58 protein-coding genes and 3 pseudogenes (1 of these 61 only partly in view) are annotated in these 57,054 nt (G+C 55.9%); 39 read left to right on the plus strand and 22 right to left on the minus strand.

The features are described 5' to 3' along the window. Positions 1-299 (minus strand): sulfotransferase domain-containing protein (locus tag QMP16_RS00005; protein WP_282150747.1); only part of this gene is annotated, 299 nt, incomplete at its 3' end. Positions 300-584: 285 nt separating this feature from the next. Beyond that, the gene (locus QMP16_RS00010) at positions 585-1,619 is read right to left on the minus strand and encodes a helix-turn-helix transcriptional regulator (protein ID WP_282150748.1); all 1,035 of its coding nucleotides are present in this window, start codon (positions 1,617-1,619) and stop codon (positions 585-587) included. A 150-nt stretch (positions 1,620-1,769) separates the two neighbouring features. On the opposite strand from QMP16_RS00010, the gene QMP16_RS00015 reads away from it, so the two are divergent. The 4 genes from QMP16_RS00015 to QMP16_RS00030 all read left to right on the plus strand — a co-directional run bounded on the left by QMP16_RS00015 (position 1,770) and on the right by QMP16_RS00030 (position 6,362). Beyond that, positions 1,770-3,191 carry a metal-dependent hydrolase family protein gene (locus QMP16_RS00015; RefSeq protein ID WP_282150749.1) on the plus strand — a complete coding sequence of 474 codons (1,422 nt, stop codon included), beginning with the start codon at positions 1,770-1,772 and terminating at the stop codon, positions 3,189-3,191. Between the two features lie 68 nt (positions 3,192-3,259). Further along, the gene (locus QMP16_RS00020) at positions 3,260-4,270 is read left to right on the plus strand and encodes a metallophosphoesterase family protein (protein ID WP_282150750.1); all 1,011 of its coding nucleotides are present in this window, start codon (positions 3,260-3,262) and stop codon (positions 4,268-4,270) included. Continuing rightward, the gene (locus QMP16_RS00025; RefSeq protein ID WP_282150751.1) at positions 4,267-5,163 is read left to right on the plus strand and encodes a hypothetical protein; all 897 of its coding nucleotides are present in this window, start codon (positions 4,267-4,269) and stop codon (positions 5,161-5,163) included. The genes QMP16_RS00020 and QMP16_RS00025 overlap by 4 nt, the downstream gene beginning before the upstream one ends. Before the next feature lie 47 nt (positions 5,164-5,210). Continuing rightward, positions 5,211-6,362: a carbohydrate porin gene (locus QMP16_RS00030; RefSeq protein ID WP_282150752.1), complete on the plus strand. Its 1,152-nt coding sequence runs from the start codon at positions 5,211-5,213 to the stop codon at positions 6,360-6,362. A 268-nt stretch (positions 6,363-6,630) separates the two neighbouring features. On the opposite strand, the gene QMP16_RS00035 is transcribed toward QMP16_RS00030, so the two are convergent. Then, positions 6,631-7,584 (minus strand): LysR family transcriptional regulator, encoded by a 954-nt coding sequence (locus tag QMP16_RS00035; RefSeq protein WP_282150753.1) that lies wholly within the window; start codon positions 7,582-7,584, stop codon positions 6,631-6,633. Positions 7,585-7,765: 181 nt separating this feature from the next. Here QMP16_RS00035 and QMP16_RS00040 point away from each other — a divergent pair, with 181 nt between their 5' ends. From QMP16_RS00040 to QMP16_RS00085, 11 genes and pseudogenes are all read left to right on the plus strand, one after another. Beyond that, a complete protein-coding gene (locus tag QMP16_RS00040) occupies positions 7,766-7,909 on the plus strand; it encodes a DUF1127 domain-containing protein (RefSeq protein WP_282151562.1) in 144 nt (47 codons plus the stop codon). Beyond that, positions 7,899-8,126 (plus strand): DUF1127 domain-containing protein, encoded by a 228-nt coding sequence (locus tag QMP16_RS00045; RefSeq protein ID WP_282150754.1) that lies wholly within the window; start codon positions 7,899-7,901, stop codon positions 8,124-8,126. Before QMP16_RS00040 ends, QMP16_RS00045 begins: the two co-directional genes overlap by 11 nt. Positions 8,127-9,132: 1,006 nt before the next feature. Beyond that, positions 9,133-9,267: a hypothetical protein gene (locus tag QMP16_RS00050; RefSeq protein WP_282150755.1), complete on the plus strand. Its 135-nt coding sequence runs from the start codon at positions 9,133-9,135 to the stop codon at positions 9,265-9,267. Between the two features lie 68 nt (positions 9,268-9,335). Then, a complete protein-coding gene (locus QMP16_RS00055; protein ID WP_282121413.1) occupies positions 9,336-9,857 on the plus strand; it encodes a ricin-type beta-trefoil lectin domain protein in 522 nt (173 codons plus the stop codon). Beyond that, positions 9,854-10,531 carry a PEBP family protein gene (locus QMP16_RS00060; protein ID WP_282150756.1) on the plus strand — a complete coding sequence of 226 codons (678 nt, stop codon included), beginning with the start codon at positions 9,854-9,856 and terminating at the stop codon, positions 10,529-10,531. Before QMP16_RS00055 ends, QMP16_RS00060 begins: the two co-directional genes overlap by 4 nt. A 168-nt stretch (positions 10,532-10,699) precedes the next feature. After that, positions 10,700-11,407, plus strand: a complete 708-nt coding sequence (locus QMP16_RS00065; RefSeq protein ID WP_282150757.1) for an IS6 family transposase — start codon at positions 10,700-10,702, stop codon at positions 11,405-11,407. Between the two features lie 82 nt (positions 11,408-11,489). Continuing rightward, a complete protein-coding gene (locus tag QMP16_RS23615) occupies positions 11,490-11,714 on the plus strand; it encodes a potassium channel family protein (protein ID WP_432653391.1) in 225 nt (74 codons plus the stop codon). Positions 11,715-12,144: 430 nt separating this feature from the next. Beyond that, on the plus strand, positions 12,145-13,212 hold the full coding sequence (locus tag QMP16_RS00070) for a DUF1214 domain-containing protein (RefSeq protein WP_282150758.1): 1,068 nt from the start codon (positions 12,145-12,147) through the stop codon (positions 13,210-13,212). A gap of 18 nt (positions 13,213-13,230) precedes the next feature. Further along, complete coding sequence (locus QMP16_RS00075) at positions 13,231-14,226, plus strand: DUF1254 domain-containing protein (RefSeq protein ID WP_282150759.1); 996 nt, start codon at positions 13,231-13,233, stop codon at positions 14,224-14,226. A 118-nt stretch (positions 14,227-14,344) separates the two neighbouring features. Further along, positions 14,345-14,737, plus strand: a pseudogene (locus tag QMP16_RS00080) (IS6 family transposase); the annotation flags it as partial. Positions 14,738-14,780: 43 nt separating this feature from the next. Further along, a pseudogene (locus tag QMP16_RS00085) lies at positions 14,781-15,488 on the plus strand (IS6 family transposase). Positions 15,489-15,868: 380 nt separating this feature from the next. Here QMP16_RS00085 and ureG read toward each other — a convergent pair. The 9 genes from ureG to QMP16_RS00130 form a co-directional block, all read right to left on the minus strand. Then, a complete protein-coding gene (gene ureG / locus QMP16_RS00090; RefSeq protein ID WP_282150760.1) occupies positions 15,869-16,498 on the minus strand; it encodes an urease accessory protein UreG in 630 nt (209 codons plus the stop codon). Further along, on the minus strand, positions 16,495-17,148 hold the full coding sequence (locus QMP16_RS00095; RefSeq protein ID WP_282150761.1) for an urease accessory protein UreF: 654 nt from the start codon (positions 17,146-17,148) through the stop codon (positions 16,495-16,497). Before QMP16_RS00095 ends, ureG begins: the two co-directional genes overlap by 4 nt. After that, positions 17,132-17,584, minus strand: a complete 453-nt coding sequence (locus tag QMP16_RS00100) for an urease accessory protein UreE (protein WP_282150762.1) — start codon at positions 17,582-17,584, stop codon at positions 17,132-17,134. The genes QMP16_RS00095 and QMP16_RS00100 overlap by 17 nt, the downstream gene beginning before the upstream one ends. Positions 17,585-17,612: 28 nt before the next feature. After that, positions 17,613-17,837, minus strand: coding sequence for a DUF1127 domain-containing protein (locus tag QMP16_RS00105; RefSeq protein ID WP_282150763.1), 225 nt, complete (start codon positions 17,835-17,837; stop codon positions 17,613-17,615). A gap of 121 nt (positions 17,838-17,958) precedes the next feature. Then, positions 17,959-19,719: an urease subunit alpha gene (gene ureC, locus QMP16_RS00110; RefSeq protein WP_282150764.1), complete on the minus strand. Its 1,761-nt coding sequence runs from the start codon at positions 19,717-19,719 to the stop codon at positions 17,959-17,961. Next, the gene (locus tag QMP16_RS00115) at positions 19,694-20,026 is read right to left on the minus strand and encodes an urease subunit beta (protein ID WP_058276343.1); all 333 of its coding nucleotides are present in this window, start codon (positions 20,024-20,026) and stop codon (positions 19,694-19,696) included. Before QMP16_RS00115 ends, ureC begins: the two co-directional genes overlap by 26 nt. Next, complete coding sequence (locus QMP16_RS00120; RefSeq protein WP_158506935.1) at positions 20,023-20,184, minus strand: hypothetical protein; 162 nt, start codon at positions 20,182-20,184, stop codon at positions 20,023-20,025. Before QMP16_RS00120 ends, QMP16_RS00115 begins: the two co-directional genes overlap by 4 nt. A gap of 18 nt (positions 20,185-20,202) precedes the next feature. Next, the gene (locus tag QMP16_RS00125) at positions 20,203-20,505 is read right to left on the minus strand and encodes an urease subunit gamma (RefSeq protein WP_058276342.1); all 303 of its coding nucleotides are present in this window, start codon (positions 20,503-20,505) and stop codon (positions 20,203-20,205) included. 1 nt (position 20,506) lies between these two features. After that, positions 20,507-21,244, minus strand: coding sequence for an urease accessory protein UreD (locus tag QMP16_RS00130; protein WP_282150765.1), 738 nt, complete (start codon positions 21,242-21,244; stop codon positions 20,507-20,509). 473 nt (positions 21,245-21,717) lie between these two features. Between QMP16_RS00130 and urtA the strand changes: the two genes are divergently transcribed. From urtA to QMP16_RS00160, 6 genes are all read left to right on the plus strand, one after another. Next, positions 21,718-22,998 (plus strand): urea ABC transporter substrate-binding protein, encoded by a 1,281-nt coding sequence (gene urtA / locus QMP16_RS00135; RefSeq protein WP_108862010.1) that lies wholly within the window; start codon positions 21,718-21,720, stop codon positions 22,996-22,998. A gap of 59 nt (positions 22,999-23,057) precedes the next feature. Next, a complete protein-coding gene (gene urtB / locus QMP16_RS00140; protein ID WP_282150766.1) occupies positions 23,058-25,010 on the plus strand; it encodes an urea ABC transporter permease subunit UrtB in 1,953 nt (650 codons plus the stop codon). 3 nt (positions 25,011-25,013) lie between these two features. Continuing rightward, entirely contained in the window at positions 25,014-26,243 is a 1,230-nt protein-coding gene (gene urtC, locus QMP16_RS00145) for an urea ABC transporter permease subunit UrtC (RefSeq protein ID WP_282150767.1), read from the plus strand. After that, positions 26,240-26,980, plus strand: a complete 741-nt coding sequence (gene urtD, locus QMP16_RS00150) for an urea ABC transporter ATP-binding protein UrtD (RefSeq protein WP_282118839.1) — start codon at positions 26,240-26,242, stop codon at positions 26,978-26,980. The genes urtC and urtD overlap by 4 nt, the downstream gene beginning before the upstream one ends. A 3-nt stretch (positions 26,981-26,983) precedes the next feature. Further along, entirely contained in the window at positions 26,984-27,679 is a 696-nt protein-coding gene (gene urtE, locus QMP16_RS00155; RefSeq protein ID WP_282150768.1) for an urea ABC transporter ATP-binding subunit UrtE, read from the plus strand. 427 nt (positions 27,680-28,106) lie between these two features. Continuing rightward, the gene (locus QMP16_RS00160) at positions 28,107-28,625 is read left to right on the plus strand and encodes a redoxin domain-containing protein (RefSeq protein ID WP_282150769.1); all 519 of its coding nucleotides are present in this window, start codon (positions 28,107-28,109) and stop codon (positions 28,623-28,625) included. A gap of 24 nt (positions 28,626-28,649) precedes the next feature. Here QMP16_RS00160 and QMP16_RS00165 read toward each other — a convergent pair whose 3' ends face one another. Next, positions 28,650-29,318 carry a GntR family transcriptional regulator gene (locus QMP16_RS00165; protein ID WP_282150770.1) on the minus strand — a complete coding sequence of 223 codons (669 nt, stop codon included), beginning with the start codon at positions 29,316-29,318 and terminating at the stop codon, positions 28,650-28,652. Between the two features lie 323 nt (positions 29,319-29,641). Here QMP16_RS00165 and QMP16_RS00170 point away from each other — a divergent pair, with 323 nt between their 5' ends. The 9 genes and pseudogenes from QMP16_RS00170 (at position 29,642) to QMP16_RS00210 (ending at position 37,202) form a co-directional block, all read left to right on the plus strand. After that, on the plus strand, positions 29,642-30,616 hold the full coding sequence (locus tag QMP16_RS00170; RefSeq protein WP_282150771.1) for a TRAP transporter substrate-binding protein: 975 nt from the start codon (positions 29,642-29,644) through the stop codon (positions 30,614-30,616). A 76-nt stretch (positions 30,617-30,692) separates the two neighbouring features. Next, positions 30,693-31,226 carry a TRAP transporter small permease gene (locus tag QMP16_RS00175; RefSeq protein WP_058272446.1) on the plus strand — a complete coding sequence of 178 codons (534 nt, stop codon included), beginning with the start codon at positions 30,693-30,695 and terminating at the stop codon, positions 31,224-31,226. A gap of 2 nt (positions 31,227-31,228) precedes the next feature. Next, positions 31,229-32,515 (plus strand): TRAP transporter large permease, encoded by a 1,287-nt coding sequence (locus QMP16_RS00180; protein ID WP_058272447.1) that lies wholly within the window; start codon positions 31,229-31,231, stop codon positions 32,513-32,515. A 19-nt stretch (positions 32,516-32,534) separates the two neighbouring features. Further along, positions 32,535-32,954 carry a GlcG/HbpS family heme-binding protein gene (locus tag QMP16_RS00185; RefSeq protein WP_282150772.1) on the plus strand — a complete coding sequence of 140 codons (420 nt, stop codon included), beginning with the start codon at positions 32,535-32,537 and terminating at the stop codon, positions 32,952-32,954. A gap of 25 nt (positions 32,955-32,979) precedes the next feature. After that, the gene (locus QMP16_RS00190) at positions 32,980-33,852 is read left to right on the plus strand and encodes an NAD(P)-dependent oxidoreductase (RefSeq protein WP_282150773.1); all 873 of its coding nucleotides are present in this window, start codon (positions 32,980-32,982) and stop codon (positions 33,850-33,852) included. 66 nt (positions 33,853-33,918) lie between these two features. After that, positions 33,919-34,662, plus strand: coding sequence for an SDR family NAD(P)-dependent oxidoreductase (locus tag QMP16_RS00195; protein ID WP_282150774.1), 744 nt, complete (start codon positions 33,919-33,921; stop codon positions 34,660-34,662). Positions 34,663-34,734: 72 nt separating this feature from the next. Further along, positions 34,735-35,658, plus strand: coding sequence for a sugar kinase (locus QMP16_RS00200; RefSeq protein WP_282150775.1), 924 nt, complete (start codon positions 34,735-34,737; stop codon positions 35,656-35,658). Positions 35,659-35,674: 16 nt separating this feature from the next. Continuing rightward, positions 35,675-36,418, plus strand: coding sequence for a ribonuclease activity regulator RraA (locus QMP16_RS00205; RefSeq protein WP_282150776.1), 744 nt, complete (start codon positions 35,675-35,677; stop codon positions 36,416-36,418). 78 nt (positions 36,419-36,496) lie between these two features. Then, positions 36,497-37,202 (plus strand): annotated as a pseudogene (locus tag QMP16_RS00210) (IS6 family transposase). A gap of 143 nt (positions 37,203-37,345) precedes the next feature. Here the strand turns inward: QMP16_RS00210 and QMP16_RS00215 are convergent. Both QMP16_RS00215 and QMP16_RS00220 read right to left on the minus strand, forming a co-directional pair. Next, on the minus strand, positions 37,346-38,983 hold the full coding sequence (locus QMP16_RS00215; protein WP_282150777.1) for a GMC family oxidoreductase: 1,638 nt from the start codon (positions 38,981-38,983) through the stop codon (positions 37,346-37,348). A 10-nt stretch (positions 38,984-38,993) separates the two neighbouring features. Beyond that, a complete protein-coding gene (locus QMP16_RS00220) occupies positions 38,994-40,094 on the minus strand; it encodes a LacI family DNA-binding transcriptional regulator (protein WP_282150778.1) in 1,101 nt (366 codons plus the stop codon). Between the two features lie 166 nt (positions 40,095-40,260). On the opposite strand from QMP16_RS00220, the gene QMP16_RS00225 reads away from it, so the two are divergent. From QMP16_RS00225 to QMP16_RS00260, 8 genes are all read left to right on the plus strand, one after another. Next, positions 40,261-41,727 (plus strand): aldehyde dehydrogenase family protein, encoded by a 1,467-nt coding sequence (locus QMP16_RS00225; protein ID WP_282150779.1) that lies wholly within the window; start codon positions 40,261-40,263, stop codon positions 41,725-41,727. Between the two features lie 54 nt (positions 41,728-41,781). Beyond that, positions 41,782-42,756 (plus strand): ABC transporter substrate-binding protein, encoded by a 975-nt coding sequence (locus QMP16_RS00230; RefSeq protein WP_282150780.1) that lies wholly within the window; start codon positions 41,782-41,784, stop codon positions 42,754-42,756. Between the two features lie 67 nt (positions 42,757-42,823). Further along, positions 42,824-44,359, plus strand: a complete 1,536-nt coding sequence (locus QMP16_RS00235) for a sugar ABC transporter ATP-binding protein (protein ID WP_282150781.1) — start codon at positions 42,824-42,826, stop codon at positions 44,357-44,359. Then, positions 44,344-45,321, plus strand: a complete 978-nt coding sequence (locus QMP16_RS00240) for an ABC transporter permease (protein ID WP_282150782.1) — start codon at positions 44,344-44,346, stop codon at positions 45,319-45,321. The genes QMP16_RS00235 and QMP16_RS00240 overlap by 16 nt, the downstream gene beginning before the upstream one ends. A gap of 3 nt (positions 45,322-45,324) precedes the next feature. Further along, a complete protein-coding gene (locus tag QMP16_RS00245) occupies positions 45,325-46,323 on the plus strand; it encodes an ABC transporter permease (RefSeq protein WP_282150783.1) in 999 nt (332 codons plus the stop codon). After that, entirely contained in the window at positions 46,320-47,420 is a 1,101-nt protein-coding gene (locus QMP16_RS00250; RefSeq protein WP_282150784.1) for a mandelate racemase/muconate lactonizing enzyme family protein, read from the plus strand. The genes QMP16_RS00245 and QMP16_RS00250 overlap by 4 nt, the downstream gene beginning before the upstream one ends. Next, a complete protein-coding gene (locus tag QMP16_RS00255; RefSeq protein WP_282150785.1) occupies positions 47,417-48,457 on the plus strand; it encodes a zinc-dependent alcohol dehydrogenase in 1,041 nt (346 codons plus the stop codon). The genes QMP16_RS00250 and QMP16_RS00255 overlap by 4 nt, the downstream gene beginning before the upstream one ends. Next, the gene (locus QMP16_RS00260; protein WP_282150786.1) at positions 48,454-49,224 is read left to right on the plus strand and encodes an SDR family oxidoreductase; all 771 of its coding nucleotides are present in this window, start codon (positions 48,454-48,456) and stop codon (positions 49,222-49,224) included. Before QMP16_RS00255 ends, QMP16_RS00260 begins: the two co-directional genes overlap by 4 nt. A 30-nt stretch (positions 49,225-49,254) precedes the next feature. Here QMP16_RS00260 and QMP16_RS00265 read toward each other — a convergent pair whose 3' ends face one another. The 7 genes from QMP16_RS00265 to QMP16_RS00295 all read right to left on the minus strand — a co-directional run bounded on the left by QMP16_RS00265 (position 49,255) and on the right by QMP16_RS00295 (position 56,017). Then, the gene (locus QMP16_RS00265) at positions 49,255-49,674 is read right to left on the minus strand and encodes a secondary thiamine-phosphate synthase enzyme YjbQ (RefSeq protein WP_282150787.1); all 420 of its coding nucleotides are present in this window, start codon (positions 49,672-49,674) and stop codon (positions 49,255-49,257) included. 112 nt (positions 49,675-49,786) lie between these two features. Continuing rightward, positions 49,787-50,650 carry a sugar phosphate isomerase/epimerase family protein gene (locus tag QMP16_RS00270; protein WP_282150788.1) on the minus strand — a complete coding sequence of 288 codons (864 nt, stop codon included), beginning with the start codon at positions 50,648-50,650 and terminating at the stop codon, positions 49,787-49,789. A 12-nt stretch (positions 50,651-50,662) separates the two neighbouring features. Then, positions 50,663-51,553, minus strand: coding sequence for an NAD(P)-dependent oxidoreductase (locus QMP16_RS00275; RefSeq protein WP_282150789.1), 891 nt, complete (start codon positions 51,551-51,553; stop codon positions 50,663-50,665). 222 nt (positions 51,554-51,775) lie between these two features. Next, a complete protein-coding gene (gene uxuA, locus QMP16_RS00280; RefSeq protein WP_282150790.1) occupies positions 51,776-52,957 on the minus strand; it encodes a mannonate dehydratase in 1,182 nt (393 codons plus the stop codon). Beyond that, positions 52,954-54,006, minus strand: a complete 1,053-nt coding sequence (locus QMP16_RS00285; protein WP_282150791.1) for a Gfo/Idh/MocA family protein — start codon at positions 54,004-54,006, stop codon at positions 52,954-52,956. Before QMP16_RS00285 ends, uxuA begins: the two co-directional genes overlap by 4 nt. Further along, the gene (locus tag QMP16_RS00290; protein WP_282150792.1) at positions 54,003-55,004 is read right to left on the minus strand and encodes a Gfo/Idh/MocA family protein; all 1,002 of its coding nucleotides are present in this window, start codon (positions 55,002-55,004) and stop codon (positions 54,003-54,005) included. Before QMP16_RS00290 ends, QMP16_RS00285 begins: the two co-directional genes overlap by 4 nt. Continuing rightward, positions 55,001-56,017 carry a Gfo/Idh/MocA family protein gene (locus QMP16_RS00295; RefSeq protein ID WP_282150793.1) on the minus strand — a complete coding sequence of 339 codons (1,017 nt, stop codon included), beginning with the start codon at positions 56,015-56,017 and terminating at the stop codon, positions 55,001-55,003. The genes QMP16_RS00290 and QMP16_RS00295 overlap by 4 nt, the downstream gene beginning before the upstream one ends. Positions 56,018-56,140: 123 nt before the next feature. On the opposite strand from QMP16_RS00295, the gene uxaC reads away from it, so the two are divergent. Further along, positions 56,141-57,054, plus strand: the 5' portion of a protein-coding gene (gene uxaC / locus QMP16_RS00300) for a glucuronate isomerase (protein WP_282151563.1). The gene runs 430 nt beyond the window's last position; the window shows 914 of its 1,344 coding nt (coding positions 1-914); it begins with the start codon at positions 56,141-56,143; its stop codon lies beyond the right edge, outside the window.

Raw genomic sequence — 57,054 nt, forward strand, 5'->3', positions numbered from 1 at the left:
TCCATAGGTGTATGGCTTTTGATGCATCGTCTGCGTTTCAGGCCAGTTAAGAATGCCGCAATCGCTTTTTGGTCGCGAAACCCGGCGTCTAGCCATGGCGCGTCCTCCCGGTTGCCTGCATCGGGAACGACTCGGCCATAAATCAACATCATCACGATATTCAGCGTCCACGTCGTGCCACATTTGGGAGGGGTTACAACAAAGACGTCGTCCGGGCGCACTTCGAACTCGTCCCAGATGTCGGTGTTGGTTACTGGACCGCTGTAACCCCGAAGTCGTTCCGTTCTGACAGCCGCCATTCTTCACTCCTTTGCACTGGAGGAGAATCGTAGCAGGGCTGAGGTGAAAGGAATAGGTTTCAGAAGGATAGATCGGGTTCAGAATATTCGGATAGCCGCTCAACATTTGCCGTCGCCTTCGTCCGCACAGCGGTCATTGATGCATTACGCGGTGAAAGACTGCTTTGAGCCCAAAGCTGCCGTTATTATTGGACGTGGCGAACGGCTGCTTGAAGCAGAAAGCCGGCACTGTGATGCGTTACTCGCCAATGGCTCCATGTATTGGCGCCAGGATGGATCAGACATCTATTTCTTGCTATGCTCCGGATTGGAACTTAGGGCCCTCGCTCGAAATGAACTCGGTGTTTCCCCGACCTGAGATCTGAAGAAACGCGTGAAGTGGGCGTTATCGTCGTAGCCAAGCAAATTGCCGATGTCGGCCACTTTCATATCACCGTCCCTCAGTAATCCTTTTGCACGATCGATCTTTAGGCGCTTGATCTGCCGAGGAAGTGTGGTCCCGTGTCGTTTGAGCGCCTTGCGAAGCCGATCTGTTTCAACCCCGAGCATCTTCGCCACCGCCTTCGTTCCGAGATCAGGATCTGCCAGCCGATTGCGCAAGACCGACCGCATTGCAGTTACAACTGATATCTCTTCGCCCGACTGATCGCTTTGGCGCTGAGCGACTGAGGAGTCGAAGTTCAGTTCCTGAAACAGCCACTTTGCCGGAAAGTGCAATCGCATACCGGGATCGTCGACAAGGCGAGTCTCTATCCCGGCATAACCGGAGGGGACGCCGACGATAAACCGGCTTTCAAATGAAACCTGACTGGCATCCCAGGCATCACCAGTTACAGATCGAAGAAGCCTTACGTAGTGAGCAGCACCAAAGCCCGTGACTTGTATCGGGTCGATACCCGGCTCCTGCAGCCGTGCAACGCGGTAGACCGCACTCCCCGGCTCAATGATCAGCTTGTGCTCAACGGAGTTGGTCTCACGAGGAATGCGCTGGATAAACTTAGCAAAAAATTGCCCCAGCGTGGTGGACGTGGCGACGGACTCTGCAAAGGGGGACCATTTTGAGAAATCGTGCAGTTCGCCAACATGCACGCCGAGATATCGGTCATCTGCCAGCCCGGCAAAGGCATTCAGCAATCCGTATACGACTTCTGAATGCACGAAGAGGCTTGGGTCTTTGACTGTGTCAACGGACAACCCATGATCTTCGAACGTGCGGCGTGGATCAATTTGCCTATCTATCAGATAGTTGACGAATGGTTGCACCAGTGACAGACGAATAAAGCCGTCCTGAGACCCAGCTTGAAGTGAATTCGCAGGCATCGAATCCTCCCACTGACATCATTGCACAAATTGCGATCGAATGATTGCCATTTTCTTGCAGGAAATCGCGTATGTCGCCGCAATAATGGCCATTGAAACCGAAAATCTGGTGCTAAGTTAACGGGGAATCAAAAATGGGGAGAAGTATCAATGCCTAAGGCGTTCAATCAAATTCTTATGTCCACTGCGGGAACGGCGCTTGCGCTGGTCCTTGGCTTTGGCGCACCGGCGCAGGCACAGGACGACGCCCCGCGGCAGGTCCTGTTCACAAACGTCAACATCTTCAACGGTGTCGATGGCGAGCTGATGGAGAACGGTTCGGTTCTGGTCGAGGGCAATCTGATCAAGACCGTTTCGACTGAAGCGATCGATGCACCGGACGCCTTCACTGTGGACGGAGAGGGCCGCACCCTGATGCCCGGCCTGATCGACATGCACTCGCACATGTGTATCCGGAACGGAATGCTGGAGTTTCGTGACAACTATGACCAGATGGCCAACGGCGCCTATGTTGCACTTGTTTTGCAGGACTATCTCGACCAAGGCTTCACAACCGCGCGCGACGCGGGCTGCAACATTCTTGGCATCGCGAAGGCGGTGAATAACGACATCATTCCCGGACCGCGTCTCTACCCCAGCGGCGCATTCCTCAGCCAGACGGGTGGTCACGCCGACACGGGATCATTCAACGATGTTCCGGGCGACGTTGATGATCTGGAAGCCCATATGTTCGGCTTTATCGCCGATGGTGTTCCGGAGGTCATTCGCGCGGCGCGTCACAACCTTCGCGCCGGTGCCACTCAGATCAAGGTCATGGCCGGCGGCGGTGTTGCCAGTGAGTTTGATCCCCTGCACACAACCCAGTACTCGCTGGAAGAACTCAAGGCGATTGTGGGCGTTGCCGAGGACTATGGCACCTATGTGCTCGTTCACGCCTATCACGACCGTTCGGTCAATAGGGCGATTGATGCCGGGGTCCGCGTGATCGATCACAACTTCCTCGTCTCCGAAGAGACCATCATCCGCATGAAGGAAGAGGGCGTCGCCCTTTCTGTTCAGGCGGTTATGTCGCTGGAAGCCTTTGGCGATCCTGAGAGCATCACCTTCTTCAACGCCGACCAGAAAGCCAAGGCGGCTCAAGTGAACACTGGTGCTCAGCAGATGATGGAATGGGCAGTCAAGCATGACCTGTTGATGGTCACGGGTGGAGACATGTTCGGACCTGATGTGGTGCGTCAGGCTGACAATATCATCTGGTTCAACGACAAGGTTGCCAACGATCCACTTCTGTCTTTGAAGACCGCGACGAGCAATGCAGCCGAAGTCTTGACCTGGACTGGTGGTATGAACCCCTACAAAGATGGGACATTGGGCACGATTGTCGAAGGTGGCTATGCGGATATCATTTTGGTTGATGGCAACCCGCTTGAGGACATCAGCGCAATCAAGCGCGACAACGTGGATTTCGTGATGAAGGACGGGGACGTATATAAAAACTGGCTACCCAGTGAAAATGCCCCAGCTTTCAAACCCGCAAAACCGAGCCAGGATGCCTACTTCGGCAACCTGTGATGCCGGAGCGGGGCGACTCTCCCTCGGGCCGCCCCGCGAACATCACCAGGCAATAGGCAGACCCATAAATGCGATGTTTCCTTTATCTGCTAACGTTTCTGTTCGGTCTGTCCTTGCAGTCTGGTGCGGAGGCTTTCGAGCACGCTGTCAAAGGCTCGGCGGTGCCTTGGACCCACACGGAGTTTGACGCCTCATCGGACAAATTCTCTTTTGCGATCCATTCCGATTTGACCGGTGGTGAACGCCCCCGAATCTTTGAAACCGCGATGGCGCAGCTTGCGCTGTTGCGCCCGGAGTTTGTGATCAGTGTGGGCGATCTGATCGAAGGTGGTGGCAATCGCGAAGAGCTCATCGCGGAGTGGGAGAGCTTCGATTCTCGCGCGCGAATTGTCGGGGCACCGCTTTTCTATGTCGGTGGTAACCATGACCTCTCCAGTGAACTTGAACGCACGGTCTGGAAAGAGCGTTACGGGCCGCACTACTATCACTTTCGCTACAGGGACGTGCTGTTTCTGGTGCTCGACAGCGAAGACATGACGTTCGATCGGCGGGAGGAAATTGCTTCGGCCCGCGCTGAAGCCGTCGAGATCTACAAAACCGATGGGCCTGAAGCCTTTGCCGAAACACCTTACGCGAAAAGCCCTGAGCGCACATCAGGCGCGATCAGCACCATGCAGGCCGATCACTTCGTTCAGGCGATTGAGGCCAATCCGGATGTGCAGCACACTTTTGTCTTCGTGCACAAGCCTGTTTGGTTGCGCGAAAGCGGCACACCGTTCTTCGATATCGAATCCGCACTGACAGATCGCTCCTACACGGTCTTCAACGGCCACGAACACATCTACATCCATCGCGAGCGGTTGGGTCGCGATTACATCCAGCTTGCAACGACAGGGGGCGAGCAATTTCCGGACAAGGGTCTTTCCGAAGACCACCTAACACTGGTAACGGTTTCAGGGGATCGGGTCGACATCGTGAACCTCATGCTGGCTGGAATTCGTGACAAGTTCGGCGCCACACCCAATGACGGTTCCGACCTTTGTTTTGCCGTTGCCAGTTGCGACGAGACTCAGCAATGAACCGCTGGCGTTTTCAGGACATAGTCGCGATTACTTCTGTGATCTCCCTGCCCGCAATCGCATCCGCCCAAGTCGGCCCGAATATCGACGATCTGGCCAAAGAACTGGCCAATCCCGGGGCCGCGAATGCGACGATGAACTTCAAGCTGGAGTTTCGCGGCTTCGACGGCGACCTGCCGGATGCCGATAGGCAAGACAGCACGACGCTGACGTTTCAGCCGGTGCTACCATTCATACTGCCGAACGGGAACAACCTGATCTTTCGCCCGGCTTTCGGCTACGGCTGGGGAGCGCCGCGGCGCGATCCGTCGACCGGGTCGTTCTCAGGCCTCGATGACTGGAACGATATTCCCTACGACCTGCTCTATTCATGGGGAACAGGGGACTGGACTTTTGGTGCAGGGGTTGTCGGCAGCATTCCTGTCGGATCCGAAACCTCGTCAGACAACTGGCTACTGGGCCCGAGTTTTCTTGCAGTGAAGACCTTCGACTGGGGCGTGACGGGCATCTTTCCCTTTCACAACGAGAAGGTCGGGGGCAGCGGTGCAGACACCTCCATCACTTCGCTGCAGTATTTCCTCTTCTACGGCCTCGGCGACGGCTGGCAGATCGGGACCGGTCCGACGATGACCTACGACTGGAACGCCGCATCCGGCCAGGAGTGGACGGTTCCCATACAGCTCGCCGTCGCCAAGACGACGGCGATTGGAAAGCAACTCGTGAAGTTCAATCTGTCCGCGGAAAAAAACATTGTGAGACCTAACCCTTTCGCCGAGGATTGGACAGTCACCTTTACGTTCAGCCCGGTCGTCAAGAACCCATTCCAACGAAACCCACCCAGCCCGCCAGTTGACGCAGCGACGCGTGCGGCGGTTCTGGCCCCCACCAGATAGGAATGATGATGCTTATCAGACGGACCCTTCTTTCCTGCGCCCTTTGTATGCTGGTCGCGCCTGCAGCGGCACAAACCAGCGGTCTTTCCGGCCCGTCCTCGGTCGAGGCGGACCTGACGCCCGGTGACGGTCTGACCGATCCGCAGTTCCGTTCGGACTTCCCGCGCAACATCGCGCCGGGCTGGTTTGGCTGGAAGGACGGGCTGGCTGAGAAAGGCTTCAGGTTCAATCTCGACTATCTGGCCCTAGGGCAGTGGTCCAATTCTAATCTTGGCGAGGGTCAGGCCGGGGGCGGCATCGCGCGCTTTTATGGCAGCTGGCAGGCGACGGACAACGGCAGCCTGACCTTCAAGGCCGAGCATCGTCACGCCTACGGCAATGTCGCGCCGCAGTTTTTCGGCTTCGATGGCGGCGCGCTGGCGATCACAGGCACGGCCTTCAACGACAACGGGCCGCTTCTGACCAACCTCTTCTGGACCCAGCGCGCCGAGGACAAGTCCTGGACCCTGCAATTCGGCCAGATCGATGTCACCGATTTTCTCGACGTTTATGGGCTCGTCAGCCCCTACACCTCGTTCCAGAACCTCGCCTTCAACACCAACCCGACGATCAATGCACCCAATCCCGGACTCGGGATCGCCGGCGGCGCGAAATTTGGCGAGAATTTCTACGTCGTCGCCAGCCTTGCCGACGCCGATGCCGATCCCAACAGCCCAAGCCTCGACGTCTTCTCGGATGGCAAGCTCTTCAAAAGCCTGGAGTTTGGGTACACCAGTGATTTTGGCCGAATCTACTTCGACAACATCCATCTGACGGTCTGGGAGTCCGACGAGTCCGCCGACGGTACGCGGCCAAAGGACAGGGGCGCGGCCTTCTCGGCATCCTGGTTCATCGACAACAAGTGGGCACCGTTTCTGCGCGTTGGCGCGTCGGACGGCACGGCGGCGCTCTACAAGCGGTCGGTCTCCACCGGTCTCGGGTACTACTTTCGCAACACCGACCTTGCCGGTATCGGTCTGAACTGGGCGGAAGCCAATGGAATCCCTGGCAGCCAGAAGACGATGGAGGCGTTCTATCGGTTCTCGATTTCGCCCGGGTTGCAGATCACGCCGTCGCTTCAGTACATCGAGAATCCTCTGCTCGACCCCAGCCAGTCGAGCATTACCCTTGTCGGATTGAGGGCCCGCGTGGTCTTCTGATACTTGCATCCAGCTAACCGCCCAGTGGCTGCTTTCGTTGGTCACCAGACCTTACAGAACGACCATTTAAAGGCTGATTTGTCCGCAAAGCAGACGTTGAGCAGATTTCACTGAATGACCGCTTCGAGCCCGAATTGGCAAATGCTGCACTTACCATTCAATGTCAGGTGTCGGATTGAGGCGCCCAGTCATTTCTCTTCCAATTTCGGTTGAACTTTCGCACCTTTACAAGCGATTTAGCCGGATTGACTAGGAAACTTCCGATCATTTACAGGGATAATTTGCCAGTCATTTTGTTGTCTTCGACTTTGCGAAACCGCCGTACGAGATAATCCACGAACGCGCGCGTTTTCGGCGCCAGATTGCGCCTGTCGGCAAACATTACGACGATATCTGTACTAGGTGGTGCGTATTCCGGCATAACACGGACGAGTTCCCCGGATTTGAACTTCCGGTTTGCAATGTAGCAAGGTAGTCGCGCGATCCCGATGCCAGCCAGTGCCGCTCGAAATACAACATCGGTGCTGTTCCCTTCAAAACTGCCAGTTGCTTCAAATCTTTCGCCTGACTTTGGTTCGTTACTGTTCCAAGCGTTCCGTTGGCTTCTTCCAGCAACTCTCAGGCAATTATGTTCAGCCAACTCGGCGAAATTCGTCGGCGTTCCAGAAAGCTCAAGGTATTCAGGTGAAGCACAAAGCACCCTGCGACTCCGCATAATGCGCCTGATGACTATATCTGGGTTCTGACGTTGTTCAGCAAAGCAGATCGCAGCATCAAACCCTTCACTGCGAAGATCAATCTCACGGTCGGTTAAATCTAACGATACTTGAACTTCAGGATTCTCTTCCATGAATTTAGGCAGAGCAGGTATCAGCTGTGACTTGCCAAAGGCAACCGTGGATGCGACTCTGAGCACTCCGCGGGGGATACCATCAAAGTTATGGATCATCGCCTCGGCCTCTTTGAACTTGTCAGCCATCGCTTTGCACTTTTCGTAGAACGCTCGGCCTTCCAGTGTTGGGGAGATACCCGTTCTGGTGCGGTTCAGAAGCCGGTAGTGCACCTGATCTTCAAGCAATCCGATCTGCTTGCTCACAGCCGATGGGGTTTGCCCCATTGATCGCGCTGCCGCAGAGATGCTTCCCTGCTCGACAACCGTCGCAAAGATCAACATTTGCGCAGAAATATCCATCTCATGAACCTTGCTGTTCCAATCTGGCATGGGGCCCTTGCCAAATTGCCAAATTGTGAGCGCTACCAAATCCGCCTATCTCTGCAGTGCAGCATAAATACTGCATCGCAGCAAGACACGAGGCAATATCATGGCAATTACACGATCAAACAGCGCGCTGGATGTCGTTTTCGAAGCTGGCCGCATGTTCTTTCATCAAAAGATAGACACGATGCGAAGGGCACAGGCCAATCGCAGGGTCTACCGCGCGACGTATTGTGAGCTCTCGGTGCTATCTGACCGCGACTTAACAGATCTGGGTATTCGGCGCAGTAGCATCAAAAAACTTGCTATGGAGGTTGCGTATGGCTGTTAACACCCAAACGTCTAGCTCAGATCGTGGTCAGGCCATTACCGCATCAATCGCCTTCCTGGCTTGGATCAGAGCCATGGCAAATGCTGGCCTAAAGACTTTTCAAATGGCCAGAATGCTTTCCTCTCTTTCGAGTATGAGCGACTACCAGCTCGCTCAGATCGGAATTTCGCGATCCGATATCCCGGAATATGCCGCAAAATTGATGGCTGACGATTAGAGAAGTAGACCCTCAGGACAGAAGATTGCACGAAATTTGCTGGTCCTCGCTCCTCCCAGAGTAAGCCAGCAAAAGCGGCGGCGAAAAAGCCAACAGGGAGCGCCAACGCAAAGGGCCAGCATTTTCACCTCCTCCCGAAAATGCTGGCCCAAACCAAACTGCCAAGCAGGAGCTCCGAAAAATGACCGGTGAAAGAACTTTACACGATCCGGTCGTCCGTCGTCTGCGTTTCGGCGATCAAAATGACATTTGTTAACATTTTCTTCAGTTAGATAATCAAACCCGGCGGGCGCGTTTTTGTGGAGCCATCAGCAACAAAGGAGTCTTGAGTTACGCACAGAATGTCCTTCGTTACGACGGTATCGCTTGTGGGGCGTTTGTCTGTGGGCAATTGGGGGCCTTGTGGAACTGCGCGGTCTCTTTCATTCATGGCCAGCAACAACCGAGGCTGCGTTTTCTGTCGAGGCCGAGTGGCAAAGTATCGGGATTGGGGAAGCTTTGTTTGAACAGATGTTCGCAATGGCGCAAAATAGAGGCGTCGGAACGATCCAGATGATGCGTCTCAAAAAAACGGTCACATGCGCCATCTTGCTGTGAAACACAATGCACGGCTTGTAGTTGACGCAGACGTAGTGGAAGCATTCTCATACACAAATTTCCCGAAGCCGGTTTCGATTGCAGTAGAAATTTTCGCGGAAACCAGAGGATGCTCATATCTGGCTTTTGGGTAGGCGTTCAACAGCGTCCAGCTCAGAAGCAGTCGTTAGCAACGTTTGGGGGAGCGGCGGGTTTGTCCGCAAAGCGGACATACATCGCGATTTTGCGAAGGACCGCATCGAGCCCAAAGCGACCAGCGCGGCGACATACATAAATGTATGTTTCCATCTCCAAGAATAATTGCGACGGAAATTAACTAATCAGCCGTTGTACCAATTCGGACAACGGAGAAAAAATGCCCGACTGCGCACGAATACTACCTTTCATCGCATTGGTTGTCTTTTCTGGGATGAGTTTGCTCGCCATGGAAGCATTAGAGACGCTTGCCGTCGCGGGGTACACCCCGTTAGAACGCCTGTCACTGACGGCGAACCCAATTGCGTGGGGCGATGCCACGCTACAGGCAACGCGACCCTTGAGTTGAAAACCTTGGAGTGAAGAGCGTGACCCTCACGACCAGATCGCACCGAATATAGAAACGGAACATTGCTCATGAAACCTGATATCCTGTTCAATTCCATTGTGGCATTTGCCTTCATTGCCGCGCCTGCGCTTGCCGATTCACCGAGGCTTCAAACGCCTGCCCCCGTCATCTACTTGGCCGACAACCTTGACGAACAAGACGACCTCGGTTGGTGCATTGACACGCTTGGCAGAGGATTTGCCGAGCGACTGCAAGCCCATTCCTGCAAACCGGAAGGCGGCGACGTGCAGTTTTCGTTCGATGCCAAAACAGGAAATATTCAATCGGTCGCATTCTCGGACTATTGCATGTCTCATCAACCAAATGAGGAAAGCACGTTCGCTCTCGTCTCCTGCGATACCACTGCAACTGACCAGCAGTTCGTATACGACCCAGAGAGTCGCGCCATTCGTACATCAGACGACGAAACCACTTGTGTTTCCGCTGGCCAACACAGCCAATCTGCCGGACCGTACATGTCACGGGCACTCGTTTTGACCGACTGCGTGACGACTCCTGAAGCGCTCAAGGAATGGGTAATTCTCGAATGAGACGCGCTAACGACTCCACAAAAGGACCTTTGCTGAAACCATCAGTTTCCCAAATCGCGCTATTCTTTGTGACGCCCGTGGCCCTACAGGCCGAGACCTTCTCTGCGGATGTCTGGGCCGACAATTGGTTCGAACTGCGTGTAAATGGCACCCAAGTTGCTGAAGACAGCGTGCCGATCACGACGGAACGCTCGTTCAATGCAGAGAGCTTTGATTTCACGGCTGAGCGCCCCTTTGTGCTGGGTCTTGTGGCCAAGGACTTTAAAGAGGATGACACGGGACTGGAGTATATCGGCACCCGTCGTCAGCAAATGGGCGATGGTGGCGTGATCATGCAAATCAGGGATGCCGCTGGCGCGACTGTGGTAGTAAGCAATGCTGACTGGCAATGCCATGTGATCCACGCCGCACCGCTAGATAAAACTTGCGAAAACGAAAACGATCCCGTGGCAGGCACAGCCCCGTGTGGATTTGATGCCAGTGAAGAGCCCTCGGGCTGGGATGGTGCTGACTTCGACGCATCGTCTTGGGCAAACGCAAGCGTTTTTACTGAGGCTGAAGTCGACCCAAAATTTGGGTATGATGAAATCTCTTGGGATGCGTCCGCCGAATTGATCTGGGGCCCGGATTTGGAACAGAGCAACACCGTTTTGTGCCGTTTGACCGTCAACTAACACCCAAGGACAACCAACATGTTGAAATCAACCCTCATGACCATTGCAGTTTTAAGCACAGGGATGGCCCATGCGGAAAACGTCGAAATTTATGTCGTTGATATGCTGGACGGTCTTGTCAGAAGAACTTTGCTTGAGAGGGGTAGGGCGGTTGCGTAGCTTTTGTCCATGACCAGACCTGCCTCATTCAAATACTTCAAAACCAGCCCTGAGATTATCCGCCTTGCGGTGATGCTGTATATTCGGTTTCCATTCTCGCTTCGGAATGTCGAAGATTTACTGCACGAGCGAGGCATCGACGTGAGCCACGAAACTGTCCGATACTGGTGGAATAGGTTCGGCCCGATGTTTGCTGCTGAGATCAGGCGGAAGCGGGTGCAGCAGCTGCGCGCGTTCTCGAAATGGAAGTGGCACGTGGACGAAGTCTTTGTGAAGGTGAATGGCAAACGCCACTATCTCTGGCGTGCAGTTGATCACGAAGGTGAAGTCCTTGAGGCCGTTGTCACCAAACGCCGAAACAAAGCTGCGGCACTGAAATTCCTCAGGAAATTGATGAGGCGGCACGGCAATGCCGAAAAGATCGTCACCGACCGCTTCGCTTCCTACAAGGCTGTTCTAAGAGAATTGGGTGTTCTCGAAAAACAAAGGACGGGCAGGTGGCTCAACAACCGCGTTGAGAATTCGCACCTGCCGTTCCGACGAAGAGAACGCGCAATGCAGCGTTTCAGGCGCATACGAAGTTTGCAGAAATTCGCCTCCGTCCATTCTTCCGTCTACAACCACTTCAATCAGGAAAGATCGCTAGCCAGCCGAGACACCTTCAAGCTGACGCGCACCGCCGCTCTTGCCGAGTGGCGCGAACTTGGTGCGGCATAAAGGGCAGCTATGCTGGCCTAGCTGAGACTGGTTCGAATTCGTCTGACAGCACCTTCAAATCGAGCGATGGCATGCTGGTTCAATAGCGTTTCCCAGCGACGCTGATCTTTGGTCTGCATCAATCTATTTCAGCCTCGTAACGCTGACGCCTCTTGGATACGGGGACATTTTGCCAGTCTCTGCAGTAGCTCGTATTTCGGCGGGCTTTGAGGCTGTTAGCGGCGTGCTTTATATCGCAATCATGATCGGAAGCATCGTCGGGACGTATCGCCAGGAGCTTGTTTCCGGCTCCTCGACGAAAAACTAATTCTCGGGAATTGGAGCGTGGTCTCTACCGAGGTCCGCTCAGGGTGGCCGAATCCAAAGCCGTGGGGCGGTCTTGAGGTAGGCCATGACTTTGCAATGTCTGGTTTCTGCGCATTCCAGAATTTCGGATCTGACAACGTTGCTGGTGCGGCGAATGGCGGTTTCGTCTGCAAAGTAGACGTTAAGGTGTGATGCAGTGAATGACCGCTTCGAGCCCTGTCTAACAAATGCTGCAATCAGCACGAACTAGGAGTATGGGCTGAAACCCGACTTTGAGGGGCGGCAAGCGAGAATAATGATCCATGACAACGCCATGAAATGTGCACGGTGGTAAAATGCGGCTATGACGCCACAGCAACATCACCGTCCTAAGTGGACTTTTTAGTGATCTGTGCACCTTTTATTCTTTGAAAGCACAATGGAACAAGCCTATGCCTAAACGACTTTCCCAATCCGCGCCGTCAGTTACAGCCCTTTGCGTCGCTGCCTTGGTCTCCGGGGGTGCCACGGCAGAATCCACAAGCGCCACGCTTGACGCCCTTGTCGACAGTCGGGAAATCCCGGTTACGGTCGATAACTTTGCCCAGGCCGCGACGGATGCAGAACTGGAAAAGTATGTCTCACTGGCTGGTGGCGTGAATAAATTTTTCCATTTCCGCACACCGACCCCGGTGGAAAACCAGCCGACGATCCGCATGAATCGTGACACGCTCTACAGCACGGCCGTCGTCGATATCAGCGAGGGCGCAACCCTGACGCTGCCCGAGGTGGGTGAGCGTTATATGACCGCGATGATTGTGAACCAGGACCACTATATCAACAACGTCTTCTTTGGCGGCGGCACCTACACGCTGGACATCAAAACCTTCGACACCCCCTATGTCATCGTGTTTATGCGCACGCTGGTGGACGCGTCTGATCCGGACGACGTCGCCGCCGTGAATGCGATTCAGGACGCGATGACGATCGAGGCGGCGTCATCCAAACCCTTCATCTCTCCAGATTACAATGAAAAGGATCCAGAGGACTTGATTTCAGAAACCTTGAGGTTGGGCCGATTTGCGCCCGATGCAACACGCACCTTTGGACCCAAGCCCGAGGTTGATCCCTTACGCCACTTCATCGGCACGGCGGTCGGCTGGGGCGGCTTGCCGGAGACCGAAGCGTTTTACGCGAGTATCGAACCGAACCTGCCCGTCGGAACCTACAAGATCAACGTCCCGGCAGACGTGCCTGTTGGGGCATTCTGGTCTGTCAGCCTCTATAATGCGGCCGGTTTCTTTGAGGAAAACCCGCGCGATGCTTACAGCGTCAACTCGATCACCGGAACGCCCAACGATGACGGCAGCATGACGGTGCATCTGGGTGGCTGCGAAGCAGATGCGGTCAACTGCCTGCCGATCATGGAGGGGTGGAACTATACCGTGCGGCTCTATCGTCCGGGGCCCGAAGTTCTGGATGGCAGCTGGACATTTCCTGCCGCCCAACCTGTGAATTGAGTGAAAAAGGAACAGACCATGAAAGCTCTACTTGCCTTCGCCCTGTGCGCTCCGACTTTGGTTTTGGCCGAAAACGTCACCGTTGAAAACTTTGTACGCGCCGAGTCGGATTTCAATATCCTGGGCAACATGAAGTCCTTCGGCTTTGGCGTCGGCGAGTTGCATCACCTGCGCGAACCAACGACCACCGAAAACCAGCCGACGATCCGGATGAACCAGGATACCCTCTATTCTGGGCTTGTGGTGGACCTGTCAAAACCTGTGGAGATCACGCTGCCCGACCTGCGCGGGCGATATCAGTCCCTGCATTTGGTCAATCAGGATCACTATATGTTCGCTGAGGCAAAACCCGGGACCTACAGGCTGACCGAAGATGAGGTAGGCACCCGCTTTGCCTTCGTGGCCTTCCGCACATTCGTTGATGTCACCAACCCTGACGACATCGCAAAGGCCCATGCCGCGCAGGACGCGATCACAACAAGCGGCGGCGGCAAAGGACCATACGAGGCGCCGGATTGGAACCTGGATAACCTTGGGGTGGCGCGCAAGGCGCTGAGTGATGTCGCGGTGCTTGGCTTTAATTCAAAATATGCGTTTGGCACCAAAGACGAGACACGGCCCATTGACCACCTTGTCGGCGCTGCCGCAGGTTGGGGTGGCCTGCCGTTCACTGCTGCGTCTTATGTCATCGACAGCGTTTCAGAAAATGATGGCAAGACCCCGCATGCTGTGACCGTAAAGGACGTGCCGGTGGACGCATTCTGGTCCATCACCGTCTACAATGCCAACGGTTATCTGGAGCCCAACGATATGGGGGTGAACAGCTATAACAATTTCACAGCAACACCGGACGATGATGGGGCCTACCCGATCCATTTTGGTGGCTGCGACGATGGCCGTGTTAACTGTATCCCAATCTCGCCTGGCTGGAACTACGCGGTTCGCCTCTACCAGCCCCGCGCCGAGATTCTGGACGGCAGTTGGGCCTTCCCGGTTTTCGAAGCTGTGGATTGAGGTAAGCTCGGCCCAAAGTCGTGGTTCAAGGCTGACATGCGCGGCATTCATCGCCATGTTCGGTCTTGTCAGAAGAACTTGTCTTGAGGCGGGCAAGGCGAGCACTTAGCGTCGCAGGATGACAAAACGCAGCCCTTTTCGCTACTTCAACACGAGCCCCGAGATCATCCGTCTGGCCGTCATGATGTATGTTCGGTTTCCGCTTTTGCTTCGCAATGTTGAAGATCTTTTGCACGAGCGCGGCATCGAGATCAGCCACGAAACTGTGCGTTATTGGTGGAACAGATTTGGCTCGATATTCGCGGCAAAGATCCGCAGAAACAGGGTCAATCGGATGCGATCTTATTCGAACTGGCAGTGGCATCTGGACGAGGTCCTCGTGAAGATCAATGGCGAGACGCACTACCTATGGCGGGCTGTGGATCACGAAGGCGAGGTGCTGGAAAGCTATGTGACCAAGCGCCGTGACCGCAAAGCTGCGTTGAAATTCCTCAGAAGGTCTAGTCAGAAGAACTTGGGTTGAGGCGGGCAGGGTGCTCTCGTAGCCTTCGCGCATGATCAAAAAGTCGCCATTCAAGTACTTCAAGACCAGTCCAGAGGTCATTCGTCTGGCAGTCATGCTGTACGTTCGGTTCCCATTGTCACTTCGGAATGTCGAAGACTTGTTGCACGAACGGGGAATTGAGGTGAGCCACGAAACCGTCCGATATTGGTGGAACAGGTTCGGTCCGATGTTTGCCTCCGAGATCAGACAAAAGCGAGTTCAGCAATAGCGAGCATACTCGAAATGGAAATGGCACGTCGACGAGGTCTTTGTGAAGGTGAATGGCAAGCGACACTATCTGTGGCGGGCTGTTGATCACGAGGGCGAGGTGCTGGAAGCCGTTGTCACCAAACGCCGAAACAAAGCTGCAGCACTGAAATTCCTTAAGAAATTGATGAAACGGCACGGTTGCGCCGAGGAGGTCGTGACCGACCGTTTTGCATCCTACAAAGCAGCGCTCAGAGATTTGGGTGCTCTCGAAAAACAACAGACGGGCAGGTGGCTCAACAACCGCGTTGAGAATTCGCACCTGCCTTTCCGACGAAGAGAGCGCGCTATGCAACGTTTCAGGCGCATGCGAAGTTTGCAGAAATTCGCCTCCGTCCATTCCTCTGTCTACAACCACTTCAACCAGGAAAGATCGCTAGCCAGTCGAGACACCTTCAAGCTGACCCGCGCCGCCGCTCTTAGCGAGTGGCGTCAGCTTTGTTCCGGATAGGTTCGCGGTTTCCGCGGCAAACTGAGACTGGTTCGAATTAGTCTGACAGCACCCTCCTGCTCGTCTCGAGAATTGAATCAGCCGGTGGGCCGCCGATCAAGCAGGAGTTTTTCAACGAAATCAGCCCACAACAGACGTCGCAGTTTCGCGCATCACGCAGAAATATCCGAGCGCGAAAGTCGCGTAGCGCGCGACAAATCGGCACCGAAGAATGTTATGGTTACAATAGTTGTCTTGGTTGACTAGTGCGCTTCCTATACGGACGGCCGATGAGTGAAGACAAAACATAACATCCAGACAAACGTGAAAATTAAAGATTGTACCTTCGGCCTCTCCAGTCGGGTTTAGGTGCCAACAATTTGGCCTCTCCGTTCTGGGAGCTAATTCACTTCTGAAATTATTAACCCCCCCCGCTTCACCAAAAGGTCAACAATTGCGTCGACCCCTTTTTTGTGGCGAAGGGACGAGAACAAAAATGGCCGTCCTTTGCGCATTCTGGCTGCATCTCGTTCCATTACCTCCAGTGAAGCGCCAACATGCGGTGCCAGATCGGTTTTGTTTATGACCAGGATGTCGGATTTTGTTATTGCCGGTCCGCCTTTTCGCGGGATTTCCTCTCCAGCGGCGACGTCGATCACATAGATTGTAAGGTCTGCGAGTTCCGGACTGAAAGTAGCCGACAGATTGTCGCCGCCGCTTTCGATCAAAACGATATCAAGATCGGGATGGCGTTCCTGCATTTCAGCGACAGCTGCAAGGTTTATCGATGCATCCTCGCGGATTGCTGTATGTGGGCAGCCGCCCGTTTCGACGCCGATAATCCTATCTTGGGGAAGGACCTGCATGCGCACCAGCGCTTCGGCATCCTCCTGCGTATAAATGTCATTGGTGATGACGCCCACTGAACAAGCATCGCGCAGGGCTTCAGACAAGGCAGCGGTCAATGTGGTCTTTCCGGCTCCAACCGGGCCACCGATGCCAACGCGAAGAGGGCCGTTCATACTGCTCATGTTCGGAATATCCTTGAATACTGTGTTTCGTGTCTCATCGACGCGATGTCCGTCAGGAACGTAGTCGAACTTAGTTCTTCTAAACCTGCCAATTGCGCCTTTTCGGCGATATGAGCACATTGCGGTGTCAAATTACGGATCAGTTTCTGAGCGTCGGTTTGCCCCAGCGGCACAAGACGCGTTGCGCAAGCGACCAAGTTGCTTGCGAATGCTTGTAGGTACATCTTCGTCGTCAGCAGTAGGGGGAGGTTTTGCAGACACGCGGCGTGGCCTACTGAAACTGGGTAGGAAAGCTGTTGGATGTCTAAATCCCAGACATCTCCTGTGACAGTCCCGAATGCCTGCCCCAGCAGTTCGGTTTCCATTTTCCTTTCGGATGACGCGCAGATAGCCCGTGCCTTGGCATCGATGCTAAAAAGTTCATCTTTGTCCTGCGCGTTGTAGGCGGACACTACGAACAGAGCATCATTCCATCCAGATCCGTGTTCCAGCGCATCTGAAATCCAAGCTTCGGCGTTTTGAAAACTGGCGACCGCTCCTTCGTCAATTGCAGCTTCCAACCCATGAGAATAAGCAAAGCCCCCCACAGGGTATGCCGGAGATAACCACTGGGTCAGCGTCAGGATATCGGCGTCAGTGGGCGTGGCCATGTGTCCTGCCATGGCCATAGGCTCCGCCTTCGGGGTTGAACGGTTCGTGCACCTCGCGCACTGTGGCTCCGATTTTCAAAAGCATGTCTCGGATCACATGATCGACCTGGATCAGCAGACGGTCCTTTTCGATCTGGCACGGCGTGTGGCGATTGCCGATATGCCACGCGACGCGTGTCAGGTCCGAAGCGGAAACCTCTAGCAGTGCTTCGGGTGCAGCCTGTATTTCCACTTCGCGACCGTCGTCCAGAACCAACGTGCCACCGTGGTTCAACGAGGTCGTTTGCGACAGATCGACGAGAATTTGTTCGCCACTTTCACAGGTCAGAACCTTGCGACGCAAAAACCGATCGTCATAAGTCAGCGACAGGCAATCTGCGGACTCGCCGTGCATATGATCCGAGTAACGGCGTGCGGTGCAGAGCAGGGCGGTCATACCGTCACCTCCTCTGTAGCGGTAATGGTCAGAGCCAGATTGAGTCCGAAAATACCCGATGTACGATCCGTTCGCGTGATAGGCCGCGTTTTTTCAACTCTTCGTCGCTGAGCGATTGCAGGAATTCGACTTGCCGAACGCGTGATTGAGCTTCGGCCACACTGATCAGAGCCCCGTAGACTGATGCTGCGATGGACGCGATCAGACCGGGCAGCGAAAAGCGTGCGTGAGATTGTGTTGCTGAGTGTGCCATTTGGACCCTCGTAAACGTTGGTCCTCCCTTGGGCATTAATATCTGTCATATCGGCCTCACTTTGAAGTGGGTGTTTGGTCATTTCTGGGTTGCGCGCGGTGCAATGCAGCATAATTTTTAGTCAGAACATAAAGTATCGCTGTGCCATTGGCAGCACTTCGGCGGGTTGGCAGGTCAGCAATTCGCCATCTGCCCGGACTTCGTAGGTTTCTGGATCGACTTCGACATGAGGTGTCGCGTTGTTGAGCAGAAGATCCCGTTTGCCAATCTCTCGCGTGTTTTGGACAGCGACGGTCTGCTTTGCCAATCCAAGTGTATCACCGATCCCGTCCGCCAGCGCGGCTTGCGAAACAAAGGTGATGGCCGAGTTTTCAACGGATCGACCATAGGCACCGAACATTGGCCGACTATAAACTGGCTGCGGGGTAGGAATCGAAGCATTCGGATCACCCATCTGTGCACAAACGATGGTGCCGCCCAGCAAAACCATCTCAGGCTTCACTCCAAAAAAGGCAGGGTCCCACAGGACCAGGTCGGCGCGTTTTCCTTCCTCGATACTGCCGATCTCGTGACTGAGGCCATGGGCAACGGCAGGGTTAATCGTGTACTTGGCGATGTAACGGCGAACGCGCAGATTGTCGTTGTCACCGGATTCCTCCGGCAGGCGGCCTCGCTGTTTTTTCATCTTGTCAGCCGTTTGCCACGTACGGATCAACACCTCGCCAACGCGGCCCATAGCCTGACTGTCGGACGCGATGATACTGAAGGCACCCATGTCGTGTAGGATATCTTCAGCCGCGATGGTTTCACGCCGGATGCGGCTTTCAGCAAAGGCCACGTCTTCGGGGATGGATTTGTCCAGATGATGGCAGACCATCAGCATGTCGAGATGTTCCTCTACCGTGTTCACCGTAAAGGGCCGCGTCGGGTTGGTAGAGGAGGGTAGGACATGGTCCTCACCGCAGATTTTGATGATGTCGGGGGCGTGGCCGCCGCCCGCGCCTTCGGTATGGAAAGCGTGGATAGTACGGCCCTTTATCGCGGCAACTGTATTTTCAACAAACCCGGATTCGTTGAGCGTGTCGGTGTGGATCATCACCTGAACGTCCATCGCATCAGCGACCGAAAGGCAGCAGTCGATGGCTGCCGGGGTCGTGCCCCAGTCCTCGTGCAGTTTCATCGCACAAGCTCCGGCTCTGACCTGTTCCTCCAGAGCAGCGGGAAGCGAAGCGTTGCCCTTACCCGCAAAAGCAAGATTCATGGGAAAAGCATCTGCCGCCTGCAACATCCGGCCGATATGCCATGGGCCCGGTGTGCATGTGGTCGCCAGAGTGCCATGTGCCGGGCCAGTGCCGCCACCGAGCATGGTCGTCAGGCCAGAATGCAGCGCGTCGTCTATCTGTTGAGGGCAGATGAAGTGAATATGGCTGTCGAACCCGCCAGCCGTCAGGATGCGACCCTCGCCAGCGATGGCCTCTGTGCCGGGGCCGATGATGATGTCTACACCGGGCTGCGTATCCGGATTTCCGGCTTTGCCGATCTTGGCGATGCGCCCGTCCTTTAGGCCGACATCCGCCTTGTAAATACCCGAGTGATCCACGATCAGAGCATTGGTGATCACCGTGTCCACGGCCCCCTCGGCTCGCGTGGCCTGTGACTGCCCCATCCCATCGCGAATGACTTTGCCACCACCGAATTTAACCTCTTCACCATAGACATCTTCGCGGTGGCCGGTCTCGCTGAAACGCGCAGTCGTTGCGCGCTCCACGATCAGGTCTTTTTCTACTTCGATGATCAGATCGGTATCTGCCAATCGTACTTTGTCGCCGACCGTGGGGCCGAACATGGAGGCATAGTCACTCCGACTGATCTTGCCCGGCATCTTTCAAAGCCCCCATGATATGCATATTGAAACCGTAGATGTGCCGGCGCCCCTCAAATGGCACCAGCATAACTTCGCGAGTTTGCCCTGGCTCAAATCGCACCGCAGTGCCCGCCGGGATGTCCAGCCGCATACCCAAAGCTGCATACCGATCAAAATCCAGAGCCGGGTTTGCTTCGGAAAAATGGTAGTGGCTGCCGACCTGTATTGGTCGGTCGCCGGTATTGGCGACAATAACAAGACGGCTGCTGCGCCCTGCGTTCAGCGTCAGTGAGCCTTCGGCCGGAATAATCTCACCCGGGATCATTTCGGCAGCTTCAAAATCACGGTAATGGCGATGACCGCAATCAAAGCCAACCCAACTGCGAGCGCGGCGTAATCACTGCCATGAGCGTGAACTTGGGTATCCGAATGGGCCATGGCCGGACCAGCCAGAATGAGAGCGGGAAACAGCATACGGTTCATGGAGAACTCCTTTAGAAATTAGCGAATGGGGTTGTGGACAGTCACAAGTTTTGTGCCATCCGGGAAAGTGGCTTCGACCTGTACCTCGTGGATCATCTCGGGCACGCCTTCCATGCATTGGTCACGGGAGATCACTTCAGCCCCGGCTTGCATCATGTCCGCGACCGAACGGCCATCGCGCGCGCCTTCGACCACGGCGTCGGTTATCAACGCAATGGCCTCGGGGTGGTTCAGCTTAACGCCGCGGGTCAGCCGTTTTCGAGCGACCTCGGCGGCCATGGCGACCAGCAGTTTGTCTTTTTCTCGAGGGGTCAGGTTCATGTCAGAGCATCCAGCATCGGGGTAAAGTGTCTTTGTTCAGTCGGCGTAGAACTGGTATCAGCGTTCGCCGCAGAGCAAAGCTGTTGTCCGCCAGAATGCGAATGACCAATAGGTCTTTCCGGATCAGGGTTGCACCGGCGGTGTCCGGTAGCATTTCCCGGACAGGTTTCAGATGACCTTCGGCGGAACTCGACGCTAAGACGATTAGCGCCATCGCCCCTGCGCCGTTCGCAATATGCGGCTTGGACAAATGCGTATGCCAATCACCTGAGAACCTGATCGCCTCGAGAAACACTGGCGTGTCCTCGCGGCGAATCTCGATTCTATCGCGCAAGCGGATGCCGGTCAGCGTCTCGCCCATGGCAATGCGCCCAAAGACCAGCGGCTCGACCATCAGCATTTCAGCATCAAGCCCCATGTCGATCCTGAGGCGTCGGTCCAAAGCACTGCCGTTGTACAGGATGGTTTCCTGCGGCAGCCAGTTCAGCCGGGCGCCATCCTCAACCGTCAAATGGTTTGTAATCTGGCCCCATTCTTTGGGCTGGGCTTTGTAGGCGCGCTCACAGGCTTGTGTCGTCAAAGTCAGCGCCGTGCTTTTTGCTGCCTTGCAAGAAAATCGGAATGAATCGCCTCCGGTCACGCCGCCCGCCGTGTTCAGAAGAACCGCATCAAGATCAGGTGTGATCGTTCTGGGGAACAGGCATTTAAAGGACCCAGACTGGCGAAATCTGTCCAGCACAGTTCTGTTGCCCAATTGCTTGGTGCTTAAGCTGACAGTGCCTGCAGCACGTGGCGGTACCGCGCTGTGCGTGGGCAATATGGCTGCAACTTGTGTAATAGGACACCTTTAGCGCGTCGTTTGGTGCCACCTGTTTCTCTATTGAAGTGTCGGAACACTAATCTGCAGTGTCGGAATCTGCTTATTTCCACATCGTGTGTCTAAATTTTAGACAGAAACCTCCGACTTAGATGAAAAAATATGCGCTTCTCGCCGATTTCCAAAATTGGGCTAAAGGTAAGTTGCCAACCTTGCTGCAATGCAGAAACCGTATGGGTACCACCGCGGAGATGACCCGGGGGTGTGTGACGGCTGCGCGAATTGGACCTCGAACACAACCGCCACACGGAACGCAACAACAGTTGCGGGGATCAGGTAGAAGAAGAGTGTGCCTTTGCGCAAGCCCTCTCTCCCGGCCCCGCCAGGAGGATTACATGAAATCGCTCAAATCCACGCTCGCCGGATCGGTTGTCTTTGCTGCCATAGCCACCGCTGCCTTGTCTGCCGAAGACACGATCAAGGTCGGAGTGCTGCATTCGCTGTCGGGCACGATGGCAATCTCGGAGACTACTCTGAAAGACACCATGCTGATGCTGATCGACCAGCAAAACGCCAAAGGTGGTCTTTTGGGCAAGCAGCTTGAGGCCGTTGTTGTGGATCCCGCATCGGATTGGCCGCTGTTCGCGGAAAAAGCGCGTGAGTTGCTGACCGTCCACGAGGTGGATGTGATCTTTGGCAACTGGACTTCGGTCAGCCGCAAATCAGTACTGCCTGTGATCGAAGAGCTGAATGGTTTGCTGTTCTATCCGGTTCAGTATGAGGGCGAAGAAAGCTCTAAAAATGTCTTTTACACCGGTGCGGCCCCGAACCAGCAGGCGATCCCAGCGACCGATTATTTCCTGGAGGAACTGGGGGTTGAGAAGTTCGCTCTGCTCGGGACGGACTATGTCTATCCCAGGACCACCAACAATATTTTGGAAAGCTACCTTAAGCAAAAGGGTATCGCGGACGCGGATATCTTCGTCAACTACACCCCCTTTGGCCATTCTGACTGGTCCAAGATCGTATCTGACGTCGTCGCACTGGGCGAAGATGGCAAAAAGGTTGGTGTGATCTCGACCATCAACGGAGACGCCAACATTGGTTTCTATAAAGAACTGGCCGCAGCTGGTGTTTCGGCAGATGACATTCCTGTCGTGGCCTTTTCGGTTGGTGAGGAAGAACTGTCCGGCCTGGATACGGCGAACCTCGTCGGTCACTTAGCGGCTTGGAATTATTTCCAGTCGGCGGATACTGATGTGAATGCCGAATTTGTCGAAACCTGGAAAGCCACCATGGGTGACGAACGGGTGACCAACGATCCTATGGAGGCGCATTTCATCGGCTTCAACATGTGGGTGAATGCCGCGACCGAAGCCGGCTCGACCGAAGTAGACGCTGTGCGCGCCGCCATGTACGGGCAGGAATTCCCGAACCTGACCGGAGGTACTGCTGTGATGTTGCCGAACCACCATCTGGCTAAGCCGGTTCTGATTGGTGAGATTCAGGAAGACGGCCAGTTCGACATCATCAGCGAAACGGACGTTGTGCCGGGCGATGCATGGACCGACTTCCTGCCTGAATCCGCAGTGCTGAAATCGGATTGGAAAGATCTCGGCTGCGGTATGTACAACACTGAGACCGAGAGCTGCGTTCAGACTTTGTCGAATTACTAAATCGTACGCAAGGCGGGTGTGATCGCCCGCCTTGCCCAAAGACACGCGGGTTTCACCACATGTTAAGACTTTTCCTTGCGGGCCTGGCAATTCTCTTCGCCTGCCTGAACGCCAACGCGCAAGACGGTGGCCTGCAGCCGATCTTGCAGGATCATCAGGAGATCATTGTCAAAAGTTCGCGCAAGACGATCAAACCGGCGATTGATGCGCTTGCCGCCAGTGGGCTGCCGCAAGCGCAGGTGATGCTTGAGACATGGGTCGCCAAAGACATGTGGATGCGCAAGTCTGACGGTCTGTTCTTTGGCGGAACAAAGGCCGAAGGGCGGTTGTACCAACTGACCGATTTCGACACGGGTGAAGTGGTCGGCACGTTTGAGAAATCCGACCTGAAGCAATTGAAACCCAACAGCGGTGTCCGCGCTATGATCGGGACAGCTCTGGTGCAGTTTCAGTTGACCGACACGGATCGAAAGAAGCGCCTAGCCGCACTAAAGTCCATTCAACGTGATCCCGAAGGTGCACTGCTCGAACCTCTTCGTGCCTCGATCGAGGATGAGCCAGATGTGGATTTGAAGGCCCAGAAGCAACGGCTCGAACGGCTGCTGACTATTGGATATGACGAAGACGTTGCGGCCCGCGTGGCTGCAATTGAAGAAATGTCGAACGATCTGGGTGTCGACGTCCGCGCGGCGCTGAACCCGCTAGTGGCTACCTCACGGAAGACCGCTGCGGACCTGCCATCGGATGTTAACGTCGCCATCATTTTGGAACCTGGTTCAGAGGCCTTGTCGCGGGATGACGCATACCACCTCTTGGTCGCGAGTGACTTGGCTGCGCCCCATGTGTTGCCTGATGACATCCGCCTGGCTTTGGCTGCGAACATTGACGGTGGTCGCGTAGGGGGTGTCCCGGTCGCGCAACTGAACGAGAATACTGCGCGCGCACAAGCCTACAGCACTCTGGCCGAAGCCGGAATCGTGCCTGCGTTGGTAACTGAGGCCGATATCGACATGGCGCTGGGTGCGCATGTGTTCTTTGAGACTTATGCCGAGCCGTCCGTCGAAGTAACCACCGCTGCCGAAAAAGCGCTAAAGAAGATCGAACTGAAAGTTGGCCTAAACCAAACGCTCGACCTGACGTTGGATGCGGTCTCTCTGGCCTCGATTTATTTCCTAGCCGCAATTGGTTTGGCCATCACTTTCGGAGTGATGGGTGTAATCAACATGGCCCATGGCGAATTTATCATGATGGGCGCCTATACGGGCTATGTCGTTCAGCAGTACGTCCCCGACCATACGGTATCGATCATCGTTGCCATCCCAATGGCTTTCGCCGTCACGTTTGCCATGGGCGTCGCCATGGAGCGCCTGGTTATCCGTTGGCTTTATGCCCGCCCGTTGGAAACACTGCTGGCGACCTTTGGTATCTCGATTGCCTTGCAGCAACTGGCGAAGAACATCTTTGGTACACAGGCCCGCCCTCTGACTGCTCCGGGCTGGCTGGACGGTGCCTGGGTGATGAACGATGTGGTTTCGATCAGCTATATCCGCATTGCGATCTTCGTGCTGGCGCTGATTTTTCTGGGGCTGTTCCTTTACATCATGAAACGGACAAGGCTGGGGCTTGAGATGCGAGCGGTCACGCAGAACCCGCGCATGGCGGGGTCGATGGGGATCAATCCGGGGAGGGTGAATATGCTGACATTTGGTCTGGGTTCTGGCATTGCCGGGATTGCCGGGGTCGCAATTGGCTTGTTCGCCAAAGTCACGTCGGATCTGGGCAACGACTACATTGTGCAAAGTTTCATGACCGTAGTTGTCGGTGGTGTCGGCAACATCTGGGGGGCGCTGGCAGGCGCGGGGATGATCGGGTTCCTGCAAAAAGGGATCGAGTGGATGAACCCGTCGAACACCCTCGCGGCGCAAACCTACATGATCATCTTCATCATCATTTTCATCCAATTTCGACCACGAGGCATTGTTGCCCTCAAAGGTCGCGCGGCGGGGGATTGAGTTATGGAACGTAGTTTTGTTGCTAAGAACCCATCTGTGCTGGTCTTTCTGGCCATCCTGTCGCTGTTCACGCTGGGTGTAACTGTCCTGTCCGAAGGGTTCGGGATCGGTGTGATCTCAACCAGTTTCGTCAAAACGCTGGGCAAGACTCTGTGCCTTTGTTTGATCGCGGTCGCGATGGATCTTGTTTGGGGTTTCACCGGCATTCTATCACTAGGTCATTTCGCTTTCTTCGGGCTCGGTGGCTATATGATCGGCATGTGGCTGATGTACGAACGCACCCGGCTGATCGTGGCCGAGTCATTGTCACAAGCTGACATCCCGCCAACGCCTGCCGAAGTTGTGGACGCCATCGGCACTCAGATTTTCGGCGTAGTCGGATCATCCGAATTCCCGCTGATCTGGGCGTTTTCGCACAGCTTGACGCTGCAGTTGATACTGGTCGTCGTGGTGCCTGGCCTGCTGGCGCTGATCTTTGGCTGGCTGGCCTTCCGCAGTCGAGTAACGGGCGTCTATCTGTCGATCCTGACGCAAGCCATGACGCTGGCTCTGGCTTTGTATCTGTTTCAGAACGACAGCGGGCTGCGCGGCAACAATGGCTTGTCCGGCCTGCAGAACCTGCCCGGTGTCACTGTCTCTCAAGACGTTGTTTCGCTCTGGTTCCTATGGGCTTCGGCTTTTGCGTTGGGACTGGGTTACATGCTGGCGGCATGGATCGTGTCGGGCAAGTTCGGCTCGGTCCTGCGTGGCATTCGAGACAACGAGGCGCGGGTTCGGTTCCTCGGCTATTCGGTCGAAGCCTACAAGTTGGCTGTCTTCACCCTGACGGCTTGCATCGCCGCAATCGCGGGTGCGCTATATTATCCGCAGGCTGGCATTATCAACCCCGAGGAGATGGCCCCCATCGCCTCAATCTATCTGGCCGTCTGGGTCGCCATCGGCGGGCGGGGCCGCTTGTACGGCGCGGTGATTGGCGCAGCTTTTGTCAGCCTGCTGAGCACTTGGTTCACGGGCGGGCAGGCCCCGGATATCCCGCTTGGCTTTTACACGATCAAATGGGTCGACTGGTGGCAAGTTCTGCTGGGTGTGTCGTTTGTGCTGGTCACGCTGTTTGCTCCGCAAGGTATCGGAGGGTTGTTCGACTTGTATACCAACCAGCGTCATCCCGATCGGCATGGTGCCAATCTGGGACCCGATGAAGGCGCTTTGCGTGAGAAAGAGGCTAGCCTATGAGCACCTTGTTAGAGGTAAGTGGCGTATCGGTTACCTTCGACGGGTTCCGCGCCATCAACAACCTGTCCTTCCAGATTGGTGACGCAGAGCTACGTTCCGTGATTGGCCCGAATGGGGCCGGCAAGACTACGTTTATGGACATCATCACCGGCAAGACCCGACCAGATGAGGGGCGGGTCATATGGGGTGAAAAGTCCGTATCTTTGTTGGATATGACCGAGGCAAAAATCGCGCAGGCGGGAATCGGGCGGAAGTTTCAGAAGCCTACGGTTTTTGAGGATCAGTCCGTGCGCGATAATCTACTAATGGCGCTAAAGAAAAATCGTGGCTGGGTTGGCGTACTGCTTTACCGTCCGTCCAAAAGTGATTTGCAGAAGGTCGAAGACCTGGCCACCGAAATTGGGCTGTATCAGGAACTGAGCCGGAAGTCAGGTGAACTGAGCCACGGGCAAAAGCAATGGTTGGAAATTGGCATGCTGCTTGCGCAGGACCCACGTCTGCTGTTGGTCGACGAACCCGCCGCTGGCATGACCCCGCAAGAGCGCGAACATACCACAGACTTGCTGGTTCAAGCTGCAAAGACCCGCGCGGTTGTGGTCGTTGAACATGATATGGAATTTGTCAGGCGCCTGAACTGCAAAGTCACGGTTTTGCATGAAGGATCCGTGTTAGCCGAGGGCAGTCTTGATCACGTGACATCAAATCAGGACGTCATCGACGTCTATCTGGGGCGCTAGAAAATGTTGAAGCTGACCGATCTGACTTTGCACTATGGGCACTCGAAAATTCTCAACGGGATTTCCATGGAAGCTTTACAGGGTGAAGTAACGTGCGTCATGGGGACCAACGGTGTCGGAAAAACCAGTCTGATGAAAGCAATCTCAGGAGCGCATCCCCGTTCCGGTGGCGAACTGGAGCTTGACGGAAAGAAAATGGGTATTTTGCCTGCTCATCAGATGGCCTGGAAAGGTGTGGCATATGTCCCCCAAGGTCGCGAAATATTCCCATTGCTCACGGTTCGAGAAAATTTGGAAACAGGCTTCTCCTGTCTGCCTGCCAGCGAACATTTCCTTCCAGATGATATTTTTGATATGTTCCCGGTCCTCAAAAGAATGCAGAACCGGCGCGGGGGCGACCTTTCCGGCGGGCAGCAGCAACAGTTGGCCATCGCGCGTGCACTGATCACAAGACCGCGCCTGCTGCTGCTGGATGAGCCCACCGAAGGTATTCAGCCGAACATAATCCAACAGATTGGCGAAGTGATCCGGCACCTCAGAAAGACGAGCGGAATGGCAATTGTCTTAGTCGAGCAATATTTCGACTTCGCATATGATCTTGCTGACAGGTTTGTTGTGTTGCGACGTGGAGAAATCTTGGTCAAAGGCACACGAGATGACCTGACGCGTGATCAAGTGTTGCAGGCCGTAACAGTTTAGCACTGTTCCGTGTAGTTGGCTTCGGTATGGGTGCATCAAACCTAAATCATGTCCTGCATTAATCCTCGTGATATGGTTTGATCCTCCAGAAACGTTCCATTTGCAAAATGCCTGCTGTCTGAAATACTGTTGTTCCATACCTTTTGTCTCGATCTGTGATCACCATCGGTTGCTTCGCGATGGTCTTGTTGAAGCAGAAATCAGACTGCAACCTCGGCAACGCATTAGCTTGGGGCGGAGACATCGGCTTCATACGGCGGGTAGGTATCGGAGATTCCTCGTTAACTAACGGCGATCTTAGACCGAGCGTGCCTTTCAAGCACCGAATGATACCGCGATCTGGGTTTCAATCGTTGCCTTGACGTGACATGAAATAAGCTAACGGTATCTGCGCCAAGCCATGATTTATAGAGCAAAGGAACAACTCATGACCTCAGCCAAACCAAATGTCGGCGCGCAAATCGAGCAAATGAGTTTTTTTAGGCTTGGGTCTGAGGACAAGGTTACGATCGGTCAACAAAAAGACCGCTGGACCATGTTGTTTGTTTATCGTGGCAAGCATTGTCCTCGCTGCAAGCGCTTCTTGAACAAGTTGAATGCGGCGCTGTCAGCATGGGCTGACGTTATGGACGTTATCGTTGTCTCTGCCGACACCAAAGAAAAAGCTGCGGCGGACAAAGCAGAATTTGGCTGGGATTTTGATCTTTGTTATGGAATGACCGAAGCGCAAATGCGCTCGCTTGGTCTTTATGTGTCATCACCTCTGTCTGATGCAGAAACAACAGGTCTATTCGCCGAACCTGGTGCGTTTGGTATCCGTCCGAACGGGGCGCTGATGCTGGTCGATATCTCAAACGCCCCGGCGGCACGCCCCGATTTGGAAGAGCTTTTGGACGGCATGAAATTCAATATCGATAATGACCGTCCGGAACGAGGAACAGCCTGAGACCACCAGATCGCCCGGCCTCGGTTACTCGAAGTAGCCGGGGTGCGTTTTGTGAATGAATTCGATGGTTTCGTCGAGGCGGGACAGATGCTTTCTGACAGAGGCTTGCGCTTGATCATGGTCTCCTGCCGCCATGGCCTGTGCAATCTCTCGGTGATCGGCGAGGATGGCGTCTGCGGCACTGCCCTTTTCAAGACTGAGCATACAAAGCCGGTCTACCTTTTGCTTGGATTCTAGCATTACATCAAATGCCATCGGATTGCCGCTGAGCACGTAGATCAGTTTGTGAAAATCATAGTCCAGCGCGTGAAACGCCGATAGATCACCGTCACTGATCGCCTGCTCTTGTAAGGCGAGGTTTTCTGCAAGCTTTGCTTCACGTGTTGCGTCCCAGACTTCCATTGCTCGATGGATGATCTCCAGCTCCACCGCCATTCGAACCAATCGAGCGAGAGCCACACGCTCCATCGAAAATCCCCGAACTACGGTCGCCTTTTGTGGTCGAATTACGAGCAGATCTTCGTTGCCGAGCCTTGTGAATGCGTTGCGAACAGGTTGGCGTGATACGCCGAATCGGCTCGCAACCTCAGATTCGGAAAGCTTCGTACCGGGAAGAATTTCAAGCGAAACGATCTCGTCGTGTAGCGCTTCATAGACCGCATCGGTTGTGGTTCGTCTGACAAAATCTTCCACGGTGTGTTGCTTGCGCCCTCTATCTTGGTCACGTATTCAAAATACCGGTTCATAATTAATGCATTGAAATCAATATGATATTTTATTGACTTCTGCTTGGGTGAACCAATGTATGCCTTTCACCTATCAAATGCCCTGCGCTTTCGACTGTCAAGCAATCTGACATACTAGATGCTCACCGTTGACAGAACTTGGATACTAGTGTCCCTATAGTGACAGCAGCGATTCTGGTTCTTGGGGGAAATCGAAAGCTATGTTGCTTACGGTCTCTGAATTTCCATGAAAGCCAAATCCTGTCCAAAATTAATCGGGGAGGAGAACCCATGACTTTCACGAAATCGTTCTTTGCGACTGCGACCGCTGTGGCATTCATTGCAACGTCTGCTTCAGCCGACAACTGGCGCGCCTGGAACATCCACAACGACGGCCATCCCAACACGGCTGCGATGGACAAGTTTGCCGAACTGGTTGACGCTGCTACAGACGGCGAGGTTACCGTCGATGTATTCCACGGTGGTGTTCTGGGCTCCCAACCGGATGCCCTTGAACAGGTTCGAATCGGCGCAATCGAGGTCGGTAACTTCAACCTCGGTCCCATTGGCCCAATGGTGAAAGAAGCTAACCTTGTATCGCTTCCTTTCATCTTCAAAGATGTGCCACACATGTTCCGCGTGCTGGACGGCGACGCCGGTGAGGTTGTTTCAGCTGCGATGGGTGAAGCAGGCGTACTGCCACTGGCATGGTTCGATGCCGGTGCGCGTTCCTTCTACAGCCAAAAGCCGATCAACACGCCCGCAGATGTCGAAGGTCTGAAAATCCGTGTGATGAACAACGATCTTTATACATCGATGATTTCAGCTATGGGCGGGAACCCGTCTCCAATGGCTTTTTCCGAAGTTCAGCAAGCGCTGAAAACCGGCGTTGTTGATGGTGCGGAAAACAACTTCCCGTCGTTCAAAAATGTCGGTCACTATGAAGTGACCACAAATTATTCTTTGTCCGAGCACCTTATTATCCCCGAATGCATCTGCGTGAACACGGCCAAATTCAATGCGCTGTCTCCTGAGCTGCAGGCCGCTGTGCGCGGTGCAGCAGAGGAAGCCGCACTGGTCCAGCGTGAGCTTTGGGCAGTTGGCTCTGAGCAAGCGCGTAAAGATGTTGAAGCGGCTGGCATCACGGTCAACGAAATCGCTGACAAAAGCCCATTCCAGTCCGCAATGGATTCGGTTTATGCAGACTACTTGGCTGCAAATCCTGACATGAAAGCGTTGGTGGAAATGGCGCAAGCCACTGAATAAGTTGTCGTAACAGTCCAACTTTGAGCGCCCGGCTCCACCAATTGGATGCCGGGCGTTTTGTCTCAGAGGAATCCCAATGCAAGAGCCCGATACCCCACCTGCCGCCATGCGCAACATGGACAGGATTCTTGATCTGCTTGCACGAGCTTGCATGTTGCTGTCTGGCGTCGCCATTGTTGTTATGACAGCGATCTTTGCCTGGCTGGTATTTGGCCGCTACGTTCTGAACAACACGCCCACGTGGGTCGAGCAGGTTTCACTGCTGTTGGTCATGGTCATCGCGTTCCTCGGTGCGGCCGCGGGCGTGCACAATCACACGCACCTCTCTGTTGTCGTGTTCCGCAATATAGTTCCGCCCTCTGTGCGAACGGTTTTTGTCGTGGTCTCTGATGTCCTGATGGCAGGTTTCGGTGGCATGATGTTTTGGTACGGAATCGAGTTGACCAAATTCAAATGGAACACCCTGATCCCGCTCATCCAATGGTCAGAGGGCTTGCGTTCCTTGCCACTGACAATCAGCGGCGCGTTGGTGTTCCTTTTTTCCACTGGCCATCTGATCCGCCTGTTTCTGGGCCGAGACGAACGCCAAGACAACATAGATCAGGGATAGTCATGGGACTCATGATTCTGTTGGGGGTTTTTGCCCTATGTGTCATCATAGGCGCTCCAGTGGCATACGCCCTTGGTATCGCTGCATTGGCTTCTTTTTGGTTTGAAGGATTGCCGCTGTTTGTTGGATTCCAGCGTATCGTGTCGGGGATCAACGTCTTTTCCCTAATGGCAATCCCGTTCTTCATCTTTGCGGGCGAGCTGATGTTTCACGGTGGTATCGCGATCCGGTTGGTTCGGTTCGCGCAGGCCGCCGTAGGCGCTGTGCGCGGTGGGCTTGGCATCGTCAATGTCTTCTCGTCCATGTTGTTTGGTGGCATTTCCGGATCGGCAATTGCCGATATCTCGGCGCTTGGGTCGATCCTGATCCCGGTGATGAAAGACAAAGGTTATGATGCCGACTATGCGGTGAACGTTACAGTGACGTCATCAATTGCCGGGATCATCATTCCGCCCAGCCACAACATGATCATCTTTGCCCTTGCAACAGGCGGTGCTGTTTCAATCTCAAAACTGTTTCTGGCTGGCGTTGTGCCCGGCGTCCTTATGTGTTGCTGCCTTGCAATTGCAGCGTACGTCGTAGCGGTCAAGCGTGGCTACCAGGCCGAGCAGTTTCCAGGTTGGACCGCACTTGCCATTGCTTTTGTGGGTTCGATTCCGGGTCTATTGACGGCCGTGATTATTGTCGGAGGGGTCTTGTCAGGCGTCTTTACGGTGACTGAATCCGGCGCATTCGGGGCAATGTATGCCTTTGTCGTGACGCTTGTTGTCTATCGTAGCCTGTCCTGGGAAAACTTTAAAACTGCCGTTATCTCTTCGGTGCGCACAACTTCTATGGTGATGATCTTGATCGCCTGTGCCGGTGCTTTTGCCTATATGCTGACGTTCAACCGGGTGCCGACGAAAACGGTCGAATTCCTATTGGGTATCACAGAAAACCCGATCCTGATCTTGTTAATGATCAATGCTGTCCTGTTGCTTTTGGGGATGATCATGGACATGGCCGCGCTCATCCTTATCTGCACGCCGATCTTCTTGCCGGTGATGAACATGCTGGGTATCGACCCGCTACAGTTCGGTATGATCCTTTTGGTGAACCTAGGTCTTGGTCTTTGCACGCCACCTGTCGGGACCTGTCTCTTTGTGGGATGTGCGGTTGGGAAACTACCGATGGAGAAGGCGGTCAAAACGATTTGGCCTTTCTACCTCGCAATTTTTGCAGCGCTCATGCTGATCACTTTCGTGCCGGCAATTTCACTGACGCTGCCGAACCTGATCATTGGCCCGTAAATCAAAGGAGAATTTGGCGATGCTGACAATAAAACGCCTGGACATCGATGACGCGGGCAAATTGATCGCAGGAGCGCGAGCAAAAGCGCAGGAAATCGGCGTGCCGATGTGTATTGCCGTCACAGACGAAAGCGGCAACCTCATCGCGTTTGAGCGGATGGACGGCGGCAAGATCACCAGCATCAACCTAGCCATCGACAAGAGCTTCACCGCAACCGGCATCCAAAAAGGTACGGACGTTCTTGGTGAAGCTAATCAGCCGGGTATGGCCGCACATGGAATATCTTCATCGTTGGGAGGGCGCATGGTGACCGTTGCAGGTGGCCTCCCTGTGACGATTGATGGGCAGGTGGTTGGCGGGATCGGAGTGAGCTCGGGTTCACCAGCCCAGGACCTCGAAGTCGCGCAGGCAGCGGTCACGGCGCTCTGCGAAGTCTAATCAGAAAGAGTGTAAGGAGTCAGATATGACAAAACCCGTCATCGGTTTCATCGGCCTCGGTCTCATGGGCGGCAACATGGCAGAATGCCTGCAAAACAACGGTTTCGATCTGGTTGTCATGGGTCGCAACAGGGAAGCAGTGGCCGCCACAGTCAACCGCGGCGCTGTAGAGGTTAAGACGCCACGAGAGCTTGCTGAAAGCAGCGATATCGTGATGCTTTGTGTAACAACATCGGATGTCGTCGAAAGCCTGATCTACGGCGATGACGGCATCCTGGCAGGCATCAAGGACGGTGCCGTGGTCATTGACTTTGGCACCTCGATCCCGGCGTCCACTCGCAAAATTGGCGCTGATTTGGCCGGCAAAGGTGCCGGTATGGTTGACGCACCGCTGGGACGCACGCCCGCGCACGCCAAGGATGGTTTATTGAACATCATGGCGGCGGGGGATATCGACACCTTTGAGAAGGTGAAACCTGTTCTGGATGTACTGGGTGAAAATGTCTTTCACCTCGGCGAACTGGGTGCTGGCCACGTGACCAAACTCATCAACAATTTCATGGGCATGACCACTGCTTGCACAATGAGCCAGGCGTTTGCCGTGGCTGATCGCGCGGGGATCAACAAGCAACAACTATTCGACATCATGTCAGCTGGTCCGTCCAATTCGCCATTCATGGGCTTTTGCAAGAATTACGCGGTGGATGGCGTCAGTGATCTTGGGTTCTCGATCAACAATGCCAACAAGGATCTCGGTTATTTTCTGAAGATGGCCGCAGACATGGGCACGCGGGCCGAGATTGCCGAAGGCACTGCGCACAACTTACAAGCCGCGGTCGACGCAGGCATTGGGGATGGCAACGTGCCAGAAATTTTTGACTATTTCGTCAAGCTCTAACGCTAGGCACAGCAACAGTCCAAGGTAGAAAGTTTCGAAGCACTATTTGGGCGGAAAAGAACGATCATGAAACTTCAGGGAAAGACCGCAATTGTCACGGGTGGTGGCCGCGATATCGGGCGCGCCTGCGCTGTCAAACTCGCCTCCGAAGGGGTGAATGTCGCGGTGAACTACTTTGTCAGTAGTGCCGGCGCCGAGGAAACCGTAGCCGAGATCAAAAAGATCGGTGGACAGGCGTTTGCAATGCAAGGCGACCTGAACAAACCCGAAGAGGTCGATGCGTTGATCGCCAAGACGGTCGATACCTATGGCAGCCTGGACATTCTGGTGAACAATGCCGGAGGTTTGATCGCGCGCAAGAAAATCGCCGAGATGTCGCTTGAGCATTGGCAGGCTGTCATGGATCTCAACCTGACCAGCACGTTTCTAATGGTCAAAGCGGCACTGCTGCATATGAAATCCGGGGCCATTGTAAACATCGCCAGTCAGGCGGGTCACGACGGTGGTGGCCCGGGTGCGTCGGCTTATGCAACGTCAAAAGGCGGGGTCATGACGCTCACCCGTAGTCTTGCAAAAGAACTGGGTCCTGATATCCGTGTCAACGCAATCTGCCCAGGCATGATCGACACGGATTTCCATAACATCCATACTCCCGATGCAGGCCGTCGGGGGCTAGAAGCTGCTGCGCCGCTCAAGCGGCAAGGCCAGTCTCAGGACGTTGCGAACCTCGTGGCGTTTCTGGCAAGCGAGGACTCGGCTTATCTGACCGGGACCAATGTCGATATCAATGGTGGGATGCTGTTCTCGTGACCACTGCAGAACAGGTTACCTAATTGTCGAACGCTACCGTTTGTCAAACTTCGAAGTACTGGAAACCGGAATATGCGAATTCTCGCGATAGGTGAATGCATGGCCGAAATGGCCCCAACTGACGCGCCAAGCACGTATCAAATGGGGTTCGCCGGAGACACGTTCAATACAGCTTGGTATCTGGCCCAACTCACACCCGAAACGCCCTTGTCCTATTTTACCGCCGTCGGAAATGATGCCATCTCGTCCCGGATGCTGGATTCGATGCGCGAAAGCGGGGTCAACACCCAGCAGGTGCGGATCGTGCCAAACCGTTCAGTGGGGTTGTATCTTATCACGCTAAACAACGGTGAACGCAGTTTTACCTATTGGCGCGGCCAGTCGGCCGCACGCCTATTGGCCCAAGACAAGCAAGCACTTGCCCACGCCATGACGCAATCAGATCTCATCTATTTCTCGGGCATCACTCTGGCAATCTTGAACCCTGAAGGGCGCGCCGCCTTGCTCGACGTTGTTCAGTCAGCGCGACGCGCCGGAAAACGGATTGCCTTCGACCCCAATCTGCGCCCGCATCTTTGGGACAGCCCCTCTGAGATGACCGAGAACATCATGCAAGCGGCCGCCGTTAGCGATATCGCTTTGCCATCGTTCGAGGACGAGGCACGTTGGTTCAGCGACAAGGACCCCGCGGCCACTTTGCAGCGCTATGCAAGGGCGGGCGCGGAAACTATCGTTGTCAAGAATGGTGCAGAAACGGTCCTTTATCGTACCGGCGGCGCAGAGGGCTCAGTCCATGTTCCGCCTCTGGCCTCGGTTGTGGATACGACTGCTGCAGGCGACAGTTTCAACGCTGGCATTCTGGCAGGGCTAGCAACGGATACACCCTTGCCTGACAGCATAGCGCTGGCCTGCAAACTTGCAGGGCATGTCGTGCAAGGCAAAGGTGCACTTGTTCCCATCAACCAAAGCCTGCTCGACAGTTGTCTACAGCATTAGCAGAAGGATCCAACCCTTGCCGAACCCTCAGCCTGCCGAAACGATCAAACTGCATCCGGATACGCTTGATCGCTTGTCAAAGGTCAACACAGCGACTGTGGCCACGCTGCTTTACAAACGCGGTTATCAAAACGCCTATGTTCAAGGCGTTGCCCCATTGGGCAAGGGCAAGCCCACTCTTGTGGGCCCGGCTTTTACACTGCGCTACATTCCTGCACGGCCAGACACCGACCTGATCGAGGCGTTTCGTGAGCCAGATCACCCGCAGCGCGTGGCCGTGGAAACATGTCCTGAACGCGCAGTATTGGTAATGGATTGTCGGCAGGACGCCACGGCGGCCTCGGCAGGTTCGATCCTTTTAACGCGACTGGAAATGCGCGGAGCAGCGGGCGTTGTCACGGATGGTGGAATTCGCGACGCCGACGGTGCCGCAGCACTTGAGATGCCAGTCTTTGCTGCAAAACCGTCTGCCCCAACCAACCTTACGAAACATCATGCGGTTGATATCGGCTTGCCAATCGGGTGTGGCGGCGTGGCGGTCTATCCCGGCGACATCGTTCTGGGTGACAGCGACGGTGTCATGATTATCCCACGTCACCTCGCCGATGACATTGCGATCGAGGCAGGCCCAATGGAGCTGTTCGAACGCTTCGTTCTGGAAGAGGTGCGAAAAAACACCCCCGTAATTGGACTTTATCCTGCAACCGACCCAGACGTTCTCGAGCGATTTGAGGTCTGGCGCGCGCGGCTCTCTGACTGATGTCTGAATCGCTGCCATGTAGGTTTTGTCAGAAGAACTTGGCCTGAGGCGGGCAGGGGGCATTCATAGCCTTTGTGGATGGAAAGACGATCACCATTTAAATGCTTCAAAGCCAGTCCCGAGATCATCCGCCTTGCGGTGATGCTGTACATCCGTTTCCCGCTCTCGCTTCGGAATGTCGAAGATCTGGTGCACGAGCGAGGCATCGACGTGAGCCACGAAACTGTTCGATTTTGGTGGCACAGGTTTGGCCCGATGTTTGCTGCTGATATAAGGCGGAAGCGTGTTCAGCTGCTGCGCGCGTTCTCCAAATGGAAGTGGCACGTTGACGAGGTTTTCGTGAAGGTAAATGGCAAGCGGCATTATATTTGGCGGGCCGTTTATCAGGAAGGCGAGGTACTGGAAGCAGTTGTCACCAAGCGCCGAAACAATGCTGCAGCATTGAAATTCCTCAAGAAATTGATGAAGCGACACGGCAAAGCGGTAAACGTCGTCATAGATCGCTTCGCCTCATACAGCGCTGGGCTCAGAGAGCTTGGCGTTACCGAAAAACAAAGGACGGGCAGGTGGCTCAACAACCGCGTTAAGAATTCGCACCTGCCGTTTCGACGACGCGAACGCGCAATGCAGCGGTTCAGGCGGGTGCGAAGTTTACAGACATTCGCCTCCGTCCATTCCTCCGTCTACAACCACTTTAACAAGGAGCGATCTCACCAGCAGAGATACATTCAAGCTGACCCGCGCCGCCGCCCTTAGCGAGTGGCGTCAACTTTGTTCCGGATAGGTTCGTGGTTTCCGCGGCAAACTGAGGCTAGTTCGAATTAGTCGGAAAACATCTAGGGAAATCTGTTTTCGGTCGGGCGGGCAGCGCGACGCCATTGTTAGCGCCAGAAATCGGATCAATGACGGACGACGCCGCAGCTTAGGTTAAGAATTGCGTCCCTCGCGTGCTGATCCGATGCCAAGGATCAGGTCGGCGCATCGTTCGCCAAGCATCATGGCAGGTGCGTTTGTGTTGCCGGCGTTGATGTCGGGCACTGCGGACATGTCGCAAACCCGTAAGCTCTCGATCCCGCGCACACGCATTCTGGCGTCCAGCACTGCCATTCCGTCTCCGTCCCGGCCCATTTTGGCAGTGCCCGCCGGGTGATAGTTGGTTTTTACGAATCTCTTACAATGTGCTCGCAGCGTCTGGTCGTCGTCCGCTATTGGAATGACAATTTCGCGGATCCTTTGTGCGAGCGGGCCCGACGTGAATGCCCGACGAAAGAACCGCTGCCCCCGGATCATCTCTTGCATGTCGTCTTCATGCTTCAGAAGGTTGGGCGAAACCGCCGGCATAGCTTGAGGATCGGCCGAGCGAAGCCGAACCACTCCGCGTGATTTCGGTTTGACCACGACGGTCGTAACGGTCACGCCAAAGTCATCCTGCACCTCGTCCAGCGCGTCGCGATCCAGATATACGATGGGAACGCAAAAGGCTTGGATGGTTGGTTCTCCATTAGGAGCCGACGGATTGACGAACGCGCCGGCTTCGACCCCGGCCGAAGTCACCGGGCCGCTGCCGAACAGTTTGAACTGGATGCCGTTTCGAAGCATCCGCCAGCCCTCACCTTGTTTGAAATATCCGTATGGACCGTTGGCAAAGGCGGTGATGGGAACTTCGGGGTGATCCATCAGGTTCTGACCGACCCCGGGCAGTGGGCAGACCACGGGAATACCGTGTTCGGCAAGATGTGCACCCGGTCCGATACCCGACAGCATCAGGACTTTTGGCGTGACCAGAGCGCCCGCCGCAAGGACAACCTCACCATCACACTGGACGGTGTGGGACCCGCGTTTGTCGCGATACTGCACACCGACAGCCCTGTCGTTTTCGACAATGACTTTGCTGACCGTTGCGCCAAGCCGGATGATCAAGTTAGAGTTTGTCTCGAGAGGGTCGAGGAAAGCATAAGCTGACGAGCTGCGTTTTCCGGCGCGATTGGTGAACTGATAGAAACCGACACCGCGCTGTGTTACGCCGTTGAAGTCCGTGTTGAATGGTTCACCAAGGGCCTGCACCGACTGAACAAACCAACGGGACATTTCGTCGATATGCCCCGGATCCGAGACCTGCAGCGGACCGTTGCTGCCATGCAGGTCATTGTGAAGTCTGTTGTTGTCTTCCATCCTACGGAAATAGGGCAGCACATCGTCCCATCCCCAACCAACCCTGTCGTTGGTCTTTCGGAGCAGGTCGTTCCAAGCGTCATAGTCGGAAGGGCGACCGCGCATATAGACCTGCGCATTCACGGACGACCCGCCGCCAAGTACGTTGGCCTGCGGAATGTCATGCACGCGGCCGTCAAGGTGGTCCTGCGGTTCGGTCTGGTGATAGGTCATGAACTTGGACCCGTTGATCATCTTGAAGATACCCGGCGGCATGTCCAGCAACGGATGGCGGTGCGAATGCCCGGCCTCCAGCACCAGAACCCTGCACTTGCCCTGGTTGACCAGTCGCGCTGCAGCTGCGGCGCCGGCAGAGCCGCCGCCGATGACGATGTGATCGAAGGTTTCAGTCATGATTTCGCCTTCAGGTCCGGCGTTTGGGTTCGCTGATCGAGTCGCGCTCGACCAGTTCGCATTCAAGCTTCACGAGTGGGTGCCTCTGACCATCCGTCGGCCCGTGAAATAGCTGTTCGACGACCCAGCGTCCCATCGCCCGGGTGGGAAGGATCATCGAGGTCAGAGGCGGCGACAGGTGTCGCGCGGTTTCGTCATCGTCAAATCCGATGACCGAGATGTCCTCGGGGATGGACAGGCCAAGTTCCTTGAGCGCCTCATAGCAACCGATTGCCATGCGGTCATTCTGACAGAAAATGGCGGTTGGCGGAGAGGGCAGGTCCATCAATTCACGCGTGGCGGCATATCCGGCGCTGGGCAACCAATTGCCTTCGACAATCAAGTCCTCGTCGAACGGAATGTCGGCGGAAGCCAAGGCGTTTCTATACCCGGTCGTTCGTCCCGCGGCGCATTCCATGAACGGCTCGCCGGTGATAGTGGCGATCCGTTCGTGCCCGGCCTTGATCAGAGCGTTGGTCGCCGTATGTCCAGCAGCGACTTCGCCGGGGATCACCGCAGGAAAAGAGAGGTCGTCGCAAAAGCAGTTCAGCAGCAGAACCGGGGTTGCGGTCTGCGTGAGGATTTCCGGAACGACCACCCGCCGGGTGAAAACGGTCGCGTAAATGATGCCCGCAACCTGTTGGTCGAGGAAATATCGGAGCGTAGTGGGCTCGACCTCGGGGTCGTTTTGGGTTTCTGCCAGCAATACAAGATTTCCGGTGTCCCGAACGGCCTGTTTCACGCCGTTAAACGCGTTTACCATTTCGGGGCTCGACGCCAGATCGTCCACGACAAAAGCGATGGTGTCGTCTAGTGCCGAGGGTCGGCGCGCGCTGTCTTGGGGTTTCCTGAGTTGAGAGGGCATGGCGTATCCAAGCGTGTTGGCGGCATCCAGGACTCGTTGCTTTGTGTCCTCGGAGATTTTGACGGAATCGTTCTTGTTCAGAACCAGCGATACTGTCGTTTGTGAGCATCCGGCGACGCGTGCAATGTCGTGCATCGTTATGCGCTGGCGGCCCGCGACTCGTCCTACACCCCTGTGTTGCCCGGCCTTGTTCGCTTGATCGTTCATCGCTCAACCTTTTTGTTCGTATCCTTTTTATCGACTATGCGGAGGGCGCGCAACTAATATTAGTGGATAGTAATTAATATTAGTGTTGACGAGATAATACTATTAGTGTTTTGATCGATGATGCGGTCGCCATTGTGGTTTGACCGAGTAAGCGCGGGAGGTGAAATTGCGGTCTGTAGTAGGGGAGCTGGGTCAAGTCGTTCGGCATTCGATGTTCATCGATGGCCGCTTTGTCGACTTTGACGCGGACACGGTTGTTGTCGAAAACCCTGCAAATGAAGAGATCGTTGCGCTGGTTCCAGATGGTGCCGCCGCTCACGCGGATGCGTCTGTCGAGGCGGCCCATCGGGCTTTTGGCTCGTGGTCCTCGCGCCCGGCGATCGAGCGGGCTCGGCTGGTCCTGAGGCTCGCTGAGGCCGTCCGGGTCGACGCCGGTCGTTTGGCTGCTCTGATCACCGCCGAGCAGGGCAAGCCGATCTCGCAAGCCCGAGGTGAAGTGGATGCTGCCGTCACCTTTCTTTGCCATGCGGCTGAAGAGGCCCGGAGGATTTCGGGTGACATAGTTGCATCGGACAACGAGTCCGAGGAAATCCAGATCCGGCGTCATCCTTATGGCGTTGTTGTTGCGTTGACGGCCTGGAACTATCCGTTGGCATTGGCCGCCAGGAAGGTCGGACCCGCGCTGGTCGCGGGCAACACCGTTGTTCTGTTGGGGCACGAAATCACGCCGCTGTCCGGTCTTGCAGTCGCCGAGCTTGCCAACAAGGTCGGGTTTCCGCCCGGTGTTCTTAATGTTCTGACAGGCAAGGGGCCGGTGGTAGGGCAGCGGTTGGTCGAACACCCCGATACGTCACTGATCACAATGACCGGCAGCACACGCGCCGGGAAAGAGATTTTTCGCGCTGCGGCCAATCGGATCAAGGTTGTCCGGCTCGAGCTTGGCGGTAAGGCTCCGTTCATCGTGATGGAGGATGCGGATATTGATGCCGCCGTTTCGGCCGCCATTGCCGCCCGGTTTACCAATTGCGGCCAGATTTGCACCTGCAACGAGCGTATGTATCTGCATCGCGGCATTGCGGATCAGTTCCTGGAAAAATTCGTGTCCGCGGCCCGCGCTTTGTCGATCGGGGATCCGATGGACGACTGTGATTTGGGTCCCAAAGTCAGCAAGGCCGAAGTGACCAAGGTCGCCGAGATCATCCAGCGCAGCATCGCCGAAGGCGCCACGGTTCATCTTGCAGGCGGGCCCCTGACGGATGGGGTGCATCATATGGGGCATTGGATGTCCCCGACGGTTCTTGAGGTCTCAGACAACGGCAATGCCGCGATGCAAGAGGAGGTCTTTGGCCCCGTGGCGACAGCAATGCGAGTCGATGATTTTGATCAGGCGATAGACGCAGCGAATGACACATCATTCGGGCTGTCTGCCTATCTCTTTACGGCATCGCACCGGCGATTGATGGAGGCCCCGAGCCGTTTGAAGTTCGGCGAATTGTACCTGAACCGCTCCAATGGCGAGGCCGTGCAGGGATTTCATACCGGTTGGGGTATGTCCGGTGTTGGGGGTGAAGACGGCGCTTATGGCTTCGATGGCTATCTGAGGAAACAGACGACTTACATGAATTGGGCATGACCTAAAACTCGCGGTCAAAACGGAGGCGACCGCACCAATGGAGGAGGAATAACCATGAAACGCAGAACTCTTTTGATCTCGACGGTTGTCGCGGGTGCGCTGTTGGGCACGACTGCGATAGCGCAGGATCTGCCACAGCTTGAGCAGAAGGAGCGCTACAAAGTCGGCTTTGCACAGATGGAGTCGAACAATCCGTGGCGCATTGCCGAGACCAAATCGTTCCATGACACGGCCGAGGCCTGCGGCTGGGACCTTATCGCGACGGATGCAGCTGGATCTGCGGCCAAGCAGGTTGCGGATGTGGACAGCATGATCGCACAAGGCATCGACGTTCTGTTTCTGCCTCCAAGGGAAGAAAAGCCACTGATTCCGGCCGTTATGAAAGCACGCGCCGCCGGCATTCCGACTTTTCTCGTGGACCGCTCGGTTGATCCGGCCGTCGCCAAGCCAGGCGAGCATTTCGTAGCATTCCTGGGATCGGACTTCATTGATCAGGGCAACCGGGCCGCGCAATGGCTGATGGAAAATTTCGACGGCGACAAGGGCGTCATCGTCCAGTTGGAAGGCACAACTGGTTCTTCACCTGCAAATGACCGTAAAAAGGGTTTCGACGACGCGATCGCAGCGGACGACCGCTTTGAGATCGTGGCTTCTCAGACCGGTGACTTTGCGCGCGACCTGGGTCGTCAGGTGATGGAAACCCTGCTGCAGGCGCACCCCGACGTGAACGTGGTCTACGCCCACAATGACGAGATGGCGATCGGCGCGATCCAGGCTCTGGAATTGGCCGGCCGCAAGCCTGGCGAGGATGTGACCATCGTTTCGATCGACGGGACACGCGATGCGCTTCAGGCCATCATCGATGGCAAGATGGGGGTCACGGTGGAAAGCTCGCCCTTCTTCGGTCCTCTGGCTTGTGAAGTCATGAAGAAATACGCGGCTGGTGAGACGATCCCGGAATGGGTGAAGGTCGAAGACCGCATCTTTACCAAGGACAATGCGGCCGATCACATCGACGAAGCCTATTGATTCTCCCTGGTGGGTGGTGCTGGCTTGTGGTCGGCGCCGCCTGCAAGCAATCGGAGGAAGACATCTCATGAATGCGCTCGTCTCGATGTCGGGAATTGAAAAATCCTTTGCCGGTGTACCGGCACTGAGCCAGGCCGGGCTGGAGATCGCACCTGGCGAGGTTCATGCGCTGATCGGCCAGAACGGTGCCGGCAAATCAACGATGATCAAGGTTCTGACCGGAGTTTACGATCGAGATGCTGGCAACGTCCATCTGGCGGGTGGACCAAGTCGCATTTGCACCCCGCGCGAAGCGCAGGAATCCGGAATTGCCACGATCTATCAAGAACTCAATCTGGTACCGCTGCGGTCAGTGACCGAGAACATCATCATGGGGTACGAGCCCAAACGTCTCGGCTTTCTGGTCGACTGGCGCGAGGGCAACAAGCGCGCACGCGAGGTTCTTGCGCGCTTTGGTATAGATATCGACGTGACCGAGCCGCTGGGAAATTTCTCGACAGCGATCCAGCAGTTGGTTGCGATTGCGCGGGCCGTTTCGCTGGACGCGAAACTTGTCATCATGGACGAGCCCACGTCGTCGCTGGATGCCAGCGAAGTCGAGGTTCTGTTCGGTGTGGTGCGCGAGTTGAAGAAACAGGGCGTTTCAGTTCTGTATGTCTCGCATTTCCTCGATGAGCTGTTCCAGATCTGCGATCGGGTCACAACGATGCGAGACGGGCGCACCGTCAGCACGCGCAACGTCCAGAACACGACCAAACTGGAAATGATCGCGGACATGCTGGGCCGCAACATGGATGAGATCGCGGCAGACGGACTCACGGACTTTGCAGGTGCCAAAGCTAAGAAAGGCGATATCGTTTTGCAAGCGGACTCTGTTTCTACAGGCCCGCGACTGACGCATTTTGACCTCACGCTCCACCGCGGGGAAATCGTTGGGCTGGGCGGGTTGCTTGGCTCTGGCCGGACCGAGGCGGCGCGCGCTTTGTTCGGAGTGGACGGGGCCCGCAGCGGCGCAATCGAGTTGCACGGCGCGATAAAGCAACCCTCCGGACCGGGTGACGCGATCGCAAACGGGGTTGGCTTTCTGACCGAAGATCGCAAAGCCGAAGGGATCGTTCCAGACATGTCCGTGCGTGAGAATATGACGCTGGCCCTGCTGCCGAAACTAGCCAGCCGTGGCCAAATCGACTTTGCCCGCGAGCGCGAGATCGTTCAGACCTTCATCGAGGGTCTGGGTATCAAGGCGGCGCATATGGACCAACCCATTCGCGAGTTGTCCGGCGGCAACCAGCAGAAGGTGCTGCTTGCCCGTTGGCTGGCGACGCAGCCCGACATCCTGATACTCGATGAGCCGACCCGAGGCGTGGATGTCGGCGCCAAGCGAGAGATCCAATCGTTCATTCGGTCTTACGTCGAGAAGGGGTTTGGCGTGGTCCTCATCAGTTCAGAATTCGAAGAACTGGTAGAAGGCGCCGACCGCATCGTGGTCATGCACGAGGGGCGCTCGGTCAAGGAACTGACCAACCCCGGGATTACCGAGAACATACTGGTGCGCGCGCTTGCGCATCATGAAGGAGGATCTGGTTCATGGACCGAGCAATGAAGTTGCCGCAACGGGTCGCCTCAATGCCCCTCCGCTTTCACGGCGGCATCGCCGCGTTGGTCGCCTTATTGGTGTTCAACGCGTTTTTCACCCCCAATTTCCTGCAACTGCAAACATTGTTCGTGAATATCAGCCAGGTTGCCACGATCGCCATCGTGGCCATGGGCATGACGCTGGTGATCGCCACGGGTGGTATCGATCTTTCGGTCGGTGCGGTCATGGCACTGGCGGGGGCAGTTGCTCCGCTGATTTTCCTGTCGGATCTGGGCGATGCCTATCCGATGCTGGGCGTCACTTTGGCCATTGTCCTACCGCTGTTTATCGCCGGGCTATGCGGGGTGTTCAACGGTGTGATGGTTGCCGTGTTGAATGTGCAACCCATTATTGCGACGCTCATTCTCTTTATCTCGGGTCGCGGTATTGCCCAAGTCTTGACGAACGGGAACCTGCAGACGTTTTCCAACCCTTCATTCAGTTATTTTGGAACCGGCAAAGTGCTTGGCTTGCCGTTCCAAGGGTGGCTGGCGCTGGTCATTGCCTGTGTTCTGTTTTGGGTTATCACCAGAACCACTTGGGGTCGTTACCTGCTGGCCATCGGCGGCAATGAACGCGCGGCCTATCTGTCGGGCGGTCCCGTCCGGCGGGTCAAGATTGGGGCCTATGTCATCTGCGCCGTGCTTGCGGGTCTGGCGGGGCTGATCGTCGTTGCTATCAACTCGGCTTCGGACGCGGCGCGCAACGGCAATCTTATGGAGCTTGATGCCATCGCGGCCGCGGTTGTTGGCGGGGCTCTTTTGCAAGGCGGGCGGGCGCCGATCTTTGGTGCCATACTGGGAGCCGTCATCATTCAATTGGTCAAATATACGTTGTTGGCCAACGGAGTAGAGGACGAAGTTGCACTAATCGCCAAAGCCGTCATCATTATCCTGGCCGTTTGGGTCCAGCAATTCCGGAGGGCATGATTGGTGTTGGATGAAACGGCTTTTGACCTGCGAAAATACCTTCGGCGCAATTCGGCTTCGGTGACGGTGTGGATCGCACTGCTGACTTTGATCCTGTTTGGGCTGATGCGCTATGACAACTTTGGAAGCGCCTACAATTTCTCGTCTTTCCTGAATTACAACGCGATGTTCATTGCGATCGCGCTGGGCATGTGCTTCGTGATCATGACCGGCGGGATTGATTTGTCGGTCGGATCCGTGGCGGCCTTTACGTCGGTTGTTGCGGCCTATCTCAGCCCCTACGGGATTCAGATTGCGCTGCCGGGGGCCGTTCTTGCCGGCGTTGGCTTCGGAGCGATCAACGCCTTTTGCATAATCATCCTTCGGATCCCGCCCTTCATCGCCACACTGGCAACCATGCTGGCCGCCAAAGGCGGCGCATTGGTGATTTCGGGCGCCCAGACAATTTCGGTCGATTGGGGGTCGAACTTCACCAAGCTTGGCATGGGGCAGGCGTTTGGCCTGTTTCCTTGGGCAATCGTCATCGTAGCCGGATTGACGCTGGTACTTTGGCTGGTGCTGGAAAGGACAACCATCGGGCGGACCGTCTTGGCGATCGGGGGCAGCGAGGATGCCTCGAACCTAATGGGCCTGAAAGTCAATCGCGCCAAGGCTTTCGTCTACCTGCTTTCGGGAGGCTGCGCAGGGCTGGCTGGCGTCTTTCTGGCCTCGGGTTTTGGAGCCGGACAACCCCTTGAGGGCATCGGATGGGAATTGTCGGCCATCGCGTCCGTCGTTGTGGGCGGCACCTTGTTGACAGGTGGGATGGGGTCGATCCCTGCGACCGTGGCCGGAGCGCTTTTGCTGGGTCTGGTGTTCAACGTTCTGAACTTTGAAAACGGTCAGGGCACCATCAGTTTCAGCGCCTATTGGCAGATGGTCATACGTGGAGGCTTTCTTTTTGCGGTCATCCTTTTACAGTCTCGGGTTATTGCCAGGCAGCAGAAGGTCTTGGGTTCGTGAATCGCATAGAAAGTGTTTCAGCGCGGCTGTTCAACGTCCCGCTCGCCGAAGTCCTGGTCGATGCCAAACATGGGGATCACACGTTCTTTCAATTGATCACCGTCACCATTCAAACGACGGATGGGGTTGAGGGGGTTGGGTATACCTATACGGGCGGCAAGGGCGGTCATGCCATTCTGGCGATGATCCAGCATGACCTAGCGCCGTTCCTGGTTGAGCAAGACGCCGAACAGATCGAAAGCCTGTACGATGCCATGCAGTGGCATGTGCACTACGTTGCACGGGGCGGGATCGCCTCGTTCGCTATCTCGGCCGTGGATATTGCCCTTTGGGACATTCGTGGCAGAACGCAGAATGCACCACTGTGGCAAATGGCTGGTGGAGCGTCCAAACGGTGCAAGGCCTATGCCGGCGGGATCGACCTGAATTTCTCGTTGGAGAAACTGCTGCGGCAGACCGAAGGCTACCTTGCGCGTGGGTTCAACGCGGTCAAGATCAAGGTTGGGCAACCGGATCTGGCCGACGATCTTGCACGTGCCCGGGCAGTGCGCGAGATGCTGGGGCCGGACCGGTTCTTCATGGTCGATGCGAATTACTCTATGAGTGTCGAACAGGCCATCGTGGCTGCCAGAGGGTTCGCCGATTGCGACATTCTGTGGTTCGAGGAACCGACTATTCCAGACGACTACAAAGGTTATGGCCGAATTGTCGAAGCGACGGGCGTTCCCCTTGCCATGGGTGAAAACCTGCACACCATACACGAATTCGAATACGCCTTTGATGACGCGAATTTGAGTTTCATCCAGCCCGATGCCTCCAACTGCGGTGGGATCACCGGGTGGCTGCGCGTGGCCGCGATAAGCGCACAGCACGACATTCCGGTTTGCAGTCATGGGATGCAGGAGCTGCACGTCAGCCTTGTTGCCGCGCAACCCAACGCAGGGTGGCTAGAAGTACACTCATTCCCGATAGATCAGTACACGACCCGTCCGCTTGTTGTGGAAGACTGTATGGCCGTGGCCCCGGATACACCGGGAACCGGAGTGGAATTCGACTGGGACAAACTGAATGCGGAACACATGGAGATGCATACATGACAACCGAGACGATCTGTGCGGCATACTATAGGGGCAACAAGAGCTTTGCTGTAGAGCAAGCCCAAGCGACGGATCCGGGCCCCGGCGAGGCTGCCGTTCGCGTTGCCTATTGTGGGATTTGCGGGACGGATATGCACGTCTACCACGGCAACATGGATGCCCGTGTCGGCCTGAATCGGGTGATTGGACATGAGATGTCAGGTGTCGTCGACGCGGTGGGCGAGGGCGTCAACACAGTCGAACCCGGCCAGAACGTTGTTGTCCGACCGCTTGATCACTGCGGAGAATGCCCAGCTTGCAAACGGGGGCATCAGCATATTTGTCAAAACCTCAAATTTCTCGGCCTCGACACCGATGGCGCCATGCAAGAGATCTGGACCGTTCCGGCCCATACGTTGCACATTCTGCCGGATGACTTGCGCATGGATCACGCGGCGCTGATCGAGCCGGTCGCCGTTGCCTGCCACGATGTGCGATTGTCTGACCTGCAACCTGGCGAAGACGTTGTCGTCATCGGCGGCGGCCCGATCGGCATCCTGGTTGCCATGGTTGCGCGGGATGCGGGTGGAAATGTCGTGATTTCCGAAGTGAATCCGAACCGTCTTGCGGTTGCTGAAAAACTTGGCTTTGACACGATAAACCCAATCGAAACCGACCCGGTGTCCACAATCAACGCGCGCACGGGCGACAAAGGCGCAGATGTGGTTTTCGAGGTGTCGGGAACGCAGCCCGGAGTTGATGCGATGACCGCAGTTGCCGCGACTCGGGCCCGGATCGTGATGGTCGCGATCCATGCTCAAAAGCCCCAGATAGACCTGTTCCAGTTCTTCTGGCGAGAGCTGCAACTGATCGGTGCTCGGGTCTATGAGCCGGAGGATTACGAGAAGGCGATCGCAGTTGTCGCCTCGGGCGGAGTGGACGCGGATGTTGTGATTACCGACGTCAGCCCTCTGTCAGGCATTCAGGCTGCGTTCGAAGCACTGGATCGCAGCCCAACCGCAATGAAAAGCCTGATCGAAGTAGGACCGCGTTCATGAGTGTTTTGCAAAGTTTCGACCTGACGGGGAAGACAGCGCTTGTGACCGGGTGCAAGCGCGGCATCGGGCGCGGCATGGCCGAGGCATTGGCATCGGCCGGAGCTGATATCATCGGAGTGTCGGCCTCGCTCGAGTTGTCCGGGTCGGATGTCGAAAAAGCCGTGACGGCGATGGGACGCAGCTTCCGGGCTTACCAATGCGACTTCTCGGATCGCGCTGCGCTGCATGCGTTCATTGATCAGTTGAGGACCGACGGACAACCTCCTGATATCCTTGTCAACAATGCCGGCACGATCAAACGAAAACCCGCCGCTGAACACCCGGACGACTGGTGGGACGAAGTGATCGAGGTGAACCTGTCCTCGCAGTTCGTTCTGTCCCGAGAGATCGGCAAGGACATGCTGGCGCGCGGCTCGGGAAAGATCATCTTCACCGCATCACTGCTGACATTTCAGGGTGGCATCACCGTGCCGGGCTACGCGGCCTCGAAAGGTGGGATTGGTCAGCTGACTAAGGCCTTGGCCAACGAATGGGCTGGGCAGGGCGTGAACGTGAATGCGATCGCCCCCGGCTACATCGCGACCGACAATACCCAAGCCCTGCAGGATGACCCGGTCCGGTCGAAGGCGATCCTGGAACGAACACCCCAGGGCCGCTGGGGTACGCCTGGTGATTTTGCCGGACCGGTGGTCTTTCTGGGTTCTGCGGCGTCGGACTACGTCAACGGTGAAATCCTTGTCGTCGACGGGGGCTGGATGGGGCGATAGCACTGCCAACGCTCCATGTGACCCAAAGCATCAAGTCCCGATGTAGTGCACCTTCAATCGGCGAGTTTTAGGTGCCTCGCGATGTTCGAACAGGTACAGGCTTTGCACGCGGCCCAATTGAAGCTGCCCCTGTTCGACCGGGATCGATACCTGAGTTTGCGTCAACAGCGCCCTCAGATGCGATGGAGCGTTGTCGTCCTCGGTCGGGCGGTGGTGATACTTGCCTGGTGACTTGGGTACGAGTTCCTCGAAGAACGTCTCGATATCCTTAAGCACCTCGGGATCGGCATTGGCCTGCACCATCAGCGCGGCACCCGTGTGGACGCACCAAAGGGTTAGCAGGCCCGAGACAAATTCGTGTTCGGACACCGCACGCTGAACGATCCCGCTGATGTCGATGAGGGATTTGCTCGGCGTTTCAATTGACAGCTCGAAAAACTCTTGATTCATCCAGCAGGCCCTTTCCTTGATTTCACGCGAACGCGCCCAGCTTTCTACATCCCACTTGGCATTCAGCAATGGGGATCAAAATTTTGATTTTGAACGCATATTGACTGTACGTCTATGCAAACAGGCTTTTGAACCTGTCCACACACTGACGAAAACCATCTTCGAAGTTCCCGTTGCCGGGGTGATAAACGCTTTCGAAAGAAATGACGCGATCATAGCCGTCGGATCTGAGCGCGCCCGCGATGGGTTGGAACAGAGGCGCAAGCTGACCTTCCCCCATGCGGCGCACTTCCAGCGTTGCCCGCGGCGTGTCGACCTTTACGTCCTTGATGTGAATGTGACCCAAGTAGCCGCCACGTAGTTCTTCATAACCGTTCGGGTATGCCAGTTCATGGCACCAGCAGTTGTTTCCGGGGTCCCACAGCACTTTCAAAGTGTCTTTTGCATCCAACTCGTCAATCAGCTTTCGGGCTGTATAGTTGGAATTGACCAGCGTGCCGTTTCCGGTTTCCACGACAAGCGTCACCCCCTCAGCTCTTGCTAGTTCAACCGCCGGCGCGATCAGAGGCGGCATCGTGTCCCATACCCCATGCGCCACGTTCCACTTCTCGGCGCCGTTTTTTCCCCAGAGTATCTGCTCTTTTCGTTGCGTCATGATCCGAACCAGCGGAGACCCAACAACATGCGCCATGTCGATCACGCGTTTCAAGGCGTCCATGTGCCGAGTGTGCAGGTTGTCGCCGGGCCTGTTGGCAGCTGTCATCCCCGCAAAGATATGGCGAGACAGACACGACACAAGCTTGCCCCGGTCGCGCAAAAGCGCGTCGATCTCGGCAATTTCCTGCGGGGAATGGTCCCCGACCTCCGTATCGCCAACGAACTGAAGCTCTGCATAGTCCAGACCGAATTCGTCCATTACGTCCACGGCATGCCGCAGGTCGCGGGAAATGCCGTCGCAAATCACACCTAGTTTCATGTTCGTCCCCCCTCAGCGATGCAATTCTGCGCCAACGATCTCTTCGATGACGCGAGTACACACCCAGTTGTCGCCGTTCGGGTATTTGGTTTTTCCTGCGTGAAAGATCTGCATTGCGGATGACGCTGTGTGCATTGGAACGCCCAACGAACCGGCCAGTGCCAGTGAGATAGTCAGGTCCTTATGCATGGTTGCGATATGACTACCGGTGGCCACGAAATTGCGATCAATGATGTTTTCAAGGGCGGTATTCACGACGCCGCACCCCGCGCTGGATGAGGAGAACACATCGAGTAATGCCTGACCGCTGACACCGGCTTTGGCCGCCAGGGCCGCAGCCTCGAATGTGGCGGAAAAGATCGATCCGATCAGAGATTGCAGGCAGGCTTTCACGGTTTGCCCGTCGCCGGCGTTTTCTCCGACCCGATGAATGGTTGCCGACACTGCCTGCATGACTTCGGCATTTCGGTCCAGCACATCCGCAGCACCGGCAGCCATCATCGTCAATGTGGCGTTCTGCGCGCCGGGGAACCCACCCGAGACAGGGGTGTCTATTAGGTGGATGCCCGTGCCCTCCATATCCAGCCCGATGGCGTGGGCTTCGGCCGGGGTAATGGTCGCCGACAGGATGACCGTTCCGCCTTTCGCCATGTTCGGAACCAGCCCGTTTTCACCCAAGATGACATCGCGGGCCTGATCTCCGTTCATCACCATGACAAACACAGTGGCGGCGTGACGACCGACTTGCCCCACGCTGTCCTTGGGCCGGCCGCCCATGTCGGCAAATGCCATCATGCGTGTCTCGCTCAGGTCGAAACCGGATGTTTCAAAGCCATTCTTGATCAGGTTTTTGGCAATGCCGCTGCCCATGTCGCCAAGACCGATTACGCCTGCTGTTTTCATTTGGAATCCTCCCGTTTTCCGCCATTTTGGTTTGGCAGACGTTTCGAAAAATGATGCTCAATTGCATCGGTTTTCGCGGGAGTTTCACGCGTCTTGAACAGACGTCGGGCGAGTCCGGAAGACACCCCGCTGCCCGTTTACGTGCCGTAAGTAAACGAAGAATGCTGCGGTCAGGCAAGCAAAGAAGTGTCGCAGCGGAAAGAAACCGCCTGTCCCGACGCGTTACGAGAACGCCGCCATGATGCCGCGCAGTTCCGCCAGCCCGCGCATTCGTCCAATCAGCGGATAGCCGGGAGTGCTTTGTCCGCCCAGATCGCTCAGCAGTTCTTGTCCGTGGTCGGGCCGCATCGGAATTTGCCAGTCGCCCCGCCCTTGGGATTTGCGTCGGCGCTGTTCGTTCATCAGTCCGCGAATGGTGCTTACCATATCGGTGTCGCCTTCCAGATGCGTGGCCTCAAAGAAGTCCGGCTTCTGACTGTCTGACCCCGCGATGCGTCGGGTATTCCGCAAGTGAACAAAGTGAATCCGGTCGCCATGCCTACGCACAAAATCCGGCCCATCGAATTCGGGGGACACTCCCAGCGATCCGGTACACAACGTTGCGCCGTTCGCCAACAAATCAACCGCATCCAGAACGGCGCCGTAGTCATTGGCGTTGGACATGATCCGTGGCAGACCGAGCAGCGAGAACGGCGGATCATCTGGATGACAGCACAAGCGCAATTCCAGTTCTTGGGCCACTGGGGCGACCTCAAACAAGAAGTCGATCAGGTTTGCGCGAAGCCGGTCACGGTCTATGTGAGCATAAGTCCGCAACAAAGCGCGCACGTCCTGCACGCTCCACTGATCGTTGGCGCCGGGCAGCCCCGCAGTGACATTATGCTGCAACTGGGCCTTGGACTCATCTGACATGCGCGAGAAGCGATCCTTGGCCGCTTGCTGGACGACGCTGGAATAGTTTTCGGACGCGCCCGGACGTTCGAGAATATGTATGTCGAAAGCAGCAAAATCGGTCAGGTCAAACAGCATTGCCGTTCCGCCATGCGGCTGCGGGGCGCGAAGGGCGGTGCGCGTCCAATCCAGGATTGGCATGAAGTTGTAGCAAACGACTTTATCGCCACGGGCGGACAGGCCCCTGAGGCTGGACTTATACGCCTGCAGATGCTCGGTCATGTCTGCGGACTGCGTCTTGATCGCCTCGGAGACAGGCAGGCTTTCGACAGCGTCCCAACTGTACCCGGCAGCGGCCAGCACTGCCTGCCGATCGGCGATGCTCGGTTCGTCCCAGGGTTTTCCCGGCAGGATGTGATGCAGTGCAGTTACAATACCCTGAACCCCGATTTGATGGAGATCGGCCAGGACGATCGGATCATCGGGGCCGAACCAACGCCAGCATTGTTTCATGGCAGCCATCCTTCATACAGCGGGTGATCGGGCCTGATTGGAAGGGCAACGCGCTGCCTGGTGCGAGCCGCGTGGTAAACCGCCGTCACGAGCCCGATGGACGCAGCACCGTCCTGCAGCGTAACGGCCGAGTTTGCCTCGAACCGCAGAGCCTTGCCTACTTCGGTAAAGAACCCTTCGAACCCCGTTGGCTCGACCGCGGCGACTGCAAGAGCGTTGTCGACGGCGACTTGATCCACCGATTCCCGCGCGGCGAATGTCCAAGGCGATTGACCCGGGGCATAGGGTTCCGTGCCAGAAGTAGCGGTCAGTTTTTCAAAGACGAACCGCAGGCGGGTTTCGTCGGTGGCGGCGCCCAGGGAGATGCTGCTTGTGCACAATGCTCCGGAAGTCATGCCAAAGCAGATTGCGGCGCAGTCTTCGGTCTCGATCGGGTTGACCCGCGTTGTGACCATCGCAGACACCCAAGCGATATCACCCGCGATATGAGTCAGCAGATCATGGTTGTGGATCGCATGGCCCAGCACTGCGCCGCCGCGTTCACCGGCCCATGTTCCCCTCCAAGGCACCGCATAGTAGTCTGCCCCTCGGGACCAATGGGTTTCCAGCGCGGCGGTTTGGACGGCTCCGGTCAGGCCTGCGCGCTGCAAATGGCGCAATTGTGCCAGTGACGAGCCCCACCGGTATTGAAAGACCGGAAACACCTGCCTGCCCGCGCTGCGTGCGGCTGCCGTGATCCGATCCACATCCTGCATCGAGGTCGCAAGAGGTTTTTCGCAGACGACGTGTTTTCCTGCGGCCAGTGCCGCAAGGGTGGTCGGTACATGCAGATGGGGCGGCAGACAGATGTCGATGACATCTATCGTCGGATCATCCAGCGCGTCCTGAATGTTGCTCAGTGCTCGAAAATCCGAGTTCTGTCGGATCTGTTCGATCCGATCCGTATTCTGGTCGACAACGGCGGCTACCTGGAAGGTGCGACCAAGCCGTTCCAGCGCGTTCAGATGCTGCTCACCGATACCTGCGCCAAGGATCGCTACATTGATCATCTGCGTTCCGCCAATTCCTGCGCGCGCAGCGCCAGTTCCATGACCGTAAAGCAGTGGGTCTGCGTCATTGCGGTTTCGGTCCGGTTGCGGATGTCATCGGCGAGGCGCGAAAAGTAGGGAAGGCCGGCGTCGGTTGCGTCGATCTTTTGGCAGGCTTCGCCGTTGACGAGGATTAGATGGTCTGTTCCCGAGGCTCCACCCACATCAACGTATTTCCGTATCTCGATATATCCATCTGTGCCAAGGATCGTTAGGCGACCATCCCCCCAGTTTGGCAGGGCATCCGGCGTAAACCAGTCAACCCGGATGTACCCGGTACCATTCTCGCTGCGCAGATTGAGCTCTCCGAAATCCTGCAAACCGGGATCTTTGGGGTTTGCGTAGTTCGCCACGAAAGCGTTTGTGATTTCCGCGGTTTCCGAACCTGTGTAATGCAAGAACTGATCGATCTGATGCGAGGCAATGTCGGTCAGAATGCCGCCATAGCGGTCACGCTTAAAAAACCACTCCGGCCGGGTTGCCCGATTCAATCGGTGCGGGCCAAGTCCGACCGTTTGGATCACTCGCCCTATGGCACCGGCCTCGACCAACTCGGTCGCCCTGGTGCTGACCGGCGTTTCAAATCGTTCGGAAAAATTCACGGACCAGATTCGACCGGTGTCCACGACCGTTCGCTTGATCTGGTCGAATTGCTCGAACGTCGTGCAGCCCGGCTTGTCGCTCATGACATCCATGCCGTTCTGCATAGCGCGGATCGTCAACGCGGCCCTATCTGCCGGAATTGCGGAAATCAGCGCTAGATCCGCCCCGCAGGTTAGAGCGTCTTCCAATCGGGCCAGCCGCGGAATTTCGGGAAACCATTTGACGTAACCCGGCAGCGTTTCCGGATCGCCTTGTGTCCAGTAGCCAACGCAGTCCACGCCGATTTTACGCATGTTTTCCGTCATGCCATAGATATGGCGGTGGTCCAGGCCTAGGGCGACGCAGGTCAGGCTCATGAGGCGACTCGTGATTTCTGGCCGGTTTGATTGGCAATCTGCATCGCGTCTATGACGGCGTGGGTCAAAAGGGCACTGCGTCCGGTGGCCAGCGGCCGCGTTCCACCGGCGACGGCCTTGGCGAAATCCTCGATAACCGTCTGGTGCCATTCATGGGTGAATGCCATGGGATCGGCCCCTCCGCCTGTGGCGGACGTTTCGCCAACCGTGGATTTCCGACCATCGAAAGTGGTCAAGGTTAGGACACCTGACTCCAGATGCGCTTTGGCGCGCGTGCCCTGGATCGTGATAGATTCAGCGGCCCCAGGATATTCGGCAGTAGTTGCCATCAACGTTCCTACCGCGCCGTTATCCATTTCAAAGATTGCTCCTGCCCAATCCTCGGCCTCGAGATCGTGTAACGGAGTTTTTCTCATCATGGCCTGAATGTCCGAGATCGGCCTCAGCAGCCACATCGCAAGGTCAAGCGTGTGGATTGCCTGCGAGATCATGACACCGCCTCCGTCGCGTGCATAAGTGCCGCGACCCGGCTCGTCATAGTAGCTCTGATCGCGCCACCAGGGGACACGGATCTCCACCGTGACGATCGCGCCAAGCTCACCCCGTTCAATGGCTGATTTTAGCGCCTGCGAGGCGGCGCGGGCGCGGTGCTGAAAAACGATGCCAAGCGGCACGCCAGACAGTTCGCACTGTTCGACAATGGCTGTCGCGGCGCGCAGCGTTCTCTCGATGGGTTTTTCCATCAAGATCGGTTTCGACGCAGTCGACAGAACCCGCACCAACTCTGTGCGTTGATCGGGCGGTGTTGCGATGATCGCAAAGTCGACGTTTGGGTCGTTTGCGATTTCCTCGACCGAGCTGAATGCCCGGGTGTCGTTTCGCTGCGCGACCTCAGCTGCTTTTTCAGGATTGCGCCCAAGGACGCCGGCAAGACTGAGGCCTTGATCCGATGCCCGAATGGCCGCTACATGCGTGCCCGAAACCATCCCCAAACCAATCAGCGCAATTTTCATTCATTCCCCCGGATCACACGGTCAGTCTGCGTGTTCGAACGGCAAAGATGCAACTATAAAAAAATGTGTTAACAATTGCGGGCAGTAGTATCGGAGGCAGAATTGACTGGTAATTTGAATGGCATGGCAGAAGACCTGTACCTGAGCATCAAGGATCTGCCGATCGTGTCTCCGCATGGTCACTGTGATCCGGGGTGGTTTGCAACCAATGAGCCGTTTCCCAACCCGGCAGAGCTGCTGGTGGTTCCCGACCATTACGTGTTCCGTATGCTCTATTCACAGGGCGTGCCCTTGTCAGAACTTGGCGTTGGGGAAGAGGGGCGAAAGAAGGATCCTCGCGCCGTATTTCGCACCTTTGCCGAGCACTGGCATCTGTTTCTGGGAACGCCATCTCGGATATGGATGAACTACGTGCTGCATGAAACGTTGGGTGTGTCTGAGGAGTTGTCTTCACGCACGGCTAACCTGATTTATGATAAGATCTCAGAAAAGCTGGCGCGACCCGAATTTCGTCCGAGGGCTTTGTTCGACAGATTTGGGATCGAGGTTCTGGCTACCACGGATTCCGCTCTCGACGCACTCGTTGAGCATCGGGAGATCCGTACAAGCGGTTGGGGCGGGCGAGTTGTTCCGACGTTCCGCCCAGACGGGGTTTTGGATGGGGCGGATCCGGAGTTCGTACATAACCTGAACAAGTTGGCTGAGCTGACAGACTGCGATCTGGGCAGCTATGATGGCTACCTCAATGCACTGCGAATGCGGCGGGCTTATTTCATCCAGCTGGGCTGTACGGCCACCGATCACGGTATCGAACGCGTGCAGACCGAGTGGCTGGACGACCCGGATGCGCTGTACCAGCGGCTGAGACGGCGGGCAGGTACCGAACAGGACGCCCGCCGGTTCTACGGGCATATGCTAATCGAAATGGCGAAGATGTCTGTCGATGATGGTCTGACCATGCAGATACATGCTGGCAGCAAACGCAACACGAACGACGCGGTTATGCGGGACTTCGGACGGGACAAGGGGGCCGACAT

Origin of the sequence: Ruegeria atlantica, from assembly GCF_947495585.1 — a bacterium.
GTDB lineage: Bacteria > Pseudomonadota > Alphaproteobacteria > Rhodobacterales > Rhodobacteraceae > Ruegeria > Ruegeria atlantica_G.

Coding starts and splice junctions, on each gene's coding strand:
- QMP16_RS00170 (WP_282150771.1), top strand. CDS start 29,642: ATGACTTTCACGAAATCGTTCTTTGCGACTGCGACCGCTGTGGCATTC.
- QMP16_RS00195 (WP_282150774.1), top strand. CDS start 33,919: ATGAAACTTCAGGGAAAGACCGCAATTGTCACGGGTGGTGGCCGCGAT.
- QMP16_RS00295 (WP_282150793.1), bottom strand. CDS start 56,017: ATGAAAATTGCGCTGATTGGTTTGGGGATGGTTTCGGGCACGCATGTA.
- QMP16_RS00235 (WP_282150781.1), top strand. CDS start 42,824: ATGAATGCGCTCGTCTCGATGTCGGGAATTGAAAAATCCTTTGCCGGT.
- QMP16_RS00040 (WP_282151562.1), top strand. CDS start 7,766: ATGCGAAGGGCACAGGCCAATCGCAGGGTCTACCGCGCGACGTATTGT.
- QMP16_RS00265 (WP_282150787.1), bottom strand. CDS start 49,674: ATGAATCAAGAGTTTTTCGAGCTGTCAATTGAAACGCCGAGCAAATCC.
- QMP16_RS00190 (WP_282150773.1), top strand. CDS start 32,980: ATGACAAAACCCGTCATCGGTTTCATCGGCCTCGGTCTCATGGGCGGC.
- QMP16_RS00075 (WP_282150759.1), top strand. CDS start 13,231: ATGAAAGCTCTACTTGCCTTCGCCCTGTGCGCTCCGACTTTGGTTTTG.
- QMP16_RS00260 (WP_282150786.1), top strand. CDS start 48,454: ATGAGTGTTTTGCAAAGTTTCGACCTGACGGGGAAGACAGCGCTTGTG.
- QMP16_RS00010 (WP_282150748.1), bottom strand. CDS start 1,619: ATGCCTGCGAATTCACTTCAAGCTGGGTCTCAGGACGGCTTTATTCGT.
- QMP16_RS00185 (WP_282150772.1), top strand. CDS start 32,535: ATGCTGACAATAAAACGCCTGGACATCGATGACGCGGGCAAATTGATC.
- QMP16_RS00045 (WP_282150754.1), top strand. CDS start 7,899: ATGGCTGTTAACACCCAAACGTCTAGCTCAGATCGTGGTCAGGCCATT.
- uxuA (WP_282150790.1), bottom strand. CDS start 52,957: ATGAAACAATGCTGGCGTTGGTTCGGCCCCGATGATCCGATCGTCCTG.
- QMP16_RS00255 (WP_282150785.1), top strand. CDS start 47,417: ATGACAACCGAGACGATCTGTGCGGCATACTATAGGGGCAACAAGAGC.
- urtA (WP_108862010.1), top strand. CDS start 21,718: ATGAAATCGCTCAAATCCACGCTCGCCGGATCGGTTGTCTTTGCTGCC.
- QMP16_RS00050 (WP_282150755.1), top strand. CDS start 9,133: ATGAGTTTGCTCGCCATGGAAGCATTAGAGACGCTTGCCGTCGCGGGG.
- QMP16_RS00100 (WP_282150762.1), bottom strand. CDS start 17,584: ATGACCGCCCTGCTCTGCACCGCACGCCGTTACTCGGATCATATGCAC.
- QMP16_RS00025 (WP_282150751.1), top strand. CDS start 4,267: ATGAACCGCTGGCGTTTTCAGGACATAGTCGCGATTACTTCTGTGATC.
- urtC (WP_282150767.1), top strand. CDS start 25,014: ATGGAACGTAGTTTTGTTGCTAAGAACCCATCTGTGCTGGTCTTTCTG.
- QMP16_RS00180 (WP_058272447.1), top strand. CDS start 31,229: ATGGGACTCATGATTCTGTTGGGGGTTTTTGCCCTATGTGTCATCATA.
- QMP16_RS00070 (WP_282150758.1), top strand. CDS start 12,145: ATGCCTAAACGACTTTCCCAATCCGCGCCGTCAGTTACAGCCCTTTGC.
- QMP16_RS00115 (WP_058276343.1), bottom strand. CDS start 20,026: ATGATCCCGGGTGAGATTATTCCGGCCGAAGGCTCACTGACGCTGAAC.
- QMP16_RS00020 (WP_282150750.1), top strand. CDS start 3,260: ATGCGATGTTTCCTTTATCTGCTAACGTTTCTGTTCGGTCTGTCCTTG.
- QMP16_RS00060 (WP_282150756.1), top strand. CDS start 9,854: ATGAGACGCGCTAACGACTCCACAAAAGGACCTTTGCTGAAACCATCA.
- QMP16_RS00270 (WP_282150788.1), bottom strand. CDS start 50,650: ATGAAACTAGGTGTGATTTGCGACGGCATTTCCCGCGACCTGCGGCAT.
- QMP16_RS00035 (WP_282150753.1), bottom strand. CDS start 7,584: ATGCCAGATTGGAACAGCAAGGTTCATGAGATGGATATTTCTGCGCAA.
- QMP16_RS00105 (WP_282150763.1), bottom strand. CDS start 17,837: ATGGCACACTCAGCAACACAATCTCACGCACGCTTTTCGCTGCCCGGT.
- QMP16_RS00275 (WP_282150789.1), bottom strand. CDS start 51,553: ATGAAAACAGCAGGCGTAATCGGTCTTGGCGACATGGGCAGCGGCATT.
- QMP16_RS00160 (WP_282150769.1), top strand. CDS start 28,107: ATGACCTCAGCCAAACCAAATGTCGGCGCGCAAATCGAGCAAATGAGT.
- urtD (WP_282118839.1), top strand. CDS start 26,240: ATGAGCACCTTGTTAGAGGTAAGTGGCGTATCGGTTACCTTCGACGGG.
- QMP16_RS00200 (WP_282150775.1), top strand. CDS start 34,735: ATGCGAATTCTCGCGATAGGTGAATGCATGGCCGAAATGGCCCCAACT.
- urtB (WP_282150766.1), top strand. CDS start 23,058: ATGTTAAGACTTTTCCTTGCGGGCCTGGCAATTCTCTTCGCCTGCCTG.
- QMP16_RS00065 (WP_282150757.1), top strand. CDS start 10,700: ATGACCAGACCTGCCTCATTCAAATACTTCAAAACCAGCCCTGAGATT.
- QMP16_RS00095 (WP_282150761.1), bottom strand. CDS start 17,148: ATGGCCACGCCCACTGACGCCGATATCCTGACGCTGACCCAGTGGTTA.
- QMP16_RS00240 (WP_282150782.1), top strand. CDS start 44,344: ATGGACCGAGCAATGAAGTTGCCGCAACGGGTCGCCTCAATGCCCCTC.
- QMP16_RS00215 (WP_282150777.1), bottom strand. CDS start 38,983: ATGACTGAAACCTTCGATCACATCGTCATCGGCGGCGGCTCTGCCGGC.
- QMP16_RS00285 (WP_282150791.1), bottom strand. CDS start 54,006: ATGATCAATGTAGCGATCCTTGGCGCAGGTATCGGTGAGCAGCATCTG.
- ureC (WP_282150764.1), bottom strand. CDS start 19,719: ATGCCGGGCAAGATCAGTCGGAGTGACTATGCCTCCATGTTCGGCCCC.
- QMP16_RS00220 (WP_282150778.1), bottom strand. CDS start 40,094: ATGAACGATCAAGCGAACAAGGCCGGGCAACACAGGGGTGTAGGACGA.
- QMP16_RS00015 (WP_282150749.1), top strand. CDS start 1,770: ATGCCTAAGGCGTTCAATCAAATTCTTATGTCCACTGCGGGAACGGCG.
- QMP16_RS00230 (WP_282150780.1), top strand. CDS start 41,782: ATGAAACGCAGAACTCTTTTGATCTCGACGGTTGTCGCGGGTGCGCTG.
- ureG (WP_282150760.1), bottom strand. CDS start 16,498: ATGAGCAGTATGAACGGCCCTCTTCGCGTTGGCATCGGTGGCCCGGTT.
- QMP16_RS00120 (WP_158506935.1), bottom strand. CDS start 20,184: ATGAACCGTATGCTGTTTCCCGCTCTCATTCTGGCTGGTCCGGCCATG.
- QMP16_RS00125 (WP_058276342.1), bottom strand. CDS start 20,505: ATGAACCTGACCCCTCGAGAAAAAGACAAACTGCTGGTCGCCATGGCC.
- QMP16_RS00290 (WP_282150792.1), bottom strand. CDS start 55,004: ATGAGCCTGACCTGCGTCGCCCTAGGCCTGGACCACCGCCATATCTAT.
- urtE (WP_282150768.1), top strand. CDS start 26,984: ATGTTGAAGCTGACCGATCTGACTTTGCACTATGGGCACTCGAAAATT.
- QMP16_RS00055 (WP_282121413.1), top strand. CDS start 9,336: ATGAAACCTGATATCCTGTTCAATTCCATTGTGGCATTTGCCTTCATT.
- QMP16_RS00175 (WP_058272446.1), top strand. CDS start 30,693: ATGCAAGAGCCCGATACCCCACCTGCCGCCATGCGCAACATGGACAGG.
- QMP16_RS00030 (WP_282150752.1), top strand. CDS start 5,211: ATGCTGGTCGCGCCTGCAGCGGCACAAACCAGCGGTCTTTCCGGCCCG.